Source organism: Egibacteraceae bacterium, from assembly GCA_040905805.1.
GTDB lineage: Bacteria > Actinomycetota > Nitriliruptoria > Euzebyales > Egibacteraceae > DATLGH01.
Genome location: JBBDQS010000114.1, coordinates 1 through 55,736 on the forward strand (window position 1 = coordinate 1; position 55,736 = coordinate 55,736).

The following is a 55,736-nucleotide window of genomic DNA, read 5'->3' on the forward strand; positions in this document are numbered from 1 at the left end:
GCACGCCGGGATCTGCACGGGGGGCCGTCGGCAACGACGGTCCCTACCGTAATAGACCAGCAGGGAGGCCCGCGGATCGGCGTCGAGGTTGCGGGCGTGCTCGGCCATGGTGCTCATGAGGATGAGGGGTGCGCCGGCGTCGGACGGATCGCGGCCCGCAGCACTTCAGGGTGCTGCACGGCGGTGGAAGCCAAGGTGGTGCGGACGCCCGGCGGCGCCGCGGCGAACAGCGCCAGCATCGTCGCGGCCAGGGCACCGACCGAACGCTCGCCCGACAGGAAGCCGCGCCAGCGGTAGGGCGGCAGGTCGAAGAACGCGCCGAAGAACGCCCGGGTGTCCTCGGGACCGAACCGCAGGAGCGATTCGAGCCCCAGGGTGTGCAGGGCGCGCTGGCGCAGCAGGTCCGGAGGCCACACGGCGCGCCAGCCCGCGGCCGCCACACCCGCCGGGGTCGCACCAGGGTCGTCGAGTGCGCCCGCCAGGGCCCGTCCGAGATGCGGGGCTCGCGCCAGCGCCGCGCCCACCTGGTAGCCGGTTGCCGGGTGGACCATCCCGGCGGCAGCGCCGAACCCGACCACGCGCTGTCCCGGGGAGGGGAGCGGACCGCCCATGGGGATGTGGACCCGCTCGACGGCCACGCGCTCCTCGACCCGGACACCGAGGGTGTCCAGGCGCAGGCGCAGCCGTGCCTGCAGCCACCCCGGCTCCCGCGCCGGCCTGCTGGCCAGCACGGTCTCCTCGAGGAGGTGGCAGCCCCCGCCCATGGGCATCGCATAGAGGAAGGTCGGCGGTCCGGGCGCGGCGGCGCCGCCGGACGGGTCGCGGTAGTCCATGAGCATCATCGTCCCCGGCGCGACCGGCGGGGAGGAGCACCGCGCCACGATGCCGAAGGCGGTCTGCGCCGCCGGTGGGCGACCCCGCCCAGCGGCGAGGAGGGCGGGGCGATGTCCGCTCGCGTCGATGGCGAGGCGGCACCGCAGTCGCTCGCCGGACGCGGTGCGCACCGCCGTACCCGCGGGGCCGTGCTCGGCGTCGACCGCCCGGCCGGTCACGCGGCGCCCACCCGCCCGCTCCAAGCGGGCCTCCAGCGCCGCCCGCAGGTGGCGGTTGTCGAGTCGACCGTAGGCACGCTCCAGGCGGTGCGCCGGCGTCTGCCCGAGACGGACGGCGACAGTGGCCCAGCGCTCGGCCACGATGTCGTCCAGCCCCAGCCCCGCCAGCTCGTCGACCCAGACACCGAACGTCTGCGGCCAGGGGGCGTCGTGGTCCTGGGCGAGAACCGTGACGTCCAGCCCCTGCTCGGCGCAGGCCGCCGCCGCCGCCAAGCCTGCTGGTCCGTTGCCGACCACGACGAGGTCCCCGCGTGTCCCCATCAGGTGGCGGGTGGCACGGCCCGGACGAACGCCTGGGTGCCGTGGCAGCGCAGCGCCCAGGTGCAGCGGCTCCGGATCTCGCTCATGGACGCCAGGGTATCCACTGGGCCCGGAGCCGAGGCGGGGCCGAGTGGCCCGCCCGGTCGTGACCCCTACACTTGCCCGATGGCTCCCGAGGCTGGCGTGACCGAGGGCGAGGACCTGCACCGGCGCAGTCCCAAGGCGCAGCGCGCGCCGGCCATCCGGGCGCGTCTGCGCGAGGCGTACGACGGCGGGATCGTCGAGCTGGACTGGACCACCCCGTTCGAGCTGCTGGTCGCCACCATCCTGTCGGCGCAGTCCACCGACAAGAAGGTCAACGAGATCACCGCGACCCTCTTCGCGACCTACCCCGGACCCGAGGCGTACCTCGCCGCACCCGAGGAGGAGCTCCAGCAGGCGATCTACCAGACCGGGTTCTACCGGCAGAAGACCCGCAGCCTGCGCGGCATGTGCCAGGCGCTCCTGGAACGCCACGACGGTGAGGTCCCCCGCACGATGGCCGAGCTGATCGCCCTGCCCGGTGTGGCGCGCAAGACGGCGAACGTGGTGCTCGGCGCCGTCGACCCGGACGCCCACGCGGCCGACCCCGACGCGGGCATCGCCGTGGACACGCACGTCAAGCGGCTGTCCCGGCGATTGCGGTTCACCCGCCACACCGACCCTGCCCGCATCGAGCGCGACCTCATGCGCCTGCTGCCCAAAGCAGACTGGCCGCACGCCAGCCTGTCCATCATCCTCCACGGGCGGCGGGTGTGCGACGCGCGCAGACCGCGGTGCGCCGACTGCGTGGTGGAGGACCTGTGCCCGTCCTCACAGCTCGCCGGGTGCCGCGACCTCGCCGGGCAGGCGGTCGGCATGGGCGGCTCGTGACCCGCCGGGGCCACCAGTCCCAGCTCCTTGCCACCCGACAGCCCGCTAGCGCCGCTGGCGGCGCCGCGCGATGACGCGCTCGGTGGCGCCCATGGCCACGGCCAGGACGGCGAGGATGCCCGCCGCGATCCGGCGGCCTCCCATCGGTGGATCGGGGTGTCGGCGGCCGGCTTCGATCACCGCCAGCGAATCCGCGTGCACGACCGTGACCTCCCGCGATCCCGGATCCACACGGCGGAACACACCGACGACCTCGATCCGGTCACCGCGGACGTGCGGCCCCCCGACGGTGGTGATCTCAGCGGCCAGTCCGGGTGGGAGGCGCACACCGACGCCCGTGTTGGCGCCCTGGTACCGGCGGTGACCGGGCAGCGGTCCGAGCGGCCCCGCGTACACGTCGTCGTTGACCTGCACCCACGTGCCGTCCCGGCGCGGCAGCAGCCCCCCGATCGCCTCCCCCTGGTAGCGCACGATGCGCCGGTCGTAGTGCTCCGGGCAGTTGAGCAGCTCGGTGGAGGACACGTCCACGGGCTCCCCCCGCGGGACGATGGTCGCCGGGGGGCGCTCGCGGGCTTCGTCCGGTGTCGGCTCGGGGCAGTCCAGGGGCACGCGCGGGTCACCGGCGGCCGCCCCGTCCTCCACGGGCGGGTGACCCCGCGAGGGGGGGTGGCGCAACCCCTCGGCCAGCGCGACGAGCCCGGCCAGCAACGCCAGCGCGACTGCGGTGCCGGCCAGCACGCGCCGCCGGCGGACGGGTTCGCGGTGGTCGCGGCTCATGTGCGCGCCCGGAACATCGAGAGCAGGTAGCCGCCCAGCGCGAAGACCGCGAGGAACTCCAGGCGGCCGACCAGCATCTGCGCGATGTAGACGACCTTGAGGGGCCACTCCAGCGCGGGTCGCACGATGCCGACGGACAACCCGCCGGTGGCGGCCGCCGCCGTGCTCTCGAACAGGCTGAGGGTGAGCTCGTAGCCGTAGAACAGCCCGAGGATCCCCCCGCCCAGGTAGAGCATCAGGTAGAGCAGCAGGATCGTGGCGGCCCCGCGCACGAGGTCGTCGCGCAGGATCCGGCGCGTGGTCGAGTGGAAGCTCTCGACCACCACGGCGTTCTCGGGCAGGAGCACCTTGCGCAGGTCGCGCCGCAGGCCCTTCAGCAGCACCCCGATGCGGATCGCCTTGATGCCACCCGCCGTCGACCCGGCCATGCCCCCGAGGGCCATGGCCGTCACCAGCATCGCCGGCGCCAGCGCCCCCCAGTCCGTCACGAGCAGGCGCTCGGGCACGGTCGTCAGGCCTGTGGTCGTGTGCGCGCTGATCGTCTGGAAGAAGCCGACGCGGAACAGGTCGGCGAAACCGGTGTGGGTGCCGGCTCGGGCGAGACCGGTGGCCAGTATCGAGAAGATGACGACGATCGACAGGGCCAGGGTGCGGGTCTCCAGGTTGCGGGTCAGCTCGCGGCGACGTCCCAGCCACAGCTGGTAGTGCAATGCGAAGCTGAACGCCCCGGCGACCATCAGGACCATCAGGGCGACCTCGACCGGCTGGGACCGGTAGAAGGCCGCGCTGGCCGACTGGGGCGCGAAACCCGCGGTGTGGAAGGCGGTCATGAACAGCAGGGCGGCGTGGTAGAGCGCCGTGGCGGCCTCGAGCCCGCTGCGCCACAGCAGCAACCACAGCACGCTCGTGCCGATCAGCCCGTAGGCGACGACCACCCGCGCGACGAAGCGGGCGGTGTGGACGACGTTGGGCAGGATCCGTTCCTTGTGCCCCTCGCCGGTGTAGAGGGTGCCGATCGCGGCGCCGGCGCTCGCGAAGATGGTGAGCACCACGAGGATGATCCCCTGTCCGCCCAGGACGTGCAGGAGATGGCGCCAGAGGTTCATGCTGCGGGACAGGTGGTCGAGGTCGTTCACGAGGGTGAGGCCGACGGTGGCGAACCCGCTCATCCCCTCGAAGTACGCGTCGAGGTAGGAGGTGTAGTGGCCGGACAGCAGCAGCGGGACCGCGGCGAAGACCGGCGCGACGATCCACGCCCCGCCGACCACGGCCAGGCCGCGGGCGGCGTCCAGCGTGGTGCGGGTGCGCAGGAGCTGGCTGGCCGCGCCGACGATGATCGCCAGCGAGGCGCCGATCAGGAACGCGAAGGCGTCGTTGGCCTCCCCCGCGGCCACCGCTACCACGAACGGCACGAGCATGGCCGCCCCCAGCAGGTACACCACCTTGCCGGTGTAGAGGCCGATGACCCGCAGGTCGTCGGGGGAGGGTCGGAAGAGCATCGCCTAGTAGAGCAGTGAGACGATCAGGGCGATCAGCCCCGCGACGGCGGCCAGACCGACGGTGGCGGCGGTCACCAGCCCGATACCGACCAGGCCTCCCCGGATCAGCGACTCGGCGCTCTGGCTCTGCCGGCGGCGCATCGCGCTATTGCCCCTCGTCGTCGAGGACTGCGGTGCGGAGCTCGTCCTCCAGCTCCGGCGTGGTCAGGGCGATCACCCGGTCCTCGGGCTCCAAGCGGGTATCGCCGCGTGGGATGATGATCTTGTCCCCGGGGCCCCGGAAGATGCAGACGAGCACGGACTGCTCCGGCAGGTGCAGGTCGGCGACGCTCTGCCCGGGGGAGTCCGCGGTGGACGGGATGTCGATCTCCACGAGGTTGACCTTGCCGCGTTGGAGCGTGGCCAGGTGGATCAGGTCCCCGACGGTCACCTCCTCGCGGATGAGCCGGGAGATGAGCGTGGTCGTGGACACCGCCTCGATGCCCATGCGCGCGAAGATCTCCTCGTTGCGGGGGCTGTTGACCCGCGCGATCGCGCGGGGCACCTCGAAGGACGTCAAGGCCAGCTGGCACGCCACGAAGTTGTCGTCGTCGTCGCCGGTGGTCGCCGCGAACACGTCGGCGCGCTCCGGGCGAGCCTGCTCCAGGTAGCGGACGTCGCAGGCGTCGCCGTGGATCACGAGCAGATCGTGGTCGCGCAGCAGCTGCTCGCAGCGGCGCTCGACCTTCTCGATGATGGTGACCGTGTGCCCTTCGGCGAGCAGCTCGACGGCGATGAACCGCCCGACCTTACCGCCACCGGCGATGACCACGTACACGCGGCTACAGGTCCTCGGCGAAGGGGTGCTCGACCAGGCGCCGCAGCTTCTTGTGGGCCCCCCGACCGACCGCCGCCACGACCAGGTCGTCGGTCTGCAACCGGTCGTCAGGCGCGGGGATGCGCGGACGCAGGCCGCGCTGCACCGCCGCGACCCGCACGTTGCCGCTGGCTTCGAGCTCTGCGACCGTCACCCCGTGCCCCCCCGCGTGGACCCGCATCTCCACCACCTCCACGTCGCTCTCGAACCCCACGTGCAGCGGGAACGTGCCGGCCTGCAGCTCGTTCATGATCGCCTTGGCCACGAGCCGGGTTCCCGAGACGTAGTGCACGCCGATCTTGCGATAGGACTGCTCCCGCTCCGGGTTGAACAGGCGGGCGACGGTCTTGCGCACGCCGAACAGCTCCTTGGCGATCTCGACCGACATGAGGTTGGCGTTGTCCAGGTCGGTGACAGCGATGAGCGCGTGCGCGTGCTCGATGCCCGCCTGGATGAGCGCGTCCTTGTCGGTGATGTCGGCGGTGACCGTCTCGCCGTTGAAGGTCGATCCGATCCGGTCGAAGGCCGCCTCGGACATGTCGAGCACGACGACATCGTGCCCGTCGTCGGACAGGCGGTCGGCGAGCTCCGCCCCGACCCGTCCGCAGCCTCCGATGATCACATGCATGACCCGGCAGTATGCCACCGCAACCTGCCTATACTGGGCGCGGTGAACTCCTCATCCCCGCCACCCCTGTCCGTCCTGCTCGCCGCGCCGCGTGGCTTCTGCGCCGGCGTGGACCGGGCCATCGAGATCGTCGAGCTGGCCCTGCGCGTGTACGGGCCCCCGGTCTACGTCCGCCATGCGATCGTGCACAACACGCATGTGGTCGCCGACCTCGAGCGCAAGGGCGCGGTGTTCGTCGAGGACGAGCGCGACGTCCCGCCCGACGGGCTGCTGGTCTTCAGCGCACATGGCGTCGCCCCCGAGGTCAGGCGCAACGCCGACGATGCCGGTCTGCGCACGATCGACGCGACCTGCCCGCTGGTGACCAAGGTGCACCTCGAGGCCGGCCACTACGCCGAGGCCGGCTACTCGGTGGTGCTGATCGGCCACGACGGGCATCAGGAGGTCATCGGGACCATGGGCCACGCACCCGGGTCGATCTGGCTGGTGGAGACCCCCGAGGACGTGGACGCCCTGGAGCTGCCCGATCCGGACCGGGTGGCCTACGTTTCCCAGACCACCTTGAGCGTCGACGAGGCCGGCGCGGTGATCGCCCGGCTGCGGCAGCGCTACCCGAACGCCCGCGGCCCGCGCGGCGACGACATCTGCTACGCCACGCAGAACCGGCAGGACGCGACCAAGGTCCTCGCCGAGCGCAGCGACCTCGTCCTGGTGATCGGGTCCGACACCTCCTCGAACTCCCAGCGCATGGTCGAGGTCGCGCTCGCCTCGGGTGTGCCTGCGGCGTACCTGGTGAACGATGCCGGGGCCATCCAGGATCAGTGGCTGGACGGGGTGGCGACCCTCGGACTCACGTCGGGGGCGAGCGCGCCGGAAGCGCTGATCGACGAGGTGGTCACCCGGCTCAAGGATCGGCCCGGCGGCGCGGTCGTCGAGCCGCTGGAGGTGGTCGAGGAGGACATGCACTTCGCGCTGCCCGCGGGACTGCGCCGGCTGCCGCTCCACCAGTAGCTGCGCCTCAGCTCGCGTCGGCCTCCGGCCCGGGGATCTGCTCGATCTTCTCGGCGAGGTCCAGGTCCGCCTGTGTGGCCCCGCCGGCGGAGTGGGTGACCAGGTCGAGGCGCACCGTGTTCCAGCGCACGTGGATGTCGGGGTGGTGGTTGGCGTCCTCCGCCAGGTCCGCGACCCAGCTCACGAACCGCATCGACTCGGCGAAGTCCGCGAACGTGAAGGTCTTGGTGATCCCCTCCAGGGTGCCCGTCCAGCCGTCGAGCGTGTCCAGACCGTGGTGGAGGGCATCGGGGTTCAGCACGTCAGCCATCGTCGGGGCCTCCTTGGGGGGTGACCGGTGCGGGCCTTCCCGGTCCGGTGAGGTCCAACGCCTCGCAGAAGGCGTCGCCGAGCTGCTCCCACTGCCAGTCGCGCAGCCCCAAGGACGCTCGGAGCTGCTCCGGCGTCTCGGGGTCGGCCAGCAGGCCCGCCAGCAGCGTGCGGTTGGGGCACAGCACACCGGCGGCGACGCCGAGCTGCTCGGCGCGCTCCGTGCGCAGCGCACGCAGGTGCTCCGCGTGGTCGCGGTCGGTCTCGGTGGGGCGGCGACCGCTGCGCATGGGGGAGTCCTCGCTGTGCGCGCCGTCCGACTGGGTCGCCGAGACGGCGGCGAGCAGCTCGTCACCGAACTCGCGGACTGCTTGCCGGCGCACGCCCCGGCGTCCGAGCTCCGCCACTGCCGCAGGCGGCGTGGTGGCGAGGTCGAGGAGGGTCTTGTCCCCAGCGATGCGCCCCGGGGCGGTGTCGGTGTCGCGACCGAGACGCTCGCGCGTCTCCCAGAGCGAACGGAACCGGGCGCGGGCCAGCCGGTTGAGCCGCCCGGCGCCCTTCGTGCGGGTCCAGGCGCGGCGGGCCGGGGCCGGCGGCAGGGCGAGGGCGGCGGCCATCTCCTGGCGATACCAGGACGCTCGCCCGGCCGCGTGCAGGCGCGCATCCATCTCGGCCCACAACGCCGGGAGGTCCGCGACGTCGCCCGCGGCGTAGGCCTGCATCTTCTCGCTCAGGGGGCGCGCCTCCCAGTCGGCGCGCTGCATCGCGGACTTGTCGCCGGCGAGCTCGATGCCCAGGAGCTCGCCGAGCAGGGCCTCCAGGCCCATGGGCAGCCCGAGGACGGCCGCCGCCACGGCGGTGTCCTCGACGTGCGGCGGGCGGACGTCGACCGCCGCGAGGGGCTCCAGGTCGTTGTCGCAGGCATGCAGCACCGTCGCCCGGCCGTCGAGGAACTCCTGGACGGCGGAGAGGTCGTCCAGGGCCAGGGGGTCCACCAGGATGGCCTTGCCCTCGCCACCGATCTGGATCAGCGCGGCGGCACGGTAGTAGCGGTCCCAGTCGGAGCGTTCCACGTCCACACCCACGACCGGGAGCTCCCGGAGGCTGTCCAGGGCCGCGCTCAGACGCGCGGGTGTGTCGGCGAGCGTGAGCTCCTCGAGTGCCATGCCCCCAGGATAGGGGGCCGAGCCGTCACCCGGCCGTGGCGAGGTCGGCAGCGCCGAACCCCCGCGAGAACCGTCGGCACCAGATCACCGCGCTGTCGTAGCGATCGAGGTCGACGTCTGCGGGGATCTCGTAGTTCTGGTCGCCGACGTTGCCGCGCAGCACCCCCAGATCGACGAAGTCGGCGTTCAGATCGGGGTCCGAGTCGGCGGAGTCCGCCGCGGTCAGGTACACGAAGAGGTCCGGCCCGTTGGTCGACTCGAAGTCCTCCAGGCGCAGCGTGCGGGTACCGTCGTCGAGCTCGAACACCGTCGCCCTGCCGGTGACGGTGTACCGGTTGCGCGACGCGAACGAGCCCGTCGACAGCGCACGGGGGCCGGCGGGCTCCTCGACCGCCACGCTGTCCGCATCGGGTTCGGCGCCGGCGCCGTCCTCCGGGTCCGGTGCCTCGCTCGCCCCCGCGTCGTCCGCCGCCCCGCCGTCGTCCCCGGCCTGCGCGCCGTTCTCGGGCTGCGCCGCAGGGAACTCGTCGTCCACGACTTGGTCGAACAGCAGCCCATCCTCTCACGTCGTATCGTCGTCCATCGGGTCCTCCATGGTCTCGTCCTCCATGCTCTCCTCGTCCATGGGCTCCTCCATCTCCTCGTCCGCGGGTGTGTCCGCGGTGTCCTCCCCGCAGGCCGAGCCTGTCAGGGCCAGCACGCCGGCCAGGACCAGCGTGGCGAGTCTGCTGCGGTGCATGGTGACCTCCTTGGTCATGCTCGTACGGCCCGGTCGGGCCGCCTGCACAGTCAGCCGCGTGCGTCGCAACACAGGAGAAAGGGATTGTGAAGTCCCGCGAAATACGGACGCGACCCTGGCCGCAGGGGTGGCGCCATGCCTACGATGCGGTGGTGTCCACCTCCGTGTCGGCGCCGTGCGCGCGGGTCCTCGTCGTCGACGACGAGCCGATGGTCCGCGAGGTCGTCACGCGCTATCTCGAACACGACGGCCATGAGGTCACGGTCGCCGCCGACGGCTCCGACGCCCTGCGCCATCTGGCAGGCGGGCCCTTCGACCTGGTCGTGCTCGACCTCATGCTGCCTGGCGTCGACGGCCTTGGCGTGCTGCGCGAGCTGCGGGCCCGAAGCCAGACGCCGGTGATCGTCCTGACCGCCCGAGGCGAGGAGTCCGACCGCGTCCTCGGATTGGAGCTCGGCGCCGACGACTACGTGGTGAAACCGTTCTCTCCGCGTGAGCTGGCCGCACGGGTGTCGTCCGTCCTGCGTCGAGCCGGCGCCCCGCCACCGCGTGGAGCCCTGCGCTTCGGGGACCTGGAGGTCGACGAGGCCACCCGCGACGTGCGCGTGGCCGGTCGGCCCGTGCAGCTGACCCGGCGCGAGTTCGACCTGCTCGCCTTCCTCGTCCGCTCCCCCCGGCAGGTCTACACGCGGGCGCAGCTGCTGGAGCAGGTGTGGGACTCCTCGGCTGCCTGGCAGGACCCGGCCACGGTCACCGTGCACGTCGGTCACCTGCGCCAGAAGATCGAGGCCGACCCCGCACGGCCGCGCCGGCTGGAGACCGTCCGCGGGGTCGGCTACCGGTTCCAGCCGTGAGAGCGACCCTCGCGGTCGGGGTGGTCGCCGTCGGGTTGGCCCTGATCGTCAGCGAGGTGGCGATGCGCCCGACGCCCGACGAGCGGCTGGCGCTGTACGGCCTGTTCGGTGCGGCTGTGGTGGTCGCCGGGCTGGTCTGCTGGTGGCTGACCCGCCTGCACCGCCGTCTGCCGTCCCTGCGGTGGACCATGCTGCTGGTCGCGACGTCCGCGGTGACCATCGCCGGAGCGGTCGTGGCGGCGTCGGCAGCGGCGATGGTGCTCGCGCCGCCCGGTGTGCGCGTGGTGGTGGCGGCCCTGGCGATGGGGGCGGGCCTCGGGCTGCTCGTCGCGATCGGCGTCACCGAGCCGCTCACGGCCGACCTGCGCCAGCTCGCTGCGACCGCCCGCCGCGTCGCGGACGGTGACCGCGACGTGCGGACCCACATCGATCGCCGTGACGAGGTCGGTGCCCTGGCGGACTCGCTCGACCGCATGGTCGACCAGCTGGCACGCTTCGAGGAGGAGCGGACACGCGACGAGGCCTCCCGCCACCTGCTGATCGCCTCGATCGGTCACGACCTGCGGACGCCGCTGGCGAGCCTGCGGGCGGCGATCGAGGCCATCCAGGACGGCGTCGCCCCCGATCCTGAGCGGTACCTGCGGTCGATGGCCGGAGACGTCGACCTGCTGAGCGGGATGGTCGGCGACCTGTTCGTGCTGGTCCGGCTGCGCGCGGGTGACCTGCCCCTAGACCGGACGCCGCTGGACCTGTTCGAGGTGGCCGACGGTGCGGTCGAGGCCGTCATCCCCCTCGCTGCCGGCCGCGAGGTCTCGGTGGCGTGCGCCGGCGGCGGGGCCGCCCCGGTGGCGGGCGACCTGCGAGCCCTCGATCGCGTGCTGCGCAACCTGCTCGACAACGCCGTCCGGCATGCGCCGGTGGGCACCGTCGTGCAGGTGACGGTCGAGACGGACGGCTCGTCGGCCACCACCCGTGTGCGCGACGAGGGGCCGGGCTTTCCCCCCGAGTTCGTCGCGCGGGCATTCGACCTGTCCGCGCGGGCCGACGCGGCCCGGTCGCGCGACGGGGGCGGGGCCGGCCTGGGACTCGCCATCGCGCGGGAGCTCGTCGACGCGCACGGTGGCGAGATCTGGATCGAGCAGACCGACGCGACCACGGTCGCGTTCCGCCTCCCGCTCGCCCCCGGCACCGCTCGGGAGGCGCCACCGCGTCGGGGGGCGGACCGGCGCAGGCGGTCCCTGACCCCGGTGCCGCCACCGGCCGCGCCGGGGTAGGCTGCCGCGATGTCGCTTGCGCTGATGTGCGTGCACGCCCACCCCGACGACGAGGTCATCACCACCGGCGGGGTGCTGGCACGCGCCGCCGACGAGGGGATCCGCACGGCCGTGGTCACCGCGACCGGGGGGGAGCGCGGCGAGATCGTCGGTGCGGGCATGGATCCCGACGAGGTCCGTCCGCGCCTGGGCGAGGTGCGCCGCGAGGAGCTCACCGCCGCCCTGGCACTGCTGGGCGCGGGCGAGCCGCGGTTCCTCGGCTACCGCGATTCGGGGATGGTCGGCACGGAGGGCAACGACGACCCCGAGTCGTTCTGGCGCGCTCCGTTCGACGAGGCGGTGGGCCGGCTCGTTGCCCAGATCCGGGCGTTTCTGCCCGACGTCCTGGTGACCTACGACGCGGTCGGCGGGTACGGCCACCCCGACCACGTGCAGGCCCATCGGGTCGCGCTGGTGGCGGCCGAAGCCTGCGCGGTCGCCCAGCTCTTCCCCGACGCGGGGGACCCCTGGATGGTGCGCAAGCTCTACCTCGGCACCATGCCGCGCTCGTTCGTGGCCCTGGCCAACGCCGAGCTGCCCCGCCACGGGATGCCCTCGCCCTTCGGTGACGAGACCGACGCCGACAAGGTGGCCTTCGGTACCCCCGACGAGCAGGTGACCACGACCGTGGACGTCCGCCCGTGGCTGGAGCGCAAGTGGGCGGCGCTGCGTGCCCACGCCTCCCAGATCGGCCCCGAGTCGTTCTTCCTGAACATCCCCGCCGAGTTCCGACAGGAGGCGTTCGGACAGGAGTGGTTCGTCCGCCAGCGCTCCTCGGTGGCGGTCCCCGACACCGAGGACGACCTGTTCACCGGCTTGCGCTGACCCGTGAATCGTTCCGATGGCGCCCGCCCCAGGGAACGGCAGTCGCCTGGGCAGCGCGCCGGTCTGGCGCTAGGGTACTCCGAACACGGGTGGGGCCCGAGGCGTGCCGGACAGAGCTCGGAGGATGTGCGATGGAGACAGCCACACGGCGGTTGGCGGGGCACCGGTTGCGCGTCGTGCTCCTGGTCATGCTCGTGGTGCAGATGGCCGCCGGGCTGCTCGTCGTCGGCGGTGGGCCGGGCAATGAGGCCCCCGCCACGCTGGGTGCGGCCGGCAGCGGGCCCGCGGCCGGCGGTGCCGGCGGTGGGCAGCGCGTCCCCCCCGTCGCCGACCCGGTGCCCGGCCCCACCACCCCGCCGGCCCCGGCCGATGTCGCGCGTCCGTCCGCCGGCGTCGCGGCCACCGCGGTGCTCGACGATGCCGCCGGAGGGCTGGTCATGCCCGACCCCGGCGCACCGCCCGAGCCGTCGCACCAGGCCGCCGCCCAGGCTCCCCCGACCTTGGTGGCCGCCAGCGGTCCCGGCAGCGCCAGCCAGCAGACCTTCGCCCGGGAGTACCCGACCCATGCCGCCGCCAGCCAGCGTGCCGGCGAGCCGTCGACCTTCCACTGGGCGGTCATCATCGGCGTCAACGACTACATGGGCCGCACCACCAGCACCATCGGGTCGGTCGGCGACGCGCACATGCTGCGGGACACGCTCTACCGCGAGGGCTGGCGCGGCGACCAGGTGCTGACCCTGACCGACCACGAGGCGACGCACGACCGCGTCGTGCGGGCCATCGAGTGGCTGATCCGCTCGACCGACCATCGCTCCACCGTCGTCTTCAGCTACTCGGGCCACATGCGCCACGACTCGGGGGTGACCGCGCTGTGGCCCGCCGACAACCGTTTCATCTGGGCCGGTGACCTCGGCCGTATGCTCGGCGCGGTGCAGGCCGACCGGATGTGGATGGGCCTCAACGGCTGCCACGCGGCCGGTCTGGCCGCGCCCGGCCTGGAGGGTGCGGGCCGCCTGGTGACCTACGCCTCCAACGTCCAGGGCAAGGCCTACGAGGACCCCGCGGTCGGTCGCTCGGTCATGGGCAACCATCTGTACACCGGCGCGCTGCGCAACGGGCAGGGCGACGAGGACGGGGATGGCCGCGTCAGCGTGCAGGAGGCGTTCCGGTGGGCCGCACCCCGGGCCACCGCCCAGACCGCGGGACAGCAGCCCTACGGGGCACAGCACCCCGTGCTGGCCGACGGCCTCGGCGGCCGGACGTTCCCGATCGCCGTGACGGGCGCACCCCCGACCCCCGGTGCGCCGGCTGCTCCCGCGGCCCCCGCCCCGCCCTCCGACGGCGAGCGGGGCTCGCTGCTGGGCCGGCTGCTGCCGGGTGGCCTGACGGACCGCCTGCCCCTCCGGTAGGCGGCGGGCAACGGCTACGCCGTGCCGTACAGGCGATCCCCGAAGTCGCCGAGGCCGGGGACGATGTAGCCGCGATCATCGAGGCGCTCGTCGACCGCCGCAGACACGACCGGGACGTCGGGGTGCTCGGCCGCGACGCGGTCGAGGCCCTCGGGGGCGGCCACCACGCAGACCAGTCGGATGTCGGTCGCACCCCGCTCCTTGAGCAACCGCGCCGCGGCCACCGCGGAGCCGCCGGTGGCCAGCATCGGGTCGAGCAGCAGCACCGGCCGGCCCCGCATGGCCGGCACGTTGACGTAGTAGGTGCTCGGCTCCAGGGTCGTCTCGTCGCGCTGCAGGCCCACGTAGCCGACGGACACGTCAGGCAGCAGGTCCGTGGCAGCCTCGAGCATGCCCAGGCCGGCACGCAGCACGGGCACGGCCACCACGGACCCGGCGAGCTGTCGCCCGGTCGTGGCCGCCACCGGGGTGCGCACCGGGGTCTCGCGGGTCGCCAGCGACCGCGTCGCCTCGAGCACGAGCACGGTGGCCAGGCGTCGGGCGAGGTGGCGGAACCGCTCCGGGGGCGTGTCGGCGGTCCGCAGCCGCGCGAGCAGGTCACCGGCCAGGGGGTGGGCGACGACGGTGACGGCCTCCATGGGGCACAGCATTCCACAACCGGGCCGGTGGGCCTGCCGGTGCCCCAGCGACCTCACTGGGCCGCCTTGTTCGCGCCCGCCCGCCGTGCCTCTACGATGACACGATGCGAAGGGCGAAAATAGTGGCCACGCTCGGACCGGCCCTCGACGAGCGCGACAAGCTGCGCGCCGCGCTGGAAGCCGGCATCGACGTGGTGCGCCTGAACTTCTCCCATGGTGATCACGAGACCCACGCCCGGCGGTTGGAGATGGTCCGGGAGCTGGCCGACCGCCTGGGGCGCAACGTCGGCAGCCTCGCGGACCTGCAGGGTCCGAAGATCCGTCTCGGGGTACTGCCCGACGGCGGGGTGGAGGTGCCGACGGGAGCGGAGGTCTTCCTGGTGCCCGGCCGGGATGCGCTGGCGTCCTACTCCAGCGAGGGGATGCCCGCCCTGCCCGTCGTGTACGACGCGCTGGGGGACGACGTGCTTCCGGGGGCGCTGATCCTGATCGCCGACGGGCTCCTGCGCCTGGTCGTGTCGCGTGTGGAGCCTGGTGGTGTCTGGGCGCGTGTCGTCGCGGGCGGCACGGCGCACAGCCGCAAGGGGGTGAACCTGCCGGGTGTCGCGGTGTCGGCGCCGAGCATGACCGAGAAGGACGTCGCGGACCTCGCCTGCGCGTTGGAGATCGGTGTCGACTGGGTCGCGCTGTCGTTCGTGCGCCATCCCGACGACGTCGTCAAGGCCCGAGCGCGCGTGCACGAAGCCGGGGGGGAGTGCCCCGTCGTGGCGAAGCTCGAGCGCCCCGAGGCGATCGACCGGCTGCCGGAGATCATCGCGGCCAGCGACGCGGTGATGGTCGCCCGCGGCGACCTCGGCGTGGAGATCGGCCCGGAGCAGGTGCCGGCCATCCAGAAGCGCATCATCGCCGACGCCGGCGCGCAGATGAAGACGGTGATCACGGCCACGGAGATGCTGGAGAGCATGATCAACTCGCCGAGGCCGACGCGCGCGGAGGCCAGCGACGTGGCCAACGCCGTGTTCGACGGCAGCGACGCGCTCATGCTGTCGGGAGAGACGGCGGCCGGCAACTTTCCGGTCGAGGCCGTCCGCACCATGGCCCGCATCATCGAGGTCGCCGAGCGCTCGCCCCAGCTGGTCAACCCGCCGGCCCCGCCGCCGCAGGAGCTGGGTGTGGGGCGCGTGGTCGCGCGGGCGGCGGTCGAGGTCGCTCGCGACATCCACGCCGCGGCGATCGCCTGCTACTCGATCTCGGGCCGGTCGATGCTGCGGATCAGCAAGTACCGCCCGGAGATGCCGCTGCTGGGCCTCACCCCGCAGGACACGACCCGGCGCCGCACGGCGTTGATGTGGGGAACCGAGTCGATGCTGGTGCCCATGAAGGACTCCGGCCTGGACTTCACGACCGCCGCCGAGCGGGCGCTGGTCGACGGGGGATGGGCCTCCCAGGGGGACCAGGTGGTGATCGTCTCCGGGCGGCCCGGTGGCCATGGTGGCACCAACCGCATCATGGTCCACAAGATCGGTGACGAGGCCTGGAGCTGATCGCCGTGCCCCGGCAAGGTTGACCGTGGCCGGGCGCAGGCTGCTCGTCGTCGGCGGCGACGCCGCCGGCATGACCGCGGCCAGCCACGTGCGGCGGGCGGTCGCCGACGCGGCGGTCACGGTGGTCGAGCGGGGCCCCCACACCTCCTACTCGATGTGCGGGATCCCCTTCCTCGTCGGGGGACTGATCGACACCGCCGACGACCTGGTCGTGCGCCGTCCCGACGAGTTCGCTGCGGCGGGCATCACGGTGCACACCCGTACCGAGGCGCGGTCCGTGGACGCCGCGGCCCGCACCGTGCGGGTTCGTGACCTGGACGGGGGACGGGAGCGCGACGAGCCCTACGACGCGTTGCTGTACGCCGCGGGCGCGCATCCCGTCGTCCCGCCGGTCCCCGGGGTGCAGCGCTACGCGGCGGTGGTGCACACCCTGGACGAGGGCGATCGGCTGCGATCCCTGCTCGATGCCGAGCAACCCCAGGTGCGGTCCGTGGTCGTGGTCGGCGCCGGGTACATCGGCCTGGAGCTGGCCGAGGCGCTCGTCCGGCGCGGGCTCGACACCACCCTGGTCGACAGGGGCGACCAGGTGATGCCGAGCCTCGACGCCGACATGGCCGCACCGGTCGAGACGGCGTTGCGCGGGTTCGGCGTCCGCGTGGCGCTCGGTGAGACCCTGACGGAGGTCGTGGGTGACGAGCAGGGGTGCCGTCATGTGGTCACCGACGCGGGGACCCACGTCGCCGACCTCGTCGTGATCGCGGTCGGTGCCAGCCCCAACGTCGCCGTCGCCCGGAGCGCCGGCTGCGCGTTGGGCCCGAGCGGGGCGCTGGAGGTCGACGCGGCCATGCGGACCAGCGTCGAGTGCATCTGGGCGGCCGGCGACTGCGTGGAGTCCACCAACGTGGTCAGCGGCCGTCCGGTCAACGTCCAGCTCGGCACGCACGCCAACAAGCAGGGCAAGATCGCCGGGTTGCACCTCGCCGCGGCGTTGGGCGCTGCGCCGGCACCGGCCGAAGCGCTCTTCCCCGGGCTGGTGGGTACCGCGGTCACGAAGGTGTGCGACACCGAGGTCGCCCGCACCGGCGTGAATGAGCGCGAAGCGGCAGCCGCCGGGATCGACTACGCCGCGGTGCGGTTCACCGGCACCGCCCGCGCCGGCTACATGCCCGATCCCGGGGACGTGACCGTCAAGATGCTCGCCGAGGTCGGCACCGGGCGGGTGCTCGGGGCGCAACTGGTGGGCACCGGCAACGTCGGCAAGCGCATCGACACTGCGGCGACCTGGTGCCAGCTCGGGGTCACGGTGCAGCGGGCGCAGCTGCTGGACCTCGCCTACGCCCCGCCGTTCGGCGGGGTGTGGGACCTGCTGGCCGTCGCCGCGCGCAAGCTCGTGCGGCGTCTCGACCTGTCCCCGCAGCTGTGAGCGCCGGTCACTCCTCCAGGGACTGGGGGAGTGCGCCGCGGACTCGCCGCAGCAACGTGACGAGCGTCGCCTGCTCGTCGGGTGACAGTGCCGCCAGCAGTGCCTTCTGCTCCGCATAGTGGGTGGGGAAGTGCTGCTCGAGCAGCCTACGGCCCATGTCGGTCAGCGCCACGAGAACGCGGCGGCGGTCCTGGTCGTGTGTGCGGCGGGTGATGAAACCCTTGCCTTGCAGGGTGTCGAGCAGTCCCGTCACCGATGGGCGACTGACCAGCAGGCGGTCGGAGAGGTCGCGCGGCTCCAGCGTGTGCCCGGGGGTGTTGAGCAGCGCCATGAGCACGTTGAAGCCGCTGGGGGAGACACCCAGGGGGCGAAGCTCGTCGGTCTGGGCATTCAGCACGGCGCTGGCGGCGCGCAACAGCCAGATGACGGTCTGCACCTGCAGGGGTTCGCAATCCGGATGGGTCCGCTCCTGCAATGCCAGGCGCTGCAGCTCCACCGGATGCGTCCCGGGTGCGGTGCGCCTGCGCGGCCGGGGCGGGACGGGGTCGTCGGGGTAGGGCACGGATGCGGCCTTGCCGGTTGCGCGGGCGGGGGTCCGCCGACAGGCTACCGCCGAGGCGGGGCATCGGGCACCACTCGAGCGGCCAGCAGGTCGCGTTCCGGGAGGCGGGCGACCGTGCCGTCACGGCGCTCCACGACGAGCGTGGCGTCCTCCCACGCGCGCAGGACCCCCACCGTGTCGGTGGCGGGCGGCCGGCTGTGCGTGCGGGCTCGGACGCTGACCCGGCGCCCGACGTCCGCCGCGGTGATGCGGATCGCGTAGCGCGCCTTCATGGCTGCACCTCGCTGTGGCGCGTGGCGCTGGTCATGGCCGACCGATGGCCGCAGCGGTCGCGGCGGGTAGCACCGAGCCGGCGCGGCCGGTCACCACCAGATCGGCCATCTGGTCAAGCGGGGTGGCCTCGTCGTTGACGATCGCCAGCGCGGTGCCCGACCGGACGGCAGCGGCGGGGAGGTCCGCGGCCGGGCGCACCCGCAGCGACGACCCGATCGCGATCACCAGGTCGGCGGCCTCGACCAGGGTCGATGCCCGCTCCAGGACGCCCGGGAACAGGTTCTGCCCGAAGCTCACCGTCGCGGACTTGACGATGCCGCCGCACGTCGGGCATCGGGGATCAGCCACCCCGCAGTCGATCACGTCGAACGCCCACCGGGTCGGACCCCGCCACCCGCAGCCGTCGGGGGTCCCCGCCCGGGGGGCCGCGCCCAGGCACATCACCTCCCGCGAGGTGCCGTGGAGCTCCACGACCTGCCGTGAGCCCGCGGCCTGGTGGAGCCCGTCGATGTTCTGGGTGACGACCCCGAGCAGCCGACCGGCCTGCTCCAGGTCGGCCAGCGCCCCGTGTGCCGGGTTCGGCCGGGGGTCGTCGGCCCAGAACTCCCGGCGCATCCGCCACGCGCGAGCGCGCACCACGGGATCGCCCACGTAGCGGGAGAAGGTGAAGTCGCGGGGGTCGTACCGGGCCCACACGCCCTGCGGCGACCGGAAGTCCGGGATGCCGGACTCCGTGGAGACGCCCGCACCGGTGAACGCCACGGCGGCGCGGGCGTCGGCGAGCAGCTCGGCCAGCGGCTGCCAGGCATCGTGGCGCTCCATGGCGGCTGGGCGACCCACCGCTACGTGCACGCGGGGCAGACGCCGAAGATGTCGGCGCGGTGCCCGGTCACCTGGTAGCCACGGCGGCTGGCGACCTCGCTGACCCAGCGCTCGACCTCGTCGGCGGCGATCTCCTCCACGCGGTTGCAGGTCTCGCAGACAAGATGGTGGTGGTGGACGTCGCCGCACAGCCGGAACGCCTGCTCGGTCTCGCGGGTGAACGTGTCCAGGAAGCCGGCATCGGCCAGGGCGGTCAGGGTGCGGTAGATCGTGGTGAGCCCGATGGACTCGCCGGCCTGGCGAAGCTCCATGTGCAGGTCCTGGGCGGTGACCGCATCGGGACGCTCCCGCAGGGCCTCCAACACGGTTCGCCGTTGACGTGTCGCCCGCAGGTTCGCGCCCCGCAGGGCCTCGTCCGATGCCTGGGTCACCCGGTCTCCTTGTGTGCGCGTCCGTCGTAGCCGGCCTTCGCCAGCCGGGGAAGGCTGCGACCGCGCAGCCCACGGACCACCACCGCGAGCGCGTATGACGCGATCGCGGTCAGGACGATCGACGCGCCGGGGGTGTAGTCAGCGTAGAACGCGACCGTGAGACCCACGAGCGCGCTGCCGACACCGATGCCTGCAGCGGTGGCCATGGTACCCCGGTAGCTGTGCGCCACCTGGGATGCCGCCGCCACCGGGACGACCATCATGGCGGCGATCAGCAGGAGACCGATGGCGTTCATGCCGCCCACGACGATCACGCCCACGACGACGGTGAGGGCCAGGACGAGCCGGTCGGTCGGCACTCCCGAGACCCGGGCCGCCTGCTCGTCGAACGCCAGCGCGACGAGCGGTCGGTACAGCACCAGCATGATCGCGGCGGTCGTCAGCGACAGCGCCACGATCGCCGCCACCGTCGACCACGCCAGGCTCAACGGGCTGCCGAACAGGAAGCCGAGGAGCGTGTTCAGCCCGGCGCCAGAGCGTTGGGCGAACAGGAAGCCGAGGGCGATCCCGCCGTAGAAGATCAGTGCCAGGGAGAGGTCCCCGGCCAACCCGCCGCGCTGGAGGCGGACCAGCATCACCGCCGCGAGCACCGTCAGCACGAGCGCCCCGGCCATGGGGCTCACCCCCAGGAGGAAGGCCAGCCCGACCCCGGCGAACGCGACGTGACCGAGCCCGTCACCGACCAGGCTCTGGCGCCGCTGCACCACGAACGCGCCGGCCAGTGGCGCGACACCGCAGACCACCGTGCAGGCGATCAGGGCCCGTTGCATGAAGCCGAACTCGAGCATCCTCATCGGCGCGGACCCTGCTCGCTGGACCCGGGCGGCAGGACCGGCTCGTGCGGATGCCCGTGCACGCTCGGGTCGTCGCACAGCGCGATGTGCCCGGCACGCAGCTCCACGACACGGTCGGCCAGCCCGGCGAACCCCTCCGGGTCGTGGCTGATGTAGGCCACGGCGACCCCCTCGACGTGGACCAGATGCTCGAGGGACTCGCGGAGCACGCCCCGGGCATCGGCGTCCACCCCGGTCGTGGGCTCGTCCAGGACCAGCAGGCGCGGGGCGGTCACCAGGGCCCGGGCGATCAGGGCGCGCTGCTGCTGCCCGCCCGACAGCTGCCCGATCGGTTCCTTGCGGATGGCTGCCAGCCCTAGCAGGTCGATGACGTGCTCGATGCGCTCGCGGTCGGCGGGGCGAATGCGATGCAACAACCGGAGCTGGCCGGCAAGCCCGGTGTGCACCACCTCCTCGACGCTGACCGGGACGGTGCTCGCCCCGCTGGCGCGCTGCGGCACGTACCCGACCTTGCCCCAGTCGCGGAACCGGCCGATCGGGCGCCCGAACAGCCGCACCGTGCCGTGCGACGGCTGCAGCAGGCCCAGACCCAGACGCATGAGCGTGGTCTTGCCGGACCCGTTCGCGCCGATGACGGCGACGAACTCCCCCTCCTTGAGGGTCAGCGACGCCTCGCGGAGCACCGGGATGCGCCCGTACCCGAAGGTGACCTGGTCGAACTCGAGGGCGGGGGCGGACACGACGGCCTACCCGCACCCGAGCACGTCGGCGAACGCCGCTGCCTGCTCGCGCAGGAGGGCCGGGTAGCCGGCCCCGGCCTGGTCGTCGTTGACGACCTCCAGCGTTTGGATCTCGACGAGCTCGACGTTCGCCTCGTCCGCCAGCGCCTCGGCGTCAGCGCGACCCTCGACCGGGTCGGTCGCCACCGCCTCGATGCCCTCCTCGCGGACGTGGGCGGTCAGCTCGGCCAGGCGCTGCGGCGAGGCGTCCGCATGCCCACCCGTCCCCGAGATCCCCTCCTGGTGCAGCCCCCGAGGCTCGAGCAGGTAGGCGTACGCCGCATGGCTCACGACCGCGGTGTCGTGGCGGCAGCCCTGAAGGAGGGTGTCGATCTCGGCCTCGAGGTCCCGCAGCTCCTCGGCGACCCGCGTCGCGTTGGCCGCGTAGTCCGCGGTGCCGTCGGGATCGACGCCCGCGAGGGTCTGACCGACATGCTCGACCACGTCGGCCATCACGCGCCCGTCGAACCACAGGTGGGGGTCCACGGCCGCGTCGCCGTGGCCGTGGTCGTCGTCGGGTCCGTGGCCGTCGTCGGGTCCGTGGTCGTCGTCGGGTCCGTGGTCCGCGTCGAGCAGGTGGGCGTCCCCGGCGATGTCGGCGACGGCGACGGTCACCCCCGGTGCGCTTCTCACGACCTCCTCCACCTGGGGCTGGAAGTCCAGGTCGCCCATGTAGAGCAGGAGATCGGCGGTCTCGACCAGCTCCCGGTCGGCAGGGCCCATCTCCAGGGCGTGGGGGTCCTGGCCGCTCGAACCGAGCAGCGCGATCTCGGCGCCCGGGGCGACCTGCGTCGCGATCCACGCCAGCGGGAACACCGTGGCCACCACCGTCAGGCCGTCACCGACCGCGGCGGTCGCGTCCCCGGTGGGGGACCGGTCTGCGGTCCCGGTGGGGCTCGCACCGCACCCGGCGGTGAGCAGAACGCCGACGAGCGCTGCGGTGAGCGGGCGGGTCATTGGGAGCTCCTCGGGTGGCTGGCGCGCGGGACGCTCACCACTCTAGATCAATCTGACAATCATTGCCAATATCAACAACATCCTCGGCCCGGCCCCGTGGGCGCCCATGGCTTCCACGCGGCGGCGCCCGCAAAGGCAGTGTACCCGTGCTACACTGGTTCACATGGCCACCCGCAACGTTACCCTTGCACTGCCCGCTGATCTGGTCCGCCGAGCCAAGATCGTCGCGGCCAGCCGCGACACGTCCCTGTCCGCTCTGGTCACCGCCTACCTCCAGCGGCTTGTCGAGGACGAGGACGGCTACGCCGAGGTGTGGCGCGAGGAGCAGCGCCTCATGGATACGGGCTTGCCCATGCGCGTCGGCCCGATCACCTGGTCGCGCGCCGATAGCCATGAGCGCTGAGCAGACGCTGGCCTTCGTCGACACCAACGTCTTCCTGTACGCCTACGACGTCGAGGCTGGAGCGCGCCACGAGCGCGCTGCACGGCTGATCGGCGACCTCGGCGTCCGGCGGCAGGGAGCTCTCAGCGTCCAGGTGCTCCAGGAGTTCTTCGTCAACGCCACCCGCAAGATCGCCCAGCCCCTCACCCACACCGCAGCGCTCGACCGGGTGCGCGTGCTGAGCCGCTGGCCGCTGCATGTGGCGCGCCCCCACGACGTGATCGCCGCCGCCGACCTCGCCGAGGCGAGCCAGGTGTCCTTCTGGGATGCCATGATCCTGCGTAGTGCCGCCGCGCTCGGCTGCGCGACGTTGTGGTCCGAGGACCTCAACGACGGACAGGTCGTCGCCGGCGTGACCGTCCGCAACCCCTTCCGGGGTTGAGGCGGGCCTTGGGCGCTGGGCGGTATGCCGACGCCGCCGGGGAAGTGGCCCGGCGACGCGACCACTTCCCGGGTGGTGCACTGGCCTGGCGACGCGACCACTTCCCGGGTCTGAGCTCACACCGGCGCCCGCACCCCCGACGCCGACGCCGGGCCCTGACCAGGCCTGCCCGCCCGGTGAGGTCACCGAAGCCGACTTGGCCGACCACGCAGACGCGCTCCCCGCGCTCCAGGAGCAGCGCGACCAGGGCGCTGCCGAGCGCCCCGGTCCCGCCCGCGACGAGGCTGGTCGCGGGTCGATCGTGGTCGGACGGCCGGCTGGTTGCCATGCACGGTCACCTTGTCCTCGCGCGCGGTGCCAGGGTCTGCGACCCTACCGCTGGGCTGCCCGAGACGTCGGGGGGCCGTCCGCGGGGTAGTCAGGCTGGAGGGAGTACACGCAAGACCGTGACCGAGACCATGCAGGTGACCGCGCACGCCGACACCCACGTCGGCCTCGTACGGGACGGCAACGAGGACGCCTACCACTGCGGGGTGGCGGTGTTCGTCGTGGCCGACGGCCTCGGGGGGCACGCAGCCGGCGAGGTGGCGTCCGGCATCGCCACCGAGCACCTGGCGGCCCTGGACCCCACCGCGCACGAGGGCACCCAGGCCCTGCAGGGCGCCCTGGTGGAGGCGGTCCGGGAAGCCAACCGCGCCGTGCACGCCGCCGCCGGGACGCCCGAGCGCGCCGGGATGGCCACGACCGTCACGGCCGCGGCCCTCACCGAGGGGCAGGTCGTGCTCGCCCACGTCGGGGACAGCCGTGCCTACCTGGTGCGCGGCGGCACCCTGCAGCAGCTGACCACCGACCACACGGCCGCCCAGCACGCGGTGGAAGCCGGCCTGCTCACCCCCGAGCAGGCCGCCACGCGCCCCGAGCGCCACATGCTGTCACGGGCGGTGGGTCTGGACTCCGACGTCACCGTCGATGCGCCGCCCCCGCTGGCCTTGCAGAGCGGGGACCGACTCCTGCTGTGCAGCGACGGGCTCACCGAGGCGGTCGACGAGGCGGCCATCCCCGCCATCATCGACGAGCGTCCCGCACCCGAGGATGCCTGCCGCGCCCTCGTGCAGGCCGCGTTGGACGGCGGGGGCCCCGACAACGTCACCGTCCTGCTCGTGGCGGTCCACGGACCCGCTGCGTGATCCGCGACGAGCCGGTCAGGCCCGACTACGAGGGCGCCTGGATCGGGGCGGTCGTGCCCGCTCTGCTGACCGGCGAGGGAGCGCCGTGGATGCCGGCGCCGGCACGGGACGCCGAGCGTGCCGTGCTGCTGGTCCTCGACGGGCTGGGACAGCACGCGCTGGACTCCCATGGGCGCCGCCTGCCGGAGCTGTCGGCCATGCAGGGCACGACGCTGACCACGGTCGCCCCCTCGACCACGGCGGCCGCGCTGACCTCGATCACGACCGGCCTGCCGCCTGCCAGGCACGGCGTCGTGGGCTACCGCATGCGGGTCAGCGGCGAGGTCCTGAACGTCCTCGGCTGGAAGACGTCCGGACGCCACCGCGGCCCCGACCCCGCCGTGGTGCAGCCCCAGCAGCCGTTCCCGGGCCATCGCGTCGGGGTCGTGACCCGCGCGGAGTTCCAGGAGTCGGGGTTCACTGCCGCGCACCTGCGGGAGGCGACGTTCCTCGGGTGGCGCACGCCCTCGACGCTCGTCGAGCACGTCCGCCGCCAGGTCGCCGGCGGCGCGCGCTTCACCTACGCCTACTACGACGGCGTGGACAAGGTCGCCCACGAGTTCGGGCCCGCCTCCGGATTCTTCCGCGCCGAGGTGATCGCCGCCGACGACCTGGTCGGCCACCTGCGCGACGTCCTGCCGCCCGAGGTCGCCCTCGTGGTGACCGCCGACCACGGGCAGCTCGATGTCGGGCCGGACGACGTCGTGGGCCTCGACGGGCTCGACGGGGCCGTCGCCGCCTACTCGGGCGAGAGCCGCTTTCGCTCGCTGCACGCGCGGACCGGTGCGACGGCCGACCTGCTGCAGGCCGCGCGGGCCGGGTTCTCCGATCGCGCGTGGGTGTTCGCCCGCGACGAGCTCTTCGACGAGGGCTGGCTCGGCTCCGGCGCCACCGGTGCGGTGCGGGGTCGCATGGGCGACGTGGTGCTGGCCGCCCACGCCGGCGTGGCCTTCGCCGACCCCGGCGAGACGCAGGAGAACACCCTGGTCGGCCGCCACGGCAGCCTCACCCTCGACGAGATGGTCGTGCCGCTGCTCGCCGCCCACGGCCGCGCCTGACCGGGAGCGGGTCAGCCCCTCCCCGGGCGGTCGCTGCGCGACCGCCACACCCAGCACAGCTGAGAATCGTCCTCGCAGGCTCGGCCGATTCACGGGTCAGGCTGGCGCGGTGCCGGTGACCCGCTCGACGCCGGCGTAGACGTTCATCGTCGCGCCGCGCAGGAATGCGACGAGTGTCATGCCGGCCCCGTCGGCCAGCTCGACCGCCAGGCTCGACGGCGCCGACACCGCGGCGAGCACCGGGATGCCGGCGACCAGCGCCTTCTGGGCGATCTCGAACGCCACCCGCCCGGACACGAGCAGGACGCAGCCGCGCAGCGGCAACCTGCCGTCGGTGGCGGCCCACCCGATGACCTTGTCCACGGCGTTGTGGCGGCCGACGTCCTCCCGCAGGCAGAGCAGCGCACCCTCGGGGGTGAAGAGCCCGGCGGCGTGCAGGCCGCCCGTGCGCTCGAACACCCGCTGCGCGTCGCGCAGGGTGTCCGGCATGGCTCCGAGCGCCGACGCCGTGACCCGCACCGGGTCGCCGCCCACGTCAGGCGCCTGCGTGCGCACCGCATCGATGCTGGCGGTCCCGCACACGCCGCACGACGACGACGTGTAGACGTGGCGGCGCAGCTCGGGCGCCACGGGCTCGGGGGAGCGCAACGTGACCTCCACGACGTTGAAGTCGCCGGTGTAGGGCCCGGGTTCGCCCGCGCAGTAGCGGATGGTGGCCACGTCGCGGGCCGAGGCGACGATGCCCTCGGTGAGGCAGAAGCCGACGGCGAGCTCGAAGTCGCTGCCGGGCGTGCGCATCGTGACCGCCACGGGGTCGCCGTTGACGCGCATCTCCAGCGGCTCCTCGGCGGCCAGGTCGTCGCTGCGCGTGCGGGCGGTGCCGTCCTCGATGCGGACGACCTGCCGCCGCGTCGCGGTCCGGCCGGTCATCGCTTCTCCTCCTCGGTGAGCGGTCACGGCTCTGCAGGCGAGCCTAGCCGTCCTCGGAATCGTGGCATGCTGCGCAGGACCGACGCCCGCCGACGGAGAAGGCCCCGTGCGCATCCTGCAGATCGCCCCTCCGTGGTTCGCGGTCCCCCCTGCCGGTTACGGCGGGGTCGAATGGGTGGTGGCCGAGCTGGCCGACGGCCTCGCCGACCGGGGCCACGACGTGACCTTGCTGGCCAGCGGGGGCTCACGCACCAGGGCCAAGCTCTGGTCGGTCTTCGCCGAGCCGCCCTCCAAGCTCATCGGCTCGCCCTACCACGACCTCATGCACTGTGCGGCCGCCTACCAGCGACGCGCGGACTTCGACCTGATCCACGACCACTCGGGCATCCTCGGGCCGGCGATCGGCTCCTTCGTGGACGGCCCCCCGGTCGTGCACACCCTCCACGGCCCCTGGCTCTCCGAGGTCGAGGGCCTCTACCGCGCCTTGCCACCCCGCCTGCACCTGGTCGCGATCAGCCACGATCAGCGCGCCCGTGCGCCGGAGACCTTGGCGCTCGCGGGAGTGGTGCCCAACGGCATCCGCGTGGACGCCTACCCGCTGCGCGCCGAACGCCGCGGCACCGACGGGTACCTCGTGTTCATCGGTCGGGCGAACCGCGAGAAGGGCCCGGAGGTGGCGGTTCGGGTGGCCCGGCGTCTCGGCAGGCACCTGAAGATGATGGTGAAGATCAACGAGGCCGAGGAGGAGGCGTACTGGCGCGCCCGAGTGGCGCCGCTGGTCGTGGACGCCGATGTCGAGTTGCTCGCCGAGGTCTCGCTGGAGGAGAAGGCCAGGCTGGTGGCCGGGGCGGATGCCTGCCTCTTCCCGATCCAGTGGCCGGAACCGTTCGGGCTGGTCATGACCGAGTCGATGGCCTGCGGGACGCCGGTGGTGGCGTTCGCCAACGGCGCGGCGACGGAGGTCATCGTCGATGGCGAGACCGGCTTCCTCGCGCGCCCCGGCGATCTCGACGGGTTCTGCGCCGCGGTGGAACGGGTGGCCGAGATCGACCCGCTGGCGTGCCGCCGACGGGTCGAGGAGCACTACTCGGGTGCGCGCATGGTCGAGGGCTACGAGCGGATCTACGAGCAGGTGCTCACGCCGGCGACGGGGCCAGGGGAGGATCCGGCGGCGGGTGCGGCTCGTCGGGCGTGACGACGTCGACGTGGAGGCCATCCGGCGCCTCGTCCACGGTCACGCCACCGTCGGCGCCGACGGTCATCGACAGCCGACCGCCGGCCAGCGCCAGCCCCTCGATGCGCAGCGCGCCGAACGGTCCCGGCACCATCGGGCGCAGCAGCAGCCGGCCCTCGGGCACGTGCGGGTGGACGCCGAGGACCGAGCGCAGGAGCAGCAGGGCCGCGCCGGCGGCCCACGCCTGCGGGCGGCAGGCGGCCGGGTAGGGCAGCGGGAACCCGCCCGCGGTCCGTTGGTCACCGCCGAGCAGCTCGGGCAGTCGGAAGGCGTAGAACGGGGCGGCGGCGACCAGTCCCCGCAGCAGTGATCCGGCCTGCCGCCCGTGACCGGTCGCGGCCAGGCCGGCCGCCGCGATGGCGGTGTCGTGCGGCCACACGGACCCGCCGTGGTAGGACAGCGGGTTGAAGCGCGGTGACGTGCTCGACAGGGTGCGAAGGCCCCACCCCGAGTCCATGGCTGGGCCCGCGAGGCGGTGGGCGACCAGCGCGCACTCCTCGTCGTTCAGGATTCCCGTCGCGAGGAGGTGGCCCATGTTGGAGGTGACGCTGTCCACCCGGTGCTTGTCCCGGTCGAGTGCGATGGCCGGGTAGGCGCCGTCCGGATCCTGCACCCAGAACGCCGCCCGGAAGCGGTCGGCCATGGCGGCAGCCCATTGGCGCCACGCCTGCGCATCGGGACGGCCGAAGGCGGCGAGCAGCTCCGCGCCGCGGATGGCGGCCTCGTAGGCATAGCCCTGCACCTCGCAGAGGGCGATCGGCGCGGCGGCGAGCCGGCCGTCGGCGAACTGGACGCCGTCCTCGGAGTCCTTCCAGCCCTGGTTCGACAGCCCCCGCTCGCCGGACTGCTGGTACTCCAGGAAGCCGTCACCGTCCGGGTCGCCACCGTCGCGCAACCATCCCAGGGCACGTTCGGCCGCGGGCAGCAGCGCCTCGACCTCGTCGGGGGGCAGGCCCCAGCGCCAGGCTTCGTTCAGCAGGGTGACGAACAGGGGGGTGGCGTCCATCGAGCCGTAGTACAGCGGCGGCAGGTCGCCGCGCCCGGCGAACCCGCCGTGGCGGACCTCGTGGAGGATCTTGCCGGGGGCTTCCTCCGTCTCGGGGTCGGTCTGGGTGCCCTGCCGACGGGCCAGCACCCGAAGGGTCTGGCCGGCGAGTGAGACCGACAGCGGCAGCGCCATGGAGGCCGCCCACAGCGAGTCACGACCGAAGAGCGTCAGGAACCACGGACTGCCGGCGGCGAGGAAGGCGTCGTCGGGGGCGTCGGGGTCGATGACCAGGAGCGAGGCGAGGTCGGTCGAGCTCTGCTCGATCAGCTCGGACAGCGCCCTTTCGCGCGCGTCGACCTTCGGCAGGCTCCACGGGGCGTCGGCCGGCTCGGTCATCGGCGGGGCGCTCGACCACGTCCGTGTGGGCCACACGGTCCGGTCCTCGGTGGCCAGACCCACGCTGACCGACAGGGCCCAGCTGCCGCCCGGCGGCACGACCACCTGCCAGCGCAGCCGTCCGGCCGCGGCGTCATAGGTGTCCGCCGGCGGCGAGGGCCGCACGAACGTGGTCATCGGGACCTCGGGGTGGGTGAACGACAACCCCCCGTCGCGGGGCTCACCGGCCGTCACGGGCGGGCGCTGCCCGTGCTTGACGTCGAAGATGTACGCGAAGTCGGTGCCTGCCGCCACCTCCACGGTCAGCTCGCGGGGGGTCATCGCGTGGTTGGCGAACGTGATCTCCTCCGACAGCGACGTCGAGACGATCCGTCGGCGGTCGATGAGCAGGTCGGGGTCGGGCCGCGCGTGGTCAGCCGGTATCGAGTAGCCGGTGAACCGTCCGGCGTTGGCCCCGATGCGCCGGCCGTGGAGCACCTGCGGTTCCTGCCCGTCGACGTACAGCAGCAGGCTGTCGAGCACGCGCGTGTCGATGATGTACAGGCCCTGGTCGCCGCCGGCACGGATCTGCCCGCTCACCCCGGAGATGCAGAACGTCTGGCCCTCGACGAACGTGAGCTCGCCGAGCGGCCCGGTGTCCGGTGTGGTCCTCGCCATGCCCGCCCAGCCTTCGAAAGCTCAGGAAGCCGCGCGCGTGGGTTCGTCCCGCGCCGGCGCGCCGAGCATAGGCCCCTCGCCGGACGGGTCCACGATCCCGGCCTCGAGCCACGTGTGGCGACCGTCGAGCACCTGTTGCGCGCTGGTGTAGTCGGTGTCGTCGTCATTGCGCCACAGGGCGCGGAACAGCGTGTCGACGCGCCGCCTGGACTGGCGGCAGAACAGGTCGGCGAGCTCGACCGCGCGGTCCCCCTCGACGAGGTCGTCCTCGACGAGCATCTGGGCGCGCACGCACGCGGCGCTCATGGCGAACAGCTCCGCCCCGATGTCCACGATGCGCGCGAGGAAGCTCTGCTTGCGCTCCAGCTTGCCCTGCCAGCGGCTCATCGCGTAGAAGGTCGAGCGGGCGAGCTTGCGCGACGAGCGCTCGACGAAGCGCAGGTGCCCGGCGAGCTCGCCGAACTCCCCGTAGGCGCCGGGCATGGCCCCCTTGCCGGTGACGAGCTTCGGCAGCCACTTGGCGTAGAAGCCTCCCGCCTTGACGGCGGCGCGGGCCTTGTCGGCCAGCTCCACGTCGGGGTCGATGATGTCCCCGGCGACCGACAGGTGCGCATCGACGGCCTCGCGGGCGATCAGCAGGTGCATGATCTCCGAGGAGCCCTCGAAGATGCGGTTGATGCGGATGTCGCGCAGGACCTGCTCGGCGGGCACCGGCTTCTCGCCGCGGGCCGCCAGCGACTCGGCGGTCTCGAAGCCCCGGCCGCCGCGGATCTGCACCAGCTCGTCGGCGACGAGCCAGCCCATCTCGGAGTTGTACAGCTTGGCGAGAGCCGCCTCGATGCGGATGTCGTTGCGGCCGTCGTCGGCCAGCGTGGAGGACAGCTCGACGACGGACTCCATCGCGAACGTCGTCCCGGCGATGTACGCGATCTTGGCCGCGACCGCCTCGTGCTTGCCGATCTTCTGGCCCCACTGGACCCGCTCGTTCGACCACTCGCGGGCGATCTTCAGACACCACTTGCCGACGGCGGCGTTCACGGCGGGCAGGCTGAGGCGCCCGGTGTTGAGCGTGGCGAGTGCGACCCGCAGGCCGCGGCCCTCCTCGCCGACGATGTTCGCTGCGGGCACGAAGACGTCGGTGAAACGGGTGACGCCGTTCTCGATGCCCCGCAGCCCCATGAAGGCGTTGCGGTGCTCCACCACGACCCCCGGGCTGTTGGCCTCGACGATGAACGTGGTGATCCCGCCCTTGCGGCCCTCGCCCTTGGGTACGACCGCCATGACGACCAGGAGGTCGGCGACCACGCCGTTGGTCGTCCACAGCTTCACGCCGTTCAGCGTGTAGCCAGACCCGTCCGCGGTGGGGGTGGCCGTGGTGCGCATGCGGGCGGGGTCGCTGCCGACGTCGGGCTCGGTGAGCAGGAAGGCGCTGACCTCGTCGCGGGCGACCCGGGGCAGGTACGTGCGCTTCTGCTCCTCGGTGCCGAACAGCTTCAGCGGCTGCGGCACCCCGATGGACTGGTGGGCGCTCAGCAGCGTGGCGATCGCCGAGTGGGCGGTGCTCGCCAGCTGCAGGGCCCGCCCGTAGTAGACGGTGGACAGGCCGAGGCCGCCGTACTCCTCGTCGATCTTCATCCCGAGCGCGCCGAGGTTGGCCAGGCCCTTGACGACCTGGTCGGGGATCTTCGCGTCGCGCTCGATCTGGCGCGGGTCGACCTGGGTGTCGAGGAACTCCCGCAGGCGCGCCAGGAAGGCCTCGCCCTTGGCCACGGCGTCGGGTTGCTGGCGCGGGTGGGGGTGGATGAGGTCCAGGCGCAGGCGCCCGAGGAAGAGCTCCTTGCCGAAGCTGGGCTGGTGCCACTCCGACTCGCGTGCCGCCTCGGCCACGGCACGGGCCTGGCGTTCGTCGACCTGACTGGTGCTCATCGCATGCCCCACCTGGTGCTCGCTGGTTGGTTCGGTTCAGCCACCGTACCCGGGTTTCGGGCTCGGCAGGCATCGCGCACGGGTGCTACGGGGCGAGGCGCTCGATGCGCCAGCCGTCCCCTGGGGCACTGACGTAGCGCAGCCGGTCGTGGAGGCGGTCCGGGCGGCCCTGCCAGAGCTCCACGCGGTCCAGGGCGACCCGGTAGCCGCCCCAGTGGGGCGGGCGGGGCAGGCCGTCGGGGTGGCGCGCAGCGGCCTCGGCGATCCGTCGCTCCAGCACGGCGCGGTCCGCGATGACCTCGCTCTGCGGCGACGCGATGGCCCCGAGCCGGCTGCCGGGCGCCCGGCTGGCGAAGTAGGCGTCGGACTCCTCGGCGCTCGTGCGGGTCACGGCGCCGGCGATGCGCACCTGTCGGTGCAGCGCCGGCCAGACCAGGGCCAGCGCCGCGTGCGGGTTCTCGTCGAGGTCGCGGGCCTTGGCCGAGCCGTAGTTCGTGTAGAAGACCGCCCCCTGCGCGTCGAGGCCCTTCAGCAGCACCGCACGCACCGAGGGCCGCCCCGCGGCGTCGGCGGTCGCGAGGGTCATCGCGGTGGGCTCCACGACGCCGGCGGCCCTCGCCGCGTCCAGCCACGTCTGCACCTGCACCGCTGGTTCGGCGTGCAGGTCGGCGGGTTCGAGACCGGGCGGCATGGCACAAGCGTGCCATGCGGGCACCGGCGTGGTGCGCCGGGGCGTGGCGCGGGTGCGGGCACTCGAGGCGGGGGCGGCGTGGTGTGGGGTCTTTCGTACCGTGGCGGTGCGCCAGACCCCTCGGCGGTGCCAACCGAGTGTCTTCGCAATCTGTGGACAGCGCCCGCCTGCGGTCCGGCGTTGGCCGCGCCCGACACGCGCCGCAGCGACGGCGGTCCGATAGCCTGCGGTGATGGTGCCCTCAGCGTCTGCCTGGACCGCCACCTCGTGTCTGACGCAGCTGGAGGGTGCCCTGTCCGGCGAGACCTACCCTGCCGACGAGCCGCAGGGTCTCGACCCGGTCGACGGTCGGCCGCTGCTCGCCCGCTACGACCTGGAGGCCGCCGCCCGCACCCTCACCGCCGACGCGCTGGCCGCGCGCCGAGACGGGGGGCTGTGGCGGTGGTGGGAGCTGCTGCCCGTCCAGGACCCCGCGCACGCGCTGCACCTCGGCGAGGGCGCCACCCCGCTGCTGCGCGCGCCCCGGCTCGGCCGGGCGCTCGGGATACCCGGCCTGCGGATCAAGGCGGAGGGCGTCAACCCGACGGGGTCGTTCAAGGCCCGGGGCATGGCCGTCGCGGTGTCCCGTGCCGCCGAGCTCGGCGCCACGTCGCTGGTGGCGCCGTCGGCGGGCAACGCCGGCGGGGCGCTGGCGGCCTACGGCGCGGCCGCCGGCCTGCCCGTGACCGTGCTGATGCCCGCCGACGTGCCGGCGGCCAACCTCGACGAGGCGCTGGTGTGCGGCGCCCGGGTGATCCTCGTCGAGGGGCTCATCAGCGACTGCGGGCGCCTGGCCGGGCGCTTGGCCGCGCGCACCGGCGCGGTCGACCTGTCGACGCTCAAGGAGCCCTACCGCGTCGAGGGCAAGAAGACGATGGGGTTCGAGATCGCCGAGCAGAGCGGGTGGCGACTGCCCGACGTCATCGTCTACCCGACCGGGGGCGGCACCGGGCTGATCGGGATGTGGAAGGCGTTCCAGGAGCTGGAGGCGCTGGGCCTCATCGGCTCGGACCGGCCGCGCATGGTGAGCGTGCAGGCGGCCGGTTGTGCACCCCTGGTGCGCGCGTTCGCGGCGGGGGAGCGCATGGCCGAACCGTGGGACGGCCCGGCGACGACGCGCGCCACCGGCCTGCGGGTGCCCGCGACGCTGGGTGACTTCCTCGTGCTCGGCGCGGTCTGGGTCTCGGGCGGCACGGCGCTGGCGGTGGCCGAGGACGCCATCGAGGACGCGCGGGCTCTCGCGGGACGATCGGGTGCCGGCTACGTCAGCCCCGAGACCGCCGCGGCGATGGCCGGCGTGCGCCTGCTCGCCGGGCGGGGCGACCTCGGGCCCGGCGACGACGTGGTCGTCTTCGACACCGGCGTCGGCCACAAGTACCCAGCCCCGGACCTGCCGGTCCCGCCGGTCGTGACCGCCGACATCGACGAGGACCGCCTGGTCGAGCTGGCCGGCACCTGAGCGCGAGGGGCCGCGGGACAAGAAGCGCGGGAAAGTGGTGAAGGAGCGCGGGGCGCAGGCTCAGGCAGCCCCTCCGTCGGCAAGCTTTCCCGCGCTGGCGCGGGAAAGTTGGGGAGCACCAGGCGTGGCCGGGCTCGGGCCCTGCGCCGCGGGTCCTACAGGCGGCCGACCAGGGCGCCCGGGTCGTCGACGACGTCGTCGACGCCGGCGGCGAGCAGCCGGTCGTCGCCGAAGCCACCGCAGCGAACGGCGATGGTGCGGATGCCCACCCGCCGCGCCGCCTCGGCGTCCCACGGGCTGTCGCCGACCAGCGTCGCGTCGGCCGGCTCCACACCGAGGTCGGCGCACGTGGCCAGCAACAGGTCGGGCGCGGGCTTCGAGGAGCCGACGTCATCGGCGTCGGCGCTGCTCAGATCGGTGCGGCCCAGCGCACCGAGGAGCGCCTCGCGCACCTCGGCGTCGGCGGAGGTCGCGATCTGGAAGGCCACCTCGCGGCGTTCGAGGTCGCCGATCAGCTCGGTCGCACCGCGGGTGGCCCGCAACCGGCCGGCACGGCTGAGGAACCGGCGTCGGTGGTCGTCGGAGATGTCGTCGCCGTCGTCGACGTGGCGGCCGAGCACCCATGGCACCAGTCGGGAGCCGCCCATGCCGATGCCCGCGTGGATGCGCCACGCGGGCACCTCGTACCCGCGCGCGGCGAAGGCCCCGCTCCACGCGATGACGTGCTGGTACACCGAGTCCACCAGCGTGCCGTCGAGATCGAGCAGCACGCCGGGCATGTACGCGTCAGGGTCCATGTCAAGGCGATGCCCAAGGGCGTCCGGTCTCAACCGCCGGTTCAACGGCGCGGTGTCCTTGGGCTCGGGATCACGAGGGGCTGTCGACGGCTCCTTGCGGGTCGATCAGGGGGTGGCTGGGCCGACGCAGGCCGTCGCCGTCGACCGCGGCCCACATGACGCCGCTGCCGTCGACCAGCACCCAGCCTTCGGCTTGTCCGGCGACCGCCTCCGACGGGAGGTACACGCGTCCGCGTTCGGGGTGATCGGCGTGGAAGACCGGTGGGACGCCGCAGCCGGCCAGGCCGGCGGAGTCGTCGGACGACTCGTTGCCCGCGCCCGGGACGGGCGGGACGTCGAGCACGATCGGCGGTGGATCGGGCGCGGCCTCCTCGTCCACCGACAGGCGGACGTGGGTGGCGCGGAGCTCGACCACCTCGCCCAGGCCGAGCGCGGCCAGCTCGTCGGGCATGCCGTCCACCGGTCGCCACGACCGGTACAGCGGCAGGCCCGTCGGCAGGTGGTGGACGAACGTGCGCTCCACGCGGACCTCGGGCTCGGCGCAGCGGCCGACGAAGGCGCCCTCGGGACCGCAGAACTCCTCGACGGTCACTACGGCCCGCAGATCGCCGGCAGCCAGGTCGAGCTCCGCCGCCACCCGGTCACGCACGGCGGTGGCGTCGCCGTCGACGAGCCGCACGCCCGGGACCTCGCCCGGGACCTCGCCGTAATCCTCGGGCACGGGACCGAGCACGCGCCCGGGGGTCACGGGGTGGACCTCCGGGTCACGCGGGGTGCGGTCGCCGACCACCGCGTCGCGGGCGGCCGCCAACGCGGCGAACGGCACGGTGGTATCGCGAACGTCCAGCGTGCCGCTCTCGTGCCATTCCGGGGTCATCCGGGACACGTGGGCGGGGTTGTCGCCCACGAGGACATCCCCGTCCGGCCGCAGCTCGTACATGGCGATGTGGACGTGGGTCCAGGTGTCCCAGCTCTCTGCCGCGAGCTCCTCGACGGTGCGCAGCACCGGCGCCCGCGGCTGCTGGATGTACTCGCCGTAGTCCAGGTCGACGATCTCGAAGCGCGCCTCCAGCGGCCAGCCGCCCGACTGCGGGGACGGTCCGGCGGGGGCGAGATCGACGCGGGTGATGCCCAGGCCGGCGACCGCAGCCGCCACCACCCCGACGAGCAGGAGGCCGGTCAGGCCCAGGCCGGCATGACGTCGGCGCCGGCGTGCGCCCGCCCGGCGCACGAGGTCAGCCACCGGCGGCTCGGCGTCGGTCTCCAGGACCGCCTGGGCGACGAGGCCCCGTAGGTCGTCAGTCATCGCCGGCCTCGCTTGTGGTCAGGGGTGCCAGGTGGGCGCGCAGTGCGGCGACGGCCCGCCGGGTGTGGGCCTTGACCGCGTCCTCGGACAGGCCCATGACCGCCGCGGTCTCGGCCACCGACAGGTCGGCGTAGTAGCGCAGCCCGAGCACGGTGCGCTGGCGGGCGGGCAGGCCCAGCACGGCCTCGCGCACCGCGATCGCGTCGGTGGGGTCGGGGACCGGCGGTCCGCCGCCCGTGCCCGCCCGGGCGTGCGCGCGCCGCTCCGCTTGCCGGCGCCGCAGCCACGAGGTGGCGAGGTTCACCCCCACCCGATGGACCCACGCTCCCGGTGCGGCCATCGCCGAGACACGCGTCCAGCGGTCGGCTGCCCGCACGAGCGCCTCCTGGGCGAGCTCCTCGGCCACGTGGCGGTCGCGGCAGTGCAGGCTCAGCGCGCCCACCAGGCGCGGGTACTCCCGGCTGGCGAACTCGGCGAACCCTGCTGGCTCCTGCACCCGGCCTCCCGGCACCCGCGGTCATACTGCACAGACGCGCGAGACGCCGGTGTGGTGTCACTATCGCAAGCGCGTCGGCGGGCCGGGCCTATGCTGCCGCTGCCATGACCATCGACGAGGACCTGCGTGCCGCCGCCGAGGCGTGGATGGCCGACGACCCCGACCCGGCGACGCGTGCCGAGGTGGCGCGCCTGCTCGCCGACGGGGACGCGGACGGGCTCACGGCGCGGTTCGGCGCCCCCTTGACCTTCGGGACCGCCGGCATCCGGGGACCGCTGGGAGCCGGGCCGGCGCGGATGAACCGCGCGACCGTGCGCCGGGTGGTCGCCGGGCTCGCGGCCTGGCTGGGCGCGCGGGGTGCGGACGGTGACGTCGTGGTCGGCCGGGACGCCCGGCACGGGTCCGCCGCGTTCGCCGACGAGGCCGTCGCCGTGCTCGCCGGCGCCGGGTTCGCCGTGCGCCACTTCACCGAACCCGTGCCCACACCCCTCGTCGCCTACACGGTGCGGGCCGTGGGCGCCGCCGCGGGGGTGCAGGTCACCGCCAGCCACAACCCGGCGGGCGACAACGGCATCAAGGTGTACCTGGCGGGCGGCCTGCCGTTGGGTGTCCCCCACGATGGTGAGATCGCCGCCGCAATCGCCGCGGTCGGTCCCCTGGCGACGGTGCCCGTCACCGCGCCCCCCGCCGCCGAGGCACCAGATGCCATGCGCACCGGCTACCTGGAGGCGGTCCGCGCCCTCGCCGGTCCGGCCCCCGACCCGGCGGGCTTGCGCATCGTCGTCACGGCCATGCACGGGGTGGGGGGCGATCTGCTGGTCGCGGCCCTGGCCGACGGGGGCTTCACCGACGTCGTCCCGGTGGCCGCGCAGCACGATCCCGACCCGGACTTCCCGACCGCGCCCCGCCCGAACCCCGAGGAACCCGGGGCGCTGGACCTCGCCCGTGCCCTCGGCGCCGAGCACGCCGCCGACCTCGTCCTGGCCACCGATCCCGACGGCGACCGCCTCGCCGTGGCCACCCCGGCCGACGGTTGGCGGACGCTGACCGGCGATGAGGTCGGCTGCCTGCTCGCCGAGCATCTGCTGGACCGCGACGCCGGCGAGCCCGGACAACCGCTGGTGGCCACCACCGTGGTGTCCTCGCGGCTGCTCGCGCGCATCGCCGAGGCTCACGACGCCGCCTACGCCGAGACGCTCACGGGCTTCAAGTGGCTCGCCCCGGTCGCCGAGGGGGCGCAGGCGGCCGGGCAGCGCTTCGTCCTGGCCTACGAGCAGGCCCTCGGCGTGATGGTCGGTGACGCCGTGCGCGACAAGGACGGCATCGCCGCGGCGGTGCTGGTCGCCACGCTCGCCGCGGACCTGAGGGCCGGCGCGACGACGCTCACCGACGCGCTCGACGGCCTGGCCCGCCGCCACGGCGTGCACGCCACGGCCGGGCGGTCCGTCGCCGTCGAGCAGCCCGAGCAGGTCGAGCGCGTCCTCGATGCGCTGCGCCGCGCCCCGCCCGCCGCGGTCGCGGGGGCCGCCGTCGTGGCGGTGGCCGACCACGCCGCGGGCCTCGTCCGCCACGCCGACGGGTCGAGCGAGCCCCTGGACACCCCGCCCGCCGACATGGTCGGGCTGGTCCTGGCCGACGGCTCCCGGTGCCTCGTCCGCCCCAGCGGTACCGAGCCCGTGCTCAAGTGCTACCTGGAGGTCGTGGAGCAGGTCGCCGGCGACGGCGTGGCGGTGGCGCGGGAACGCGCCGCCGGGCGACTCGAACGCCTCGGCGCGGCGTTCCTCGCCCTGGTCGACCGGTGAGCGCCGGGGCTCAGCGGCGGCGGGCTACAGCGGCAGCGGGACCACGTGCTCCATGCCGTCGAGCACCCGCACCCGCAGGTTGCAGTCCTGCAGGAAGCGGCGGGTGTCCTCCCATCCCTCGTAGCGACCGCCGGCCGCGACCACCTCGTCGATGCCGGAGTTGGCGATCAGCTTGGCGCAGCCGAAGCAGGGCGCCGCGGTGCAGTACAGCGTGGCACCCTCGCGCTCCTCGGGGGAGGTGAACAGCAGCGCGTTGGCCTCGGCGTGGATGGCCACGCAGTTGTCGTACGGCGCGCACATCCCCGTGTCGCTGGCCGCATGCGGGCACGCGCCGGCGTCGCAGTGGCCGTACCCGGACGGCGGTCCGTTGTAGCCCGTGGACTGGATGCGCCGCTGGCGGGTGATCACCGCTCCGACCCGGCGCCGTGCGCAGTTCGACCGGGTGGCGGCCGCGGACGCCAACCCGAGGAAGTACTCGTCCCAGGACTGCCGGCCCTGGCTTTGGGCGGGCGTCAGACGGTTGGGCACGGCGGGGCCTTTCGCGTCGGCGGCAGCAGGCCCGGGGAAACGCGGCAGGCGCCGCGGGCTCCCGGCAGCGTACGCCCGCGGGCCGGACGCCGTCGAGGCCCGGCGGTGGTCAACCGGACGGATCGGCCGGCCCGTCCGCGCCAGACGCGACGAGCACCCGATTGCGCCCGGCGGCCTTCGCGGCGAGGAGCGCGTCGTCGGCGGCCTTGATCAGCACCTCCGGGGTGTCGGCGTGCTCGGGGGCGAGTGCGACGCCGACGCTGGCCGTGATGGGCACGACCGTCGAGGCCTGCTCGACCCGGCGGCGCAACCGCTCGGCCGCGGCGTGCGCGGCGGCCCGGTCGCAGCCCGGGACGATGACGGCGAACTCCTCCCCGCCGTAGCGGGCGACCGTGTCGAAGCCACGGGCCGAGGCCATGAGCGTGGCGCCGACCTGCCGCAGGACGTCGTCGCCGACCTGGTGACCGTGCGTGTCGTTGACGGTCTTGAACCAGTCGATGTCGAGCAGGAGGAGCGCCACCTGCTCGCCCTCGTCGCCATCAGCCGCGTGCTCCGACGCACGCATGGCACGCGACACCTCGGCAGCCAGGGCGTCGTCGAACGCCCGGCGGTTGCCCGTCCCGGTCAGCCCGTCGATGGTGGCCAGTCGGCGCTGCTCGTCCAACAGGCGCGCGGCGCGCAGGGCCAGGGCGCCGTGGTCGGCGAAGCGCTCGAGGGCGCTCACGACCCGCCGCTCGATCCTGGCTTCGCCGTGCTCGGCCACGACCACCCCCAACGTCCCGCCCTCCCCTGGCAGCGGGACGACCACGAGGTTGCCGGCCGCCGGCAGCAGCCGCGCCAGGCCGTCGTCGTCGTCGTCGTCCAGGCCACCGACGAGCAGCGTGGTGCGACCGGCACATGCCCGGCGCAGGACCGAGCCGGGGCCGGCGGCAGACGGGGCCGCGGCGGCGGGCACCGTCCCGGCGTGCGCAAGGAGGGTGCTGTGGTCGTCACCGCCGAGCACGACCACCCGCGTGAACCCGAAGGTGGTGTGCAGTCGCTGGGCCAGGACCCCCGCGACCGCGGGCACGTCGTCCACCTGGTCGAGCTCCGCGGCGAACCCGGCCAGGGCCTCCAGGTCGGCGCGCCCGCGGCGGAGCTCGCGCTCGTTGACCGCCGACAGCGACGCCGTGGCGAATGCGACCACCCAGAGCACCGCCGCGTACGCCACGAGCCAGCGCCCCGGCTCGGCGCCCAGCCCGGCCGCCGTGATCACCCCGAGGTCATGCAGCTCGTGGGCCCCGTAGAGCAGGAGCGAGTGCCACAGCGCGACCTTTACGCCGGTGCGGTAGGACACCAGCAGGGTCACGCCGGCCACGTGCAGGAGCACGAGGTAGGCCACGATGCCAGCGCCACCGCCGGTGGCCGCGCCCGCCCACGCGAGGTACACGCCGTCGAGCACGAGCAGCCCCCCGACCGACCCGAGGCCAGATGCCCCGGTGCGCCGCCAGACCTCTTCGAGGCTGACCGAGCCGACCAGGTACAGGACCGTGACCGCGACGAGGTTCTCTGCCGCCACCGTCAGCGGCGTCGCGCCCATCGCCGCCGCGGCGAGGACCAGGACCGCGATCGCCCCCCGCAGCCAGCGCACGGGCGCGAGTCGCTCTGTGACGGGGACCAGCCCGTCCATTCCGGGTGCCTTCATGCCCGGGCGGACCCGGGGGGGAAGGTCAGGTCGGGGGCTGCCTCGCGCGGTGCCAGGGCGAGCTTCGGGTCCCGCCGGTCGATCCAGCCCTGGACCGACAGGAAGGCCCCGACGAGCAGCAGCAGGAGCAGGGGGACCCCCGCGCGCTCGGCGACGGGCCCGACGATGCCGGGGCCGCCCGGGGATCGTCCCGCAGAGGAGGGCGGCGGTGGCGGGGTTGACGGCGCCGATGCCGGCGGGGTGGTCACCGGCGCGGTCGCGGGCGCCGGAGCGGGGACGGGCGCCGGCTCGGCGGCCGCCGGGGGCTCGGACGCAGTCGGCGCGGCCGGAACCGGCTCCAGCACCGCTGGCGGGGGCTCCACAGCGGTTGGCGCGGGTGGTGGTGCCAGCGCGTCGGCCGTCCCCTCCACGACGTCCTGGACGGCGCCGGTGACGCCATCGACCGTGCCGCCGACCGTGTCGACGGTGCCGTCCACCGTGCCGCCGAGCGTGTCGGTGAGGGCTCCGACGGTCTCGGTGGCGGTGTCCACCACCGACCCGAGCGCCTCGTCGCCCACCAGCGGCAGGGCGGCGGCCGGACTGCCCAGAGCCAGCAGGGCGAGGAGCACGCTGGCGCAGGCCCACACGCGGCCGCGGGCTCGTGCGTCGCCCATCTCGTGGCCTCCTCTTCCCTCGCGCCCTCGCGGTGGCGGTGCCCCAGGCAGAGCACGGGCACACGCCGCTTGGGGGGATGTCGGCACCTCGAGAGCGGACCTTTAGGGTGAGCAGGCCATTCAGGTCGTGGGGTCGGTGACGGCGCCGAGGAACAGCACCGCCCCCGTCTGCGTGTCCGTGACGGCGAACAGGAACGGGCGATCTGCGCGGAACGTCGGCGGTGCGGAGACCGCCCCCACGCCGCCGGTGACGGCAGCAGCCTCGGTGCCCGACTCGTCGACGACGATGGCTGTGGCGTGGGCCACCGTGTCGAGGGAGGGGTCCACCGGCGACATCGGCGTGAGGTCGGCGGCCCCTGAGAACACCACGCCCATGCCCAGCGCGGCGAGGGGCTCCACCAGGTCCGCGTCGTAGGAGAGGTCCAGGCGGGGCAGGGACACCTGAATCTCGGCCGGCGACAGGGCGGCGGTCAGCGCCGCCCACGCGTCGTCGTCGAGGCCCGCGACCACGTCGGCCAGATCCTCACCCTCGGGTGGCAGGACCACATCCATGGCGAAGCGCTCGGACGCGCCGTAGGGCAGGCGCAGCACCTGGGTCCCATCGACGTCGGCGTACCCGAAGCGCTCGGCGGTCCCACCGTGGTGCATCATCGGCACGGTGACGTCCCCCCCGGCACCGGTGCTGAAGGGCGCGTCGGTGGTCTGGTCGGGATCGAACTGGATCGTCCAGGTGCCCTGGAAGTACAGCGCGTTCAGCAGGGCCAGCACCGCCTGGCCGTTGGGCAGCCCGAGATCCTGGGCGATGCCGTCGATCAGGCCGTGGGTGTGCTCCACGACCCACTCGTCGATGCGGTCGGCGGTGGCTTGGTCGCCGAGGTCGCCCTCTTCGGCGGTCGCGTCGAAGACGGTCCGCACGCGCTCGAGATAGTCGGCCTCCATCGGCGCGTCGATCCACAGCGAGTTGGCGACCTCCAGGGTGACGTCACTGGTCTCGGTGAGTGTGAACAGCAGGCCGGCGTGCGCGGAGCCGACCCCCGGGTCCTCCAGATGCAGCGCGGCGGCCATGTCCTCCGCGGTCTGCCCGTCCGCGCCGGCCAGGACCATGGCGAGCAGCGTGGCGACGCTCACCGGCGAGATCACGACGTTGGGGCCCTGCGCACCGACGAGCTCGTGGAGCAGGTCGAAGCCGAACGCGTTGACGCGGGTGGCGAGGTCGCGGGCGTCGTCCTCGCTCAGGGAAGCGGCGATCGCGGCACGGTCAGCCGTCTGTCCGTCCGCCGGCTGCCCGTCCCCCGGTTGCCCCTCCGGCGGGGCGGCGCCGGGGTCGGTGGCACAGGCCGCCACGAGGCACAGCGTCAGGACGAGGGTCACGGCGCGGCGTCGCATGGATGGCACTCCTTCCTCCTGTTCGACGCCGCCGCCCCGCCACGGGTTCCCGGTTCGGCGCTACAGGTTGCCGCGGCTGTCCTGCTCGCGCTCGATGGCCTCGAACAGCGCCTTGAAGTTGCCGACACCGAAGCCGCGGGAGCCGTGGCGCTCGATGATCTCGAAGAACACCGTCGGACGGTCCTGGACCGGGTGGGTGAACAGCTGCAGCAGGTAGCCCTCGTCGTCGGTGTCCACGAGGATGCCGTGGGCGGCCAGCGCGTCGAGGTCCTCGTCGATGCGCGACCAGTCGAGGCGGTCGCGCAGGTCGTCGTAGTAGGCGTCGGGGACCTGCAGGAACCGCACGCCGCCGGCCTCCAGCGCGGAGACGGTCGCCACCATGTCGTCGGTGGCCAGCGCCATGTGCTGCACGCCGGGACCGCCGTAGGCCTCCAGGTACTCATCGATCTGGGAGCGCTTCCGGCCCGGCGCCGGCTCGTTGATGGGCAGCTTCACGCGGCCGTCACCGTCCCAGAGCACCTTGCTCATGAGCGCGGTGTACTCGGTGGAGATGGCCTCGTCGTCGAAGTGCACCAGCTGGGAGAAGCCGAGGATGCGCTCGTAGAACCGGGCCCACCGGCTCATCGCCCCGAGCTCGACATTGGCCACCACGTGGTCGACGTGGCGCAACCCGATGTCGGCCACGGCACCGGGGTCGTCCAGGGCCGTGTAGCCGGGCAGGAACGCACCGTCGTAGGCGCCCCGCTCCACGAACGAGTGGATGGTCTCGCCGTAGGCGCCGATGGCGGCCACCACCACCTTGCCGGACTCGTCCTCGCGCACCTCTGGGGGCAGGACCGGCACGGCCCCGCGCTCGACCGCCGTGGCGAACGCGACCTCGGCGTCTGCGACCGCGAACGCGATGTCGCGCACACCATCGCCGTGGCGGCCCTGATGCGCCACGACCTCGTGGTCCGGGCGCAGGCCGGCGGTGAGCACGAAGCGGATGTCGCCTTGCGCGAGCACGTAGGAGGCCAGGTCGCGCACACCGGTCTCCGGGCCGGCGTAGGCGATCGGCGTGAACCCGAATGCGGTGCGGTAGTAGTGCGCGGCCTGGTGGGCGTTGCCCACGTAGAACTCGAGGTGGTGGTAGCCCTGCAGCGCCATGAGCTCGGACATGGGAGCTAGCCTCCTGGCATCTCCGGTGGTCGCAGGTCGAACTCCGCGTCGCCGATCTCCAGGATCTTCACCGGGTCGCCGCCCTGCACATGGTCGAGGATGGCCGACACGTCCAGTTCGGTGACCCCCCCGTAGAAGACATTGTCGGGGAACACGGCCACGACCGGACCGACCATGCAGGCCTCCATGCACCCGCCGGCGACCACCTTCACGTCGGTCAGCAGGCGCCGTCCCTGCTCCTCGCGCAGCATGTTGAACACGTGCGCGGCCCCGTTGGCGTTGCAACTCGGGCGTGGGTGCTCGCGGTCGCGCTCGTTGATGCACACGAAGACGAACTTGGTCGGCTTGGGCACTGGCAACTCCTCCGTCCGTGAGTCCCAGCCTACTGCGGGGGTCAGTCCAGGCCGCGCGCCGACACCGCGGGGGCACGCCACCCGAGGATCGCCTCGAGCGTGCGCACCGCGCGCACCGTGGGTTGCGTGTCGTGCACCCGCACGATGCGGGCCCCGAGCGACACGGCGGCCACCGCCGCTGCCAGGGACGCCTCCGCACGCTGGTCCACGGGGACACCGAGGACCTCGCCCAGGAAGTCCTTGTTGGACAGCGCGACCAGGACCGGGTAGCCGAGCGCGCACAGCTCCGGCAGCCGACGCGTCAGCTCCAGCGAGTGCGCGGTGTTCTTCCCGAAGTCGTGGCCCGGGTCGATGACGAGGCGCTCGGCGGGAACGCCCCGTCGACGTGCCTCGGCCACCAGGCCGGCGAGCCGTGCCGCGACCGCCGTGGTGACGTCGGGCAGGTAGGTCGGTCGGAAGGGGCGGGTGCGCGGAGGCCCGCCGGCGTGCATCACGACCAGGGCGGTCAGGGGGCGCGCGGCCACGACGTCGGCGATGTCGGGCTCGGACATCCCGCTGACGTCGTTGACGATGTCCGCGCCGGCGTCGAGGGCGTCCGCGGCCACGGCGGCCCGGAACGTGTCCACCGACAGCGGCACGTCGCTGCGGGCCCGAAACGCCTCGACGAAGGGCAGGACCCGCCGGCGCTCCTCATCGACGTCCACGTCGGTGCCGGGACCGGCCTTCACGCCGCCGATGTCGATGATGTCCGCCCCGGCCGCGACTTGGGCCATGGCGTGGTCGAGTGCGGCGTCGAGCTCCCAGGTGCGCCCCCCGTCGGAGAAGGAGTCGGGGGTGCGGTTCACGATCGCCATGACCGCGACCCGGCGCTGCAGGTCGAAGGTCCGGGTGCGCAGCCGCAGTCGCATCACCGTCCATGGTAGGCATACTGACAGGGCGAAGGGCTGCCGCGGGCCGCCCGAACAGCTGAACCCGGAGAGGTGATGTGCAGTGACGGGCATGGGACTGCCGCCCCCGCCCGGCGGGCAGCCACCGCTGCCGCCCCCGCCGGCCCCGGGCTCGCCGGAGCGCCCGCCACCGACAGGCCCCGGCCCTGCCGCCGGCGGGGCGGCCGGGCCCGGCCCGATCGCGGTGCGCCCGCTGAACCTCGGCGAGATGCTGGACGGGGCGTTCAAGCTGCTTGCGGCCAACTGGCGGGCGATCCTCATCGTGACCGCGATCTTCGTGGTCCCGATGCAGCTGCTGTCCGCCTACCTGCAGCGGGGGGTGCTCGGCGCAGGGCTGCTCGACGTGTTCACCGACCCGACCGCGGTGGACGCCCTGCTGCTGCAGGCAGGCGGGACCGGACAGGACATCGCCGCCCTCCTCTCCTTCGTCAACGGTCTGGTCCTCATCCCGCTGGTCACCGGGACCGTGGCGGCGGTGGTCGCCACCTCCTACCTGGGCGGCACCGCGGACGCGGGGACGGCTTTGGCGTCGGGGCTGCGCCGATGGTGGGCGCTGATCGCGGCATGGGTGCTGCTGATCGTCGGCTGCACGCTGCCGGTCCTGGTGGCCGGTGCGGTGATCGGCGGGGCGGCGGTGGCGGGCCTGCCGGTCCCGCTCGTCGTGGTGCTCGGCATCGTGCTCGTCCTGGGCGGGCTGGCCGCCGCCCTGGCGATCGGGTCGCTGTTCGCCGGGGCGGCCCCGGCGATCGTCGTCGAGCAGCTCGGGGCGATCGCGGGACTGCGCCGCTCCGCCCGCCTGCTGCGCCCGCGGCTGCTGCCCGTCATCGGCATCCTGGTCCTGGCGTCGCTGCTGATCTCGGTGCTGTCGATGGCCCTGGGGGGCATCCCGCAGCTGGCCGGCCTGCTGATCGGCGATCGCTTCGGCTGGGTGCTCGTGGCGGTCGGGGGCGTGCTGGCCGGTCTGATCACCACCCCGCTGCTTGCGATCGTGGTCACCCTGCTGTACTTCGACGGCCGGGTCCGCCAGGAGGCGCTGGACCTGCGGCTCACCGCCGAGGGCCTCTCGGCGCCCGACGCCGGTGGCCTGCCCGCAGGGTGGTCGAGCTGACCGTCGCGCTGCCTGTCCCGGCCGCTGGTGCCGACGCGGTGCGCCGTGTGGTGGCGGAGGTGCTGGCGCGACCCGAGTACGCCGAGGCCACCCCGTCGCTCACCGCGCGCATCCGCGGGTGGGTCGGCGAGCAGCTGGGCCGTCTGCTGGATGCCGTGCTCGGCACGGGCCAGGCGTCGCTCGTCGGGTCGCTGCTCCTGGTTGCCGCGGTGGCGGCCATGGTGGTGCTGGCCGTGCGCTTCGCCCGCTCGGTGCGCCGGGATCCGGGCACAGCCGTGGTCACCGCCGAGGGGGTCGGGCGCGCCCCGGCGGACTGGATCGCCGAGGCGGACGGGCACGAGCGTGCCGGGCGCTACCGCGAGGCCGTGCGGTGCCGCTACCGGGCCCTGGTCGCGTTCCTGGCTGTCGCGGGCGTCGTCGACGAAGCGCCCGGGCGCACGGCGGGGGAGTACCTCGCCGAGACTCGTCGCCGCCGCCCCGAGGTCGGCGAGGAGGTCGCCGCCGTGACCGCCGCGTTCGAGGCCGCCTGGTACGGCCATGCACCGGTGGACCGGGCCATCCTCGACCAGGTGCGTGACCGGGCCGCGGCTGCCCGCACCGCCGTCGCCGGCACCCGCGCCGGCGCCCGCCCCGCGGTCGCCGCCGCACCGGGTGGTGCGCCGTGACCACCGACCGTCGCCGCGCGCTGCGCCGGGGAGTGCCGCTCGCCGTGATCGCCGTGGCCGTGCTGCTCGCCGTGGCGGTGGCGGGAGCCCCCGCCCAGGACGGCCCGCCACTGGACCCCCGCGTGACCGGACCGGTCGGGACCAAGGGACTGGTGGACGTGCTGGCCGCCCTGGACGTCGAGGTGAGGGTCACCGACGAGGTGGAGGCCGACGACGCCATCGCCCTGCTGCTCACCGACGACCTCGACGAGGACGGTGCCGCGTCGTTGCGCCGCTGGGTCCGCGACGGGGGCACGCTCGTGGTCGCCGACCCGGCCAGCACCTTCGCGCCGGAGATCGTGGGCACGACGAGCCTCGGCCCGCTGCAGACGTCCCTGCCCCGGGGATGCGAGGCGGTCGCCCTCCGCGACGTGGACCGTGTGTCCGCGCGGGGCGGGGCGGTCTACGAGTCGGCGGCCGGCGACCTGGCCTGCTTCCCGCGGGCGGGCGGGCACTGGCTGGTCGCGGCGTCCGAGGGAGCGGGGACGGTCGTGGCGATCGGGGGCGCGGGCGCGTTCACCAACCGCGGCTTGGGGGAGGCCGACAACGGCGTGCTCGCTGCGGCGCTGCTGGCCCCCGCGGCCGGCGGGAGCGTGGCCTTCCTGCGTCCGGCCGCACCCGGCGAGGGCGAGGCGAGCCTGGGCGACCTCGTCCCCGACCCCGTGCGGTTCGCCCTGGTGCAGCTGCTCGTCGCGTTCCTCGTGGTGGTGGCGTGGCGGGCCCGCCGGCTGGGCGACCCGGTGCGTGAGCCCCAGCCGGTCCAGGTCGCCGGTTCCGAGCTGGTCGTCGCGGTCGGCAACCTCCTGCAGCAGACGGGCGCCCGGGGGCAGGCAGCCCGCCTGCTGCGCGACGACCTGCGCCGGGACCTCGCCGACCGCCTCGGCCTGCCCGCCGACAGCCCGCCCGATGCGGTGGCCGCCGCCGTGGCCCGCCGCACCGGTCGGCGCCCCGAGGACCTGATCGCTCTGCTGACCGGTGCCGAGCCGGCCGGGGAGGCCGGGCTGGTCGTGCTGGCCGCCGAGCTCGAGCGGGCGCGCCGCGCCGCGCTGGACGAGACCACGCCGACGAAGGAGCCCGCCCGTGTCCGCTGATGCCCCGACGACCGCCGCCCGCGAGGCGATCGTGGCCGTCCGCGACGAGGTCGCCAAGGCGGTCGTCGGCCATGACCGGGCGGTGACCGGCCTGCTCGCCGCGCTGCTGATCCGCGGTCACGTCCTGCTCGAGGGGGTCCCCGGGACCGCCAAGACGCTGCTCGTCAAGGCGCTGGCCGCTGCCCTGCGCCTGGACCAGCGCCGCATCCAGTTCACGCCGGACCTGATGCCCTCCGACGTGCTCGGCCAGCTGATCTACTCGCCGGGCGACGCCAGCGGGGGCACGGAGGGCGCATTCCGCTTCCGGCGCGGGCCGGTGTTCACCAACCTGCTGCTCGCCGACGAGATCAACCGCACGCCCCCCAAGACCCAGGCGGCGCTGCTGGAAGCCATGGAGGAGCACCAGGTGTCCCTGGAGGGTCAGGCGCATCCGCTGCCCGAGCCGTTCGCGGTCATCGCGACCCAGAACCCCGTCGAGTACGAGGGCACCTACCCCCTGCCCGAGGCACAGGTTGACCGGTTCGTCTTCAAGCTGCTGGTCGGCTACCCCACCGCCGACCACGAGCGGATGGTGCTCGCCCGCCACCACGCCGGCATGGACCCCCATGACATCGCCTCGCTCGGTATCCACGCGGTCGCCGGTCCGGAGGACCTCGTCGCCGCGCGACAGGCGGTCGGGGGGGTGCGCGTCGAGGATGCCGTGCAGGCCTACATCGTGGCGATCGCCCGGGCGACCCGGGAGTCGCCCTCGTTGGCGCTCGGGGTCAGCCCGCGGGGGTCCGTGATGCTGTTGCACGCCGCCAAGGCGTGGGCGTGGTTGGCCGGCAAGGCGTACGTGACCCCCGACGAGGTCAAGGCGGTCGTGCCGCCGACGTTGCGCCACCGTGTCCGGCTGCGGCCCGAGGTCGAGCTCGAGGGGGTCACCGCCGACGGCGTCCTCGACGGGCTCCTCGCCGCGGTGCCCGTCCCGCGGTGACCGGCTGGCTGCCCGTCCCGACCTGGCGCCTGGCTGCGCTGGCAGCCGTCCTGGCCGTGGTGGTGGCGATCGCGCCGTTCGGCGCACGGACGTCGCTGCTGGCGGTCAACGTGGCGTTGGTCGCGGCGGCGGCCGTCGACTGGGCGCGGGCACCGCGTCCCGCGCGCCTGGAGGTCGGCCGCGACCTGCCGGGGGTGGTCGCCCTGGACGGTGCGGTCGACGTCCGGTGGTCGGTGGCCAACCCCACCGGGCGCCCGGTGCGGGTCCGGTTGGCCGACCAGCTCGCCCCGTCGCTGCGAGCGGAGGCCCGCACCGCCCGCCTGACGGTGCCGGCGCGGGGCCGTGGGCAGGAGGCGACCCGGCTGCACCCGTCGCGGCGCGGACGGTTCACCCCCACCACCCTGACCGTCCGGGTGGAAGGCCCGTGGGGGCTCGTGGCCCGCCAGGCCGACCGCCACGTGCCCGGGGAGCTGCGCGTGTACCCGCCGTTTCGTTCCCGCGAGGAGGCGGAGCTGCGCATCACCCGGGCACGCATCCTCGATGTCGGTCTGCGGTCGGCGGCTGGGCGCGGGGGCGGAACCGAGTTCGACCAGCTGCGCGAGTACACGATCGATGACGAGTTCGGTCGCATCGACTGGGCCGCCACCGCCCGGGTCGGCAAGCCGATCGTCCGGTCCTACCGCGCCGAGCGCAACCAGACGGTGCTGTGCCTGCTCGACACGGGGCGGGTCATGGCCGGCCGGGTGCGGGTGCCGGAGTCCGCGCAGCGGGACCCGGGGGGTGGGCCGGATGCCGGGATCCCGCGCCTGGAGCATGCGATGGACGCCGTGATGATGCTCACCGCGGTCTCCACGCGGCTGGGCGACCGTGCGGGGCTGGTGGCGTTCGCCGACACGGTGCGCAGCGTCGTCGCCCCCGGGCAGCGCCGCGACCAGCTCGGTCGGGTCACGGCCGCGATGTACGACCTGGACCCGCGGCTGGCGGAGAGCGACTACCGGGGAGCCTTCGCCGAGACGCTGGCGCGGTTTCGCCGTCGGGCGCTGCTGGTGGTGCTCACCGAGCTGGCCGAGCAGGCCGTGGCCGAGACGCTCCTGCCCGCGCTGCCGTTGATCGTGCGCGACCACGTGGTGCTGGTCGCCGCGGTCCGCGACCCCGACGTCGACCGGTGGGCGCATGCCACACCGGCGGGTGCCGGCGCCGCCTACCGCAAGGCGGCTGCGGTGCAGTCCCTCGATGCCCGGCGACGCACGGTCGCACGTCTGCGCGGACTGGGCGCGGTGGTCGTGGACGCCACGCCGGGCCGCCTTGCGCCCGAGCTGGCCGACGCGTACCTGCACGTGAAGGCCACCGCGCGGCTCTAGGCACCTGTCCGGAGGGACGGGAAAGCGCCCGGACCGGACAGTGTCGGGTGGGGGGCGGGGGGGGTTACCGTCATGGTGGCCCCGCCTGCCCGGCGGGGGCTCCGTCGATGAAGGAAGCCCGCCGTGTCGTCGTTCAGACCGGTCAACACGCTGCGCCGCAGCCTGTTCATCCGCCCCGCCGTGTTCGTCGTGGGCGGCGTGGCGCTGTGCGTGGTCACGCTGGCCATCGACGCCAGCGCCGTGGGCGCGCTCATCCCGAGCGTCCTGCACTTCTCGGCGGAGACGGCCCGCACGCTGCTCGGCACGATGGCGGGGGCGATGCTCACGCTGGCCGGCATCACGTTCTGGGTGCGCGCCGCCTCGGTGCAGCTCGCCGCTGGGCAGTTCTCCAACCGGGTCGTGCACGGCTTCCTGGAGGACTGGTTCCAGCAGTCGATCATGGGCCTGCTGCTCGGGATCTTCGCCTACATCATCGGGGTGTTCCGCGTCATCCCGGCGGCGAGCAGCCTGGCCGACACCCCGCAGCTGTCGGTCAACCTCGCGCTCGGGCTCGCGGGCGGCTCGGTGCTGGTGATCCTTCACGCCATCCGCAACGCCGTGCAGTCCATGCAGGTCGACCAGCTCGCCCGCCGCATCACCGACGAGACCGTGGAGCGCATCGCCCTCCTGCCCCCGCTGGCCGAGGCGATGCCGGTGCGGGACCTCCCGCCGCCGCCCCCGCCGCTGCGGCGCGGCACGGTCATCCGGGCGACCGCCAGCGGGTGGGTCCACCGCCTCGACGAGACCGGGCTGCTCGCCCGCCTGCCCGGCCACGTCACGGTGCGCCTGGAGGTCCGGGCCGGCCTGTTCGTGCTCCGCGGCCGTCCCGTCTGCACCGTGTGGGGCGCCGACCTCGATGCGGCGACCGTCGCGGGGGTGCGCTCCCAGATCCGGCTCGGCCGCAACCGGCCGGAGAGCGGCGACATCGAGTCGGGCATCCAGCAGCTGGTCGACCTCGTGGTCGGCTCCCTGTCCAACGGCCTGTCCGACACCACGGGAGCCCACGAGGTCCTGGCCCACGTGGAGATGGTCCTGGCTGAGCTGTCCTGCCGCCAGCTGGCATCCCAGGGCTACACCGACGAGCGGGGCCGCCTGGTGCTGCGCGCCCGGGAGTTCACCTGGAGCGACTACGTGCGCACCGCGTTCGACCGCCTGCGACGCGCGACAGGGTCCTTCCCCGAGGTGACCGTGGCGATGGTCACCCTGCTCGGCACGCTCGCCCGCGACCTCGAGGCGGCCGGTCACCCCGACCGTGCCGCGCCCGTGTGGCGGCAGATGCGGATGGCGGTGGAGGCCTCGGAGGCGGGCAACCTGTTCGCCGACGACCTCGAGTCGATCCGCGAGGCCGCCGAGCGCCAGCGCACGGCCAGCTACGAGGAGACCGCCGCCGGGACTGCCGCGAGCGACGAGGCGCTTCCAGCCCCCGTGGAGGCGGGCACCGACGCGGTGCGTCCGCCCCCGGCTCCGCTCGACTACGCGGAGGCCGCCCACGCCGGCTCGTCGGCTTCCCCGAGCGCGCCGGTCAACCCCCTCGACGCGGCCGAACTGCCGCGTGTGACCACGTAGGCGAGGAAGCCCACCTCGGCAGTGACGCCGATCCCGACCCGGGCCCAGGTGGGCAGGGCGGAACCGGTGACGAACCCCTCGATCAGCCCGGCGACCACGAAGACGCCCGTCAGGCCGATCACGATCACCACCGCCCGTCGGCCCTCGGCCACCAGGGCCTCGCCGCGGGGACGGTCGCCCGGGTCGATCAGCGTCCACCCGAGCCGCAGGCCGGCGGCTCCCGCCACGAACACCGCCGTCACCTCGAGCAGGCCGTGCGGCAGGATGAGGCCCCAGAACCGCGGCATCTCCCCGGCTGCGGCGAACAGCCCGGCGGCCAGGCCCAGGTTCGCGCCGTTGAAGACCAGCACGAAGGCGGTCGGCACGCAGGCGAGGATGCCGCCGGCGAAGGCGATGATGCCCACCCGGATGTTGTTGGTCGTGACCTCCGAGGCGAACTGGGCCGAGGCGCTGGACGAGTAGTAGGCCTCGAAGTCCTCTTCGACGTACGCCTCCCGTACGGCCTCGGGGCCGCTGGCCTCAAGCGCCGCCGGCGACCCGCCGAGCCACAGCGCCACTGCGACCGCAGGGGCCAGGAACAGCAGCGTGGCGACGCCGACGAAGGCGCGGGCGTGCCAGAGTGCGGCCGGGAAGGTGTCCGCCACGAACCGGCCGGCGGCGCGCGCGGTGCGCGGACGGGTACCGTAGATCAGGGCACCGGCCTGGGCGACCAGCCCGGTCAGGCGGGCGGTCAGCGCCGGCTCCCGGTACGTCGTCCGTGCCACCGACAGGTGCGTGGAAACCTGCTGATAGAGCCGCACGAGCTCGTCGAGCTCCTCGACGGACAGCCTCCCGACCCGCCGTGACGCACGCCGGGTGAGCGCGCCGAGGCGGTCCCACGCCGGCTGGTGGGTCGAGATGAAGCGGTCGATGTCCACGGACAGGAGAGTGTAGGCAGTGAGCGGTGTCGTGACCCCGGAGGCCGTCCACCTCGAGTTCGAGGCGGCCGGCGTCGGATCACGCGCGATCGCCCTCGCCCTGGACCTGCTGCTGCAGGCGGTGGCGGTCGTCTTGCTGTTCGTGAGCCTCGGCCTGGTGGCGGAGGGGACCGGGGCGGGCGTGCCCGAGTGGGTGGGAATCACGGTGACGCTGCTGCTGGTGTTCGCCGTCATGTTCGGCTACCCGGTCGCCATGGAGACCCTCTGGCGCGGCCGGACGCTCGGCAAGGCGGCGATGGGACTGCGTGTGGTGACCCGCGAGGGTGCCCCGGTGCAGTTCCGGCACGCCGCCATCCGTGCCGCGCTGGGCCTCATCGACTTCTACCTGGCGTTCGGCGGGGTGGCGGTCGTCACCGCGCTGGTGACCCGGGAGCACCAGCGGCTCGGCGACCTTGTGGCGGGCACTCTGGTCCTGCGCGAGCGCACGGGTGCGCGGGCCCCGACCGCCGTGCGGTTCGCGGTCCCCGTCGGCGCGGAGCCCTACGCCTCCACGATCGACCCGGCCGGGTTGACGACCGACGACTACGCAGCCGTGCGCGGCTACCTGTTGCGTGCCGGTGAGCTCGCGCCGGCCGTGCGGGCGGACCTCGCGCGACGGATCGCCCGCCCGATCGCCGCCCGCCTGCGCCACCAGCCACCCGAGGGCGTGTCCCCGGAGCTGTTCCTGGTCTGCGTCGCGGCCCGCTACCAGGCGCGCGGTGGCATCGGCGCACGGACGACGTCGGGGGCGACCGCAGCGACGACGGCGGCGCCGATCCCGCCGCCGGCGTCCACACCATCCCCGCCCGGAGAGGGGTTCGCCCCCCCGGGATGACGGGCGCCCGGGAGCTACGATGACGCCCGCCGACCCCGTGATGGGACGTGATGGGCATGACGCGTCTGCTCGCCGAGGACCTCCTGCTGCTGTGCTGGAACGACGAGAAGGGTGGGCTTCACCAGCGGTGCTCGACGACGGTGGGACCGGGGATCGGTGGCGCCCTGGTCATCGACGCGGTGCTCGCGGGGGCCCTGGTCATCGCCGACGACCGGGTGCAGGTGACCGGCACCGACCCCGGCGACCTGATGCTCACCGAGGTGGTGGCTGCGGCTGGCCGGCGACGGCCGCCGGGTGTGACGAGGCTCGTGCAGGAGGTGGGCACACCGAGCCGGTACAAGGCGATCCGTGACCGCCTGGTCGAGCAGGGAGTGCTCCGCGCCGACCGACGTCGTGTGCTCGGACTCGTCCCCTCCACCCGTTTTCCGCCCGCCGACCCTGCCAAGACCGAGGTGGTGCGGGAGCGGGTGCGCGAGCTGCTCACCGGGCGGGCGGACCCCGCGGACGCCGAGCCGCGGACGGTGATGCTGGCCAGCCTGGCCGTCCCGACCGGCGCCATCGACGTGCTGGTGGCCCGTGGGGAGCGGACGCGGGCACGCCGACGGGCCGAGGCCTTCAGCAATCCCCATGCCGCCCTTGGCATCGGTCAGGCGGTCCAGGAGGCGCAGATCACGGCGATGGCCGCCGTGGCAGCGGCCGTGACCGCGGGCACGGCCACGTCGACTGCGGGTGCGCCCCAGCAGCCCGACTGGACCACGGCACCGGTTCGCGACCCACGACGCGACGCGGGCGCGGGGGACGGTCACGCGGAGGAGTCGGTCGCGCACGCGCCGACTGCTCACGAGCAGGAGCCGGCGACGGACGTGCCCGTGCGCACCGTGCGGGTCGAGGAGGCGCCGGCCGAGGACCTGCCGCCCGACCCCGTGCAGGTCGACGAGCCGGTCGCGGACGTGCCGGCGCGCCCCGCACCCGTCGGGCAGCCGGTCGCGGACGTGCCGGCGCGCCCCGCACCGGTGGGGAAGGTCGGTGCCGCGGCAGTGGACGAGGCGGGTGCTCGGCGACGGGCGCAGCCCCCACCGGAGGGCGATGTGGGCGTCGCCGGCCGCGTGGGCGTGGGCATCGGGGTCGGCGCCGCCCTGCTCATCGGGATCGGCGTCGTCCGCCGGCGGCTGGCACCCCGCGCGCGCAAGCGCCCGCCAGACGACTGACGCCGTCCTCATGGCCGGGTCCGCGTGACCGCGTCAGCCCGAACCAGTGGAGGGACCATGACAAGCCCCGGCAACGAGCGACAGACCGTCGTCGCGTTCCCCATGCCGCTGACGCCCCGGGCGTCGCGCATCCTTGCGCAGGCGGCCGAGCAGGCGCGCGTCCACGGTGCGGACAGCTTCATCGGGGTGGAGCACATGGTGATGGCGGTCCTGGCCGATCCGAACAGCGTCCCGACCCAGGTGCTGGCAGGCCTCGGCATGGCCGACGAGCGCGGACCTCGACGGCCGTTCGGCGCGATTCCGGGAGCCCCGGAGCTCGTGCGGTTGGCCACGCGGCTGGGTCTTGGTTACCGGCCGGTAGATGGGGTTGCGGGGACATATCTGTCCGTCCCACCCCATCTACCGCCGGGTAACCTGCGTGCAGCGCTGAGGCCGAGCAGGGCGCTAGCGCTGCGAACCCACGAGAAGTCGCTTCGCACGGGCGAGCACCTCGTCGAGCATCGCCTCGGTGAGCCGGCCGGTGAAGGTGTTCTGCTGGCTCACGTGGTAGCAGCCGAGCAGCGTCACGCGACCGATCACCACCTCCGCCCCGTGGCCGAACCGCGGCTTGGGGCGCACCGGACCGAGCAGGCGCAGAGCGGCGTCCCAGGCATAGCCGCCGAGGGCGAGTACGACCCGGGCTGGCAGGAGCGCGAGTTCCGCGGCGAGGTAGGGCAGGCAGCGGTCGCGCTCGCCGGGCAGGGGCCGGTTGGCCGGCGGGGCGCATTTCACGGGCGCGCTGACCCAGCAGTCGGTCAGGGCCAGCCCGTCGCCGCGGTGGTGGGCGGTCGGCTGGTTGGCCAGTCCGGCCCGGTGCAGCGCCGCGTAGAGGAAGTCGCCCGACCGGTCGCCGGTGAAGATCCGGCCGGTGCGGTTGGCGCCGTGGGCTGCGGGGGCCAGACCGACGACGACCAGGCGCGCCGCAGGATCGCCGAAGCCGGGAACGGGGCGACCCCAGTACTGCTCGCCGGCGTAGGCGGCGCGCTTCTCGTGGGCGACGGTCTCCCGCCAGGCGACCAGTCGCGGGCACGCGCGGCAGTCGATGACGTCGCGCTCGACTGCGGCGAGATCGCTCCACGTCATGACGGGCACCGTAGCGGGCACCGTGCGCCTGGGTATGGTCGGCCCCGATGCATGTCGTCGTGCTCGCCGACACCCATATCCGGCGCGGCTCCTCGCGCCGGCTGCCGGAGCGAGCGGTCGCGGCACTGGAAGATGCCGACGTCGTGCTGCACGCCGGCGACATCATGGTTGGCGACGTCCTCGACGACCTCGGCCGCTACGCCCCCGTGTACGCCGTGCTGGGCAACAACGACCAGGAGCTCGAGGGCGCGCTCCCCGAGGCGCTCGACCTCGACCTC

The 55,736-nt window shown here is 73.9% G+C and carries 58 protein-coding genes (1 of these 58 running past the window's edge); 24 read left to right on the plus strand and 34 right to left on the minus strand.

Features of this window, described 5'->3' with window-relative positions:
- Window positions 1–113: 113 nt before the first annotated feature.
- Window positions 114–1,373, minus strand: coding sequence for a lycopene cyclase family protein (locus tag WD250_12705; GenBank protein MEX2621065.1), 1,260 nt, complete (start codon window positions 1,371–1,373; stop codon window positions 114–116).
- Window positions 1,374–1,538: 165 nt separating this feature from the next.
- Between WD250_12705 and nth the strand changes: the two genes are divergently transcribed.
- The gene (gene nth / locus WD250_12710; GenBank protein MEX2621066.1) at window positions 1,539–2,285 is read left to right on the plus strand and encodes an endonuclease III; all 747 of its coding nucleotides are present in this window, start codon (window positions 1,539–1,541) and stop codon (window positions 2,283–2,285) included.
- 45 nt (window positions 2,286–2,330) lie between these two features.
- Here the strand turns inward: nth and WD250_12715 are convergent, their stop codons facing one another.
- The 5 genes from WD250_12715 to WD250_12735 are packed head-to-tail and all read right to left on the minus strand — an operon-like array spanning window position 2,331 to window position 6,045.
- The gene (locus tag WD250_12715) at window positions 2,331–3,062 is read right to left on the minus strand and encodes a hypothetical protein (protein MEX2621067.1); all 732 of its coding nucleotides are present in this window, start codon (window positions 3,060–3,062) and stop codon (window positions 2,331–2,333) included.
- Window positions 3,059–4,561, minus strand: a complete 1,503-nt coding sequence (locus WD250_12720; protein ID MEX2621068.1) for a TrkH family potassium uptake protein — start codon at window positions 4,559–4,561, stop codon at window positions 3,059–3,061. The genes WD250_12715 and WD250_12720 overlap by 4 nt, the downstream gene beginning before the upstream one ends.
- A gap of 3 nt (window positions 4,562–4,564) precedes the next feature.
- Window positions 4,565–4,702 carry a hypothetical protein gene (locus tag WD250_12725; GenBank protein ID MEX2621069.1) on the minus strand — a complete coding sequence of 46 codons (138 nt, stop codon included), beginning with the start codon at window positions 4,700–4,702 and terminating at the stop codon, window positions 4,565–4,567.
- A 4-nt stretch (window positions 4,703–4,706) separates the two neighbouring features.
- Window positions 4,707–5,378 (minus strand): TrkA family potassium uptake protein, encoded by a 672-nt coding sequence (locus WD250_12730; GenBank protein ID MEX2621070.1) that lies wholly within the window; start codon window positions 5,376–5,378, stop codon window positions 4,707–4,709.
- Window positions 5,379–5,382: 4 nt separating this feature from the next.
- A complete protein-coding gene (locus WD250_12735; GenBank protein MEX2621071.1) occupies window positions 5,383–6,045 on the minus strand; it encodes a TrkA family potassium uptake protein in 663 nt (220 codons plus the stop codon).
- 42 nt (window positions 6,046–6,087) lie between these two features.
- Between WD250_12735 and ispH the strand changes: the two genes are divergently transcribed.
- On the plus strand, window positions 6,088–7,056 hold the full coding sequence (ispH, locus tag WD250_12740) for a 4-hydroxy-3-methylbut-2-enyl diphosphate reductase (protein MEX2621072.1): 969 nt from the start codon (window positions 6,088–6,090) through the stop codon (window positions 7,054–7,056).
- A gap of 7 nt (window positions 7,057–7,063) precedes the next feature.
- Here the strand turns inward: ispH and WD250_12745 are convergent, their stop codons facing one another.
- From WD250_12745 to WD250_12760, 4 genes are read right to left on the minus strand one after another with little or no spacing between them, the layout of a single operon-like run.
- The gene (locus WD250_12745) at window positions 7,064–7,366 is read right to left on the minus strand and encodes a 4a-hydroxytetrahydrobiopterin dehydratase (GenBank protein ID MEX2621073.1); all 303 of its coding nucleotides are present in this window, start codon (window positions 7,364–7,366) and stop codon (window positions 7,064–7,066) included.
- On the minus strand, window positions 7,359–8,531 hold the full coding sequence (locus WD250_12750) for an HRDC domain-containing protein (GenBank protein MEX2621074.1): 1,173 nt from the start codon (window positions 8,529–8,531) through the stop codon (window positions 7,359–7,361). Before WD250_12750 ends, WD250_12745 begins: the two co-directional genes overlap by 8 nt.
- Window positions 8,532–8,556: 25 nt before the next feature.
- Entirely contained in the window at window positions 8,557–9,066 is a 510-nt protein-coding gene (locus WD250_12755) for a DM13 domain-containing protein (GenBank protein ID MEX2621075.1), read from the minus strand.
- 27 nt (window positions 9,067–9,093) lie between these two features.
- Complete coding sequence (locus tag WD250_12760) at window positions 9,094–9,270, minus strand: hypothetical protein (protein MEX2621076.1); 177 nt, start codon at window positions 9,268–9,270, stop codon at window positions 9,094–9,096.
- Window positions 9,271–9,422: 152 nt separating this feature from the next.
- Between WD250_12760 and WD250_12765 the strand changes: the two genes are divergently transcribed.
- The 4 genes from WD250_12765 (at window position 9,423) to WD250_12780 (ending at window position 13,671) form a co-directional block, all read left to right on the plus strand.
- Complete coding sequence (locus WD250_12765) at window positions 9,423–10,124, plus strand: response regulator transcription factor (GenBank protein MEX2621077.1); 702 nt, start codon at window positions 9,423–9,425, stop codon at window positions 10,122–10,124.
- The gene (locus WD250_12770; protein ID MEX2621078.1) at window positions 10,121–11,398 is read left to right on the plus strand and encodes a HAMP domain-containing sensor histidine kinase; all 1,278 of its coding nucleotides are present in this window, start codon (window positions 10,121–10,123) and stop codon (window positions 11,396–11,398) included. The genes WD250_12765 and WD250_12770 overlap by 4 nt, the downstream gene beginning before the upstream one ends.
- Window positions 11,399–11,407: 9 nt before the next feature.
- Window positions 11,408–12,262 carry an N-acetyl-1-D-myo-inositol-2-amino-2-deoxy-alpha-D-glucopyranoside deacetylase gene (mshB, locus tag WD250_12775; GenBank protein ID MEX2621079.1) on the plus strand — a complete coding sequence of 285 codons (855 nt, stop codon included), beginning with the start codon at window positions 11,408–11,410 and terminating at the stop codon, window positions 12,260–12,262.
- 131 nt (window positions 12,263–12,393) lie between these two features.
- A complete protein-coding gene (locus tag WD250_12780) occupies window positions 12,394–13,671 on the plus strand; it encodes a caspase family protein (protein MEX2621080.1) in 1,278 nt (425 codons plus the stop codon).
- Between the two features lie 14 nt (window positions 13,672–13,685).
- Here the strand turns inward: WD250_12780 and upp are convergent, their stop codons facing one another.
- Entirely contained in the window at window positions 13,686–14,309 is a 624-nt protein-coding gene (gene upp / locus WD250_12785; protein ID MEX2621081.1) for a uracil phosphoribosyltransferase, read from the minus strand.
- Window positions 14,310–14,413: 104 nt separating this feature from the next.
- Here upp and pyk point away from each other — a divergent pair, with 104 nt between their 5' ends.
- Together pyk and WD250_12795 are read left to right on the plus strand one after the other, a co-directional pair.
- Complete coding sequence (gene pyk, locus WD250_12790; protein MEX2621082.1) at window positions 14,414–15,853, plus strand: pyruvate kinase; 1,440 nt, start codon at window positions 14,414–14,416, stop codon at window positions 15,851–15,853.
- A 25-nt stretch (window positions 15,854–15,878) separates the two neighbouring features.
- A complete protein-coding gene (locus WD250_12795; GenBank protein MEX2621083.1) occupies window positions 15,879–17,276 on the plus strand; it encodes an FAD-dependent oxidoreductase in 1,398 nt (465 codons plus the stop codon).
- A 7-nt stretch (window positions 17,277–17,283) separates the two neighbouring features.
- Here WD250_12795 and WD250_12800 read toward each other — a convergent pair whose 3' ends face one another.
- From WD250_12800 to WD250_12830, 7 genes are all read right to left on the minus strand, one after another.
- Window positions 17,284–17,772, minus strand: coding sequence for a MarR family transcriptional regulator (locus WD250_12800; GenBank protein ID MEX2621084.1), 489 nt, complete (start codon window positions 17,770–17,772; stop codon window positions 17,284–17,286).
- A gap of 110 nt (window positions 17,773–17,882) precedes the next feature.
- A complete protein-coding gene (locus WD250_12805) occupies window positions 17,883–18,110 on the minus strand; it encodes a hypothetical protein (GenBank protein ID MEX2621085.1) in 228 nt (75 codons plus the stop codon).
- Between the two features lie 31 nt (window positions 18,111–18,141).
- Complete coding sequence (locus tag WD250_12810; GenBank protein ID MEX2621086.1) at window positions 18,142–18,933, minus strand: Sir2 family NAD-dependent protein deacetylase; 792 nt, start codon at window positions 18,931–18,933, stop codon at window positions 18,142–18,144.
- Window positions 18,934–18,953: 20 nt separating this feature from the next.
- The gene (locus WD250_12815; protein ID MEX2621087.1) at window positions 18,954–19,364 is read right to left on the minus strand and encodes a Fur family transcriptional regulator; all 411 of its coding nucleotides are present in this window, start codon (window positions 19,362–19,364) and stop codon (window positions 18,954–18,956) included.
- Window positions 19,361–20,218: a metal ABC transporter permease gene (locus WD250_12820; GenBank protein ID MEX2621088.1), complete on the minus strand. Its 858-nt coding sequence runs from the start codon at window positions 20,216–20,218 to the stop codon at window positions 19,361–19,363. The genes WD250_12815 and WD250_12820 overlap by 4 nt, the downstream gene beginning before the upstream one ends.
- On the minus strand, window positions 20,215–20,958 hold the full coding sequence (locus WD250_12825; protein ID MEX2621089.1) for an ABC transporter ATP-binding protein: 744 nt from the start codon (window positions 20,956–20,958) through the stop codon (window positions 20,215–20,217). The genes WD250_12820 and WD250_12825 overlap by 4 nt, the downstream gene beginning before the upstream one ends.
- Before the next feature lie 6 nt (window positions 20,959–20,964).
- A complete protein-coding gene (locus tag WD250_12830) occupies window positions 20,965–21,954 on the minus strand; it encodes a metal ABC transporter substrate-binding protein (GenBank protein MEX2621090.1) in 990 nt (329 codons plus the stop codon).
- Window positions 21,955–22,117: 163 nt separating this feature from the next.
- On the opposite strand from WD250_12830, the gene WD250_12835 reads away from it, so the two are divergent.
- The 4 genes from WD250_12835 (at window position 22,118) to WD250_12850 (ending at window position 25,062) form a co-directional block, all read left to right on the plus strand.
- Complete coding sequence (locus WD250_12835; GenBank protein MEX2621091.1) at window positions 22,118–22,357, plus strand: DUF6364 family protein; 240 nt, start codon at window positions 22,118–22,120, stop codon at window positions 22,355–22,357.
- Window positions 22,347–22,778, plus strand: coding sequence for a PIN domain-containing protein (locus tag WD250_12840; protein MEX2621092.1), 432 nt, complete (start codon window positions 22,347–22,349; stop codon window positions 22,776–22,778). Before WD250_12835 ends, WD250_12840 begins: the two co-directional genes overlap by 11 nt.
- Before the next feature lie 446 nt (window positions 22,779–23,224).
- A complete protein-coding gene (locus tag WD250_12845) occupies window positions 23,225–23,965 on the plus strand; it encodes a protein phosphatase 2C domain-containing protein (GenBank protein MEX2621093.1) in 741 nt (246 codons plus the stop codon).
- Window positions 23,962–25,062 carry a nucleotide pyrophosphatase/phosphodiesterase family protein gene (locus tag WD250_12850; GenBank protein ID MEX2621094.1) on the plus strand — a complete coding sequence of 367 codons (1,101 nt, stop codon included), beginning with the start codon at window positions 23,962–23,964 and terminating at the stop codon, window positions 25,060–25,062. The genes WD250_12845 and WD250_12850 overlap by 4 nt, the downstream gene beginning before the upstream one ends.
- A 96-nt stretch (window positions 25,063–25,158) precedes the next feature.
- Here the strand turns inward: WD250_12850 and fdhD are convergent, their stop codons facing one another.
- Entirely contained in the window at window positions 25,159–25,992 is an 834-nt protein-coding gene (fdhD, locus tag WD250_12855; protein ID MEX2621095.1) for a formate dehydrogenase accessory sulfurtransferase FdhD, read from the minus strand.
- 106 nt (window positions 25,993–26,098) lie between these two features.
- Here fdhD and WD250_12860 point away from each other — a divergent pair, with 106 nt between their 5' ends.
- The gene (locus WD250_12860; protein ID MEX2621096.1) at window positions 26,099–27,187 is read left to right on the plus strand and encodes a glycosyltransferase family 4 protein; all 1,089 of its coding nucleotides are present in this window, start codon (window positions 26,099–26,101) and stop codon (window positions 27,185–27,187) included.
- On the opposite strand, the gene WD250_12865 is transcribed toward WD250_12860, so the two are convergent.
- From WD250_12865 to pdxH, 3 genes are all read right to left on the minus strand, one after another.
- Complete coding sequence (locus tag WD250_12865) at window positions 27,129–29,267, minus strand: glycogen debranching N-terminal domain-containing protein (protein ID MEX2621097.1); 2,139 nt, start codon at window positions 29,265–29,267, stop codon at window positions 27,129–27,131. The genes WD250_12860 and WD250_12865 overlap by 59 nt on opposite strands.
- 21 nt (window positions 29,268–29,288) lie before the next feature.
- Window positions 29,289–31,193 carry an acyl-CoA dehydrogenase family protein gene (locus tag WD250_12870; GenBank protein ID MEX2621098.1) on the minus strand — a complete coding sequence of 635 codons (1,905 nt, stop codon included), beginning with the start codon at window positions 31,191–31,193 and terminating at the stop codon, window positions 29,289–29,291.
- A gap of 85 nt (window positions 31,194–31,278) precedes the next feature.
- A complete protein-coding gene (gene pdxH / locus WD250_12875; protein MEX2621099.1) occupies window positions 31,279–31,884 on the minus strand; it encodes a pyridoxamine 5'-phosphate oxidase in 606 nt (201 codons plus the stop codon).
- Window positions 31,885–32,116: 232 nt separating this feature from the next.
- On the opposite strand from pdxH, the gene WD250_12880 reads away from it, so the two are divergent.
- Window positions 32,117–33,382: a threonine synthase gene (locus WD250_12880; protein ID MEX2621100.1), complete on the plus strand. Its 1,266-nt coding sequence runs from the start codon at window positions 32,117–32,119 to the stop codon at window positions 33,380–33,382.
- Window positions 33,383–33,537: 155 nt separating this feature from the next.
- Here WD250_12880 and WD250_12885 read toward each other — a convergent pair whose 3' ends face one another.
- From WD250_12885 to WD250_12895, 3 genes are all read right to left on the minus strand, one after another.
- Window positions 33,538–34,179, minus strand: coding sequence for an HAD family hydrolase (locus tag WD250_12885; GenBank protein MEX2621101.1), 642 nt, complete (start codon window positions 34,177–34,179; stop codon window positions 33,538–33,540).
- A gap of 70 nt (window positions 34,180–34,249) precedes the next feature.
- Window positions 34,250–35,485, minus strand: coding sequence for a hypothetical protein (locus WD250_12890; GenBank protein MEX2621102.1), 1,236 nt, complete (start codon window positions 35,483–35,485; stop codon window positions 34,250–34,252).
- Window positions 35,478–35,981, minus strand: coding sequence for a SigE family RNA polymerase sigma factor (locus WD250_12895; protein MEX2621103.1), 504 nt, complete (start codon window positions 35,979–35,981; stop codon window positions 35,478–35,480). Before WD250_12895 ends, WD250_12890 begins: the two co-directional genes overlap by 8 nt.
- Before the next feature lie 104 nt (window positions 35,982–36,085).
- Here WD250_12895 and WD250_12900 point away from each other — a divergent pair, with 104 nt between their 5' ends.
- Window positions 36,086–37,783: a phospho-sugar mutase gene (locus WD250_12900; protein MEX2621104.1), complete on the plus strand. Its 1,698-nt coding sequence runs from the start codon at window positions 36,086–36,088 to the stop codon at window positions 37,781–37,783.
- 24 nt (window positions 37,784–37,807) lie between these two features.
- Here WD250_12900 and WD250_12905 read toward each other — a convergent pair whose 3' ends face one another.
- From WD250_12905 to folP, 7 genes are all read right to left on the minus strand, one after another.
- The gene (locus WD250_12905; protein ID MEX2621105.1) at window positions 37,808–38,311 is read right to left on the minus strand and encodes a dCMP deaminase family protein; all 504 of its coding nucleotides are present in this window, start codon (window positions 38,309–38,311) and stop codon (window positions 37,808–37,810) included.
- A gap of 109 nt (window positions 38,312–38,420) precedes the next feature.
- Window positions 38,421–39,980 carry a GGDEF domain-containing protein gene (locus tag WD250_12910; GenBank protein ID MEX2621106.1) on the minus strand — a complete coding sequence of 520 codons (1,560 nt, stop codon included), beginning with the start codon at window positions 39,978–39,980 and terminating at the stop codon, window positions 38,421–38,423.
- Window positions 39,981–39,991: 11 nt separating this feature from the next.
- The gene (locus WD250_12915) at window positions 39,992–40,648 is read right to left on the minus strand and encodes a hypothetical protein (GenBank protein MEX2621107.1); all 657 of its coding nucleotides are present in this window, start codon (window positions 40,646–40,648) and stop codon (window positions 39,992–39,994) included.
- A gap of 120 nt (window positions 40,649–40,768) precedes the next feature.
- Window positions 40,769–42,034, minus strand: coding sequence for a serpin family protein (locus WD250_12920; GenBank protein ID MEX2621108.1), 1,266 nt, complete (start codon window positions 42,032–42,034; stop codon window positions 40,769–40,771).
- A gap of 60 nt (window positions 42,035–42,094) precedes the next feature.
- Window positions 42,095–43,192 carry a 4-hydroxyphenylpyruvate dioxygenase gene (gene hppD / locus WD250_12925; GenBank protein MEX2621109.1) on the minus strand — a complete coding sequence of 366 codons (1,098 nt, stop codon included), beginning with the start codon at window positions 43,190–43,192 and terminating at the stop codon, window positions 42,095–42,097.
- 5 nt (window positions 43,193–43,197) lie between these two features.
- Entirely contained in the window at window positions 43,198–43,545 is a 348-nt protein-coding gene (locus WD250_12930) for a (2Fe-2S) ferredoxin domain-containing protein (protein MEX2621110.1), read from the minus strand.
- A gap of 41 nt (window positions 43,546–43,586) precedes the next feature.
- Entirely contained in the window at window positions 43,587–44,453 is an 867-nt protein-coding gene (folP, locus tag WD250_12935) for a dihydropteroate synthase (GenBank protein MEX2621111.1), read from the minus strand.
- Between the two features lie 82 nt (window positions 44,454–44,535).
- Here folP and WD250_12940 point away from each other — a divergent pair, with 82 nt between their 5' ends.
- From WD250_12940 to WD250_12965, 6 genes are all read left to right on the plus strand, one after another.
- Entirely contained in the window at window positions 44,536–45,600 is a 1,065-nt protein-coding gene (locus tag WD250_12940) for a hypothetical protein (GenBank protein MEX2621112.1), read from the plus strand.
- Window positions 45,588–46,265 (plus strand): DUF4129 domain-containing protein, encoded by a 678-nt coding sequence (locus tag WD250_12945; protein ID MEX2621113.1) that lies wholly within the window; start codon window positions 45,588–45,590, stop codon window positions 46,263–46,265. Before WD250_12940 ends, WD250_12945 begins: the two co-directional genes overlap by 13 nt.
- Entirely contained in the window at window positions 46,262–47,395 is a 1,134-nt protein-coding gene (locus WD250_12950) for a DUF4350 domain-containing protein (protein MEX2621114.1), read from the plus strand. The genes WD250_12945 and WD250_12950 overlap by 4 nt, the downstream gene beginning before the upstream one ends.
- Window positions 47,385–48,371 carry a MoxR family ATPase gene (locus WD250_12955; GenBank protein ID MEX2621115.1) on the plus strand — a complete coding sequence of 329 codons (987 nt, stop codon included), beginning with the start codon at window positions 47,385–47,387 and terminating at the stop codon, window positions 48,369–48,371. Before WD250_12950 ends, WD250_12955 begins: the two co-directional genes overlap by 11 nt.
- A complete protein-coding gene (locus WD250_12960; protein MEX2621116.1) occupies window positions 48,368–49,732 on the plus strand; it encodes a DUF58 domain-containing protein in 1,365 nt (454 codons plus the stop codon). The genes WD250_12955 and WD250_12960 overlap by 4 nt, the downstream gene beginning before the upstream one ends.
- A 123-nt stretch (window positions 49,733–49,855) precedes the next feature.
- Window positions 49,856–51,337, plus strand: a complete 1,482-nt coding sequence (locus tag WD250_12965; GenBank protein MEX2621117.1) for a DUF2254 domain-containing protein — start codon at window positions 49,856–49,858, stop codon at window positions 51,335–51,337.
- On the opposite strand, the gene WD250_12970 is transcribed toward WD250_12965, so the two are convergent.
- Window positions 51,244–52,254, minus strand: a complete 1,011-nt coding sequence (locus WD250_12970; GenBank protein ID MEX2621118.1) for a stage II sporulation protein M — start codon at window positions 52,252–52,254, stop codon at window positions 51,244–51,246. The genes WD250_12965 and WD250_12970 overlap by 94 nt on opposite strands.
- A 19-nt stretch (window positions 52,255–52,273) precedes the next feature.
- On the opposite strand from WD250_12970, the gene WD250_12975 reads away from it, so the two are divergent.
- Complete coding sequence (locus WD250_12975; GenBank protein MEX2621119.1) at window positions 52,274–53,128, plus strand: RDD family protein; 855 nt, start codon at window positions 52,274–52,276, stop codon at window positions 53,126–53,128.
- A 56-nt stretch (window positions 53,129–53,184) separates the two neighbouring features.
- Window positions 53,185–54,336 carry a GPP34 family phosphoprotein gene (locus WD250_12980; GenBank protein MEX2621120.1) on the plus strand — a complete coding sequence of 384 codons (1,152 nt, stop codon included), beginning with the start codon at window positions 53,185–53,187 and terminating at the stop codon, window positions 54,334–54,336.
- Between the two features lie 444 nt (window positions 54,337–54,780).
- On the opposite strand, the gene WD250_12985 is transcribed toward WD250_12980, so the two are convergent.
- Window positions 54,781–55,458: a uracil-DNA glycosylase gene (locus WD250_12985; GenBank protein ID MEX2621121.1), complete on the minus strand. Its 678-nt coding sequence runs from the start codon at window positions 55,456–55,458 to the stop codon at window positions 54,781–54,783.
- A 47-nt stretch (window positions 55,459–55,505) separates the two neighbouring features.
- Between WD250_12985 and WD250_12990 the strand changes: the two genes are divergently transcribed.
- A protein-coding gene (locus WD250_12990; GenBank protein MEX2621122.1) for a metallophosphoesterase family protein crosses the window boundary here: on the plus strand, window positions 55,506–55,736 show its beginning. It continues 261 nt past the right edge of the window; only the first 231 of its 492 coding nucleotides appear in the window; the start codon lies at window positions 55,506–55,508; its stop codon lies off the right edge, out of view.

Bases quoted from the DNA above. Each gene is read 5' to 3' on its own strand.
- WD250_12915 (MEX2621107.1), bottom strand. From the start codon at position 40,648: ATGGGCGACGCACGAGCCCGCGGCCGCGTGTGGGCCTGCGCCAGCGTG.
- WD250_12880 (MEX2621100.1), top strand. From the start codon at position 32,117: ATGGTGCCCTCAGCGTCTGCCTGGACCGCCACCTCGTGTCTGACGCAG.
- WD250_12750 (MEX2621074.1), bottom strand. From the start codon at position 8,531: ATGGCACTCGAGGAGCTCACGCTCGCCGACACACCCGCGCGTCTGAGC.
- WD250_12870 (MEX2621098.1), bottom strand. From the start codon at position 31,193: ATGAGCACCAGTCAGGTCGACGAACGCCAGGCCCGTGCCGTGGCCGAG.
- WD250_12725 (MEX2621069.1), bottom strand. From the start codon at position 4,702: ATGCGCCGCCGGCAGAGCCAGAGCGCCGAGTCGCTGATCCGGGGAGGC.
- WD250_12865 (MEX2621097.1), bottom strand. From the start codon at position 29,267: ATGGCGAGGACCACACCGGACACCGGGCCGCTCGGCGAGCTCACGTTC.
- mshB (MEX2621079.1), top strand. From the start codon at position 11,408: ATGTCGCTTGCGCTGATGTGCGTGCACGCCCACCCCGACGACGAGGTC.
- WD250_12910 (MEX2621106.1), bottom strand. From the start codon at position 39,980: ATGGACGGGCTGGTCCCCGTCACAGAGCGACTCGCGCCCGTGCGCTGG.
- WD250_12920 (MEX2621108.1), bottom strand. From the start codon at position 42,034: ATGCGACGCCGCGCCGTGACCCTCGTCCTGACGCTGTGCCTCGTGGCG.
- WD250_12985 (MEX2621121.1), bottom strand. From the start codon at position 55,458: ATGACGTGGAGCGATCTCGCCGCAGTCGAGCGCGACGTCATCGACTGC.
- WD250_12745 (MEX2621073.1), bottom strand. From the start codon at position 7,366: ATGGCTGACGTGCTGAACCCCGATGCCCTCCACCACGGTCTGGACACG.
- nth (MEX2621066.1), top strand. From the start codon at position 1,539: ATGGCTCCCGAGGCTGGCGTGACCGAGGGCGAGGACCTGCACCGGCGC.
- WD250_12720 (MEX2621068.1), bottom strand. From the start codon at position 4,561: ATGCTCTTCCGACCCTCCCCCGACGACCTGCGGGTCATCGGCCTCTAC.
- WD250_12810 (MEX2621086.1), bottom strand. From the start codon at position 18,933: ATGGAGCGCCACGATGCCTGGCAGCCGCTGGCCGAGCTGCTCGCCGAC.
- fdhD (MEX2621095.1), bottom strand. From the start codon at position 25,992: ATGACCGGCCGGACCGCGACGCGGCGGCAGGTCGTCCGCATCGAGGAC.
- WD250_12840 (MEX2621092.1), top strand. From the start codon at position 22,347: ATGAGCGCTGAGCAGACGCTGGCCTTCGTCGACACCAACGTCTTCCTG.
- pdxH (MEX2621099.1), bottom strand. From the start codon at position 31,884: ATGCCGCCCGGTCTCGAACCCGCCGACCTGCACGCCGAACCAGCGGTG.
- WD250_12835 (MEX2621091.1), top strand. From the start codon at position 22,118: ATGGCCACCCGCAACGTTACCCTTGCACTGCCCGCTGATCTGGTCCGC.
- WD250_12830 (MEX2621090.1), bottom strand. From the start codon at position 21,954: ATGACCCGCCCGCTCACCGCAGCGCTCGTCGGCGTTCTGCTCACCGCC.
- folP (MEX2621111.1), bottom strand. From the start codon at position 44,453: ATGCGACTGCGGCTGCGCACCCGGACCTTCGACCTGCAGCGCCGGGTC.
- WD250_12760 (MEX2621076.1), bottom strand. From the start codon at position 9,270: ATGCACCGCAGCAGACTCGCCACGCTGGTCCTGGCCGGCGTGCTGGCC.
- hppD (MEX2621109.1), bottom strand. From the start codon at position 43,192: ATGTCCGAGCTCATGGCGCTGCAGGGCTACCACCACCTCGAGTTCTAC.
- WD250_12820 (MEX2621088.1), bottom strand. From the start codon at position 20,218: ATGAGGATGCTCGAGTTCGGCTTCATGCAACGGGCCCTGATCGCCTGC.
- WD250_12885 (MEX2621101.1), bottom strand. From the start codon at position 34,179: ATGGACCCTGACGCGTACATGCCCGGCGTGCTGCTCGATCTCGACGGC.
- WD250_12890 (MEX2621102.1), bottom strand. From the start codon at position 35,485: ATGACTGACGACCTACGGGGCCTCGTCGCCCAGGCGGTCCTGGAGACC.
- WD250_12805 (MEX2621085.1), bottom strand. From the start codon at position 18,110: ATGAAGGCGCGCTACGCGATCCGCATCACCGCGGCGGACGTCGGGCGC.
- WD250_12705 (MEX2621065.1), bottom strand. From the start codon at position 1,373: ATGGGGACACGCGGGGACCTCGTCGTGGTCGGCAACGGACCAGCAGGC.
- WD250_12715 (MEX2621067.1), bottom strand. From the start codon at position 3,062: ATGAGCCGCGACCACCGCGAACCCGTCCGCCGGCGGCGCGTGCTGGCC.
- WD250_12780 (MEX2621080.1), top strand. From the start codon at position 12,394: ATGGAGACAGCCACACGGCGGTTGGCGGGGCACCGGTTGCGCGTCGTG.
- upp (MEX2621081.1), bottom strand. From the start codon at position 14,309: ATGGAGGCCGTCACCGTCGTCGCCCACCCCCTGGCCGGTGACCTGCTC.
- pyk (MEX2621082.1), top strand. From the start codon at position 14,414: ATGCGAAGGGCGAAAATAGTGGCCACGCTCGGACCGGCCCTCGACGAG.
- WD250_12735 (MEX2621071.1), bottom strand. From the start codon at position 6,045: ATGCATGTGATCATCGGAGGCTGCGGACGGGTCGGGGCGGAGCTCGCC.
- WD250_12980 (MEX2621120.1), top strand. From the start codon at position 53,185: ATGACGCGTCTGCTCGCCGAGGACCTCCTGCTGCTGTGCTGGAACGAC.
- WD250_12900 (MEX2621104.1), top strand. From the start codon at position 36,086: ATGACCATCGACGAGGACCTGCGTGCCGCCGCCGAGGCGTGGATGGCC.